The 56,955-nt window shown below is 62.9% G+C and carries 50 protein-coding genes and 1 tRNA gene; 24 read left to right on the top strand and 27 right to left on the bottom strand.

Annotated elements, in window-relative coordinates; genetic code table 11:
- Positions 1-166: 166 nt before the first annotated feature.
- A complete protein-coding gene (locus VF769_RS10290; protein WP_331008313.1) occupies positions 167-1,093 on the top strand; it encodes a DMT family transporter in 927 nt (308 codons plus the stop codon).
- On the opposite strand, the gene VF769_RS10285 is transcribed toward VF769_RS10290, so the two are convergent.
- The 7 genes from VF769_RS10285 to VF769_RS10255 all read right to left on the bottom strand — a co-directional run bounded on the left by VF769_RS10285 (position 1,090) and on the right by VF769_RS10255 (position 7,236).
- Positions 1,090-1,974, bottom strand: a complete 885-nt coding sequence (locus VF769_RS10285; protein ID WP_331008312.1) for a DUF2785 domain-containing protein — start codon at positions 1,972-1,974, stop codon at positions 1,090-1,092. The genes VF769_RS10290 and VF769_RS10285 overlap by 4 nt on opposite strands.
- A 71-nt stretch (positions 1,975-2,045) precedes the next feature.
- Positions 2,046-3,518 carry an RNA polymerase factor sigma-54 gene (rpoN, locus tag VF769_RS10280; protein WP_331008311.1) on the bottom strand — a complete coding sequence of 491 codons (1,473 nt, stop codon included), beginning with the start codon at positions 3,516-3,518 and terminating at the stop codon, positions 2,046-2,048.
- Between the two features lie 14 nt (positions 3,519-3,532).
- Positions 3,533-4,300: an LPS export ABC transporter ATP-binding protein gene (lptB, locus tag VF769_RS10275; RefSeq protein WP_331008310.1), complete on the bottom strand. Its 768-nt coding sequence runs from the start codon at positions 4,298-4,300 to the stop codon at positions 3,533-3,535.
- A gap of 58 nt (positions 4,301-4,358) precedes the next feature.
- Positions 4,359-4,901, bottom strand: a complete 543-nt coding sequence (locus tag VF769_RS10270) for an LptA/OstA family protein (RefSeq protein WP_331008309.1) — start codon at positions 4,899-4,901, stop codon at positions 4,359-4,361.
- Positions 4,898-5,548 carry an LPS export ABC transporter periplasmic protein LptC gene (gene lptC / locus VF769_RS10265; protein WP_331008308.1) on the bottom strand — a complete coding sequence of 217 codons (651 nt, stop codon included), beginning with the start codon at positions 5,546-5,548 and terminating at the stop codon, positions 4,898-4,900. The genes VF769_RS10270 and lptC overlap by 4 nt, the downstream gene beginning before the upstream one ends.
- 125 nt (positions 5,549-5,673) lie before the next feature.
- Positions 5,674-5,994, bottom strand: coding sequence for a 2Fe-2S iron-sulfur cluster-binding protein (locus VF769_RS10260; protein ID WP_331008307.1), 321 nt, complete (start codon positions 5,992-5,994; stop codon positions 5,674-5,676).
- A 6-nt stretch (positions 5,995-6,000) separates the two neighbouring features.
- On the bottom strand, positions 6,001-7,236 hold the full coding sequence (locus VF769_RS10255) for an NAD(P)/FAD-dependent oxidoreductase (protein ID WP_331008306.1): 1,236 nt from the start codon (positions 7,234-7,236) through the stop codon (positions 6,001-6,003).
- 89 nt (positions 7,237-7,325) lie between these two features.
- On the opposite strand from VF769_RS10255, the gene tsaE reads away from it, so the two are divergent.
- From tsaE to trxA, 6 genes are all read left to right on the top strand, one after another.
- Complete coding sequence (gene tsaE, locus VF769_RS10250; protein WP_331008305.1) at positions 7,326-7,796, top strand: tRNA (adenosine(37)-N6)-threonylcarbamoyltransferase complex ATPase subunit type 1 TsaE; 471 nt, start codon at positions 7,326-7,328, stop codon at positions 7,794-7,796.
- Positions 7,783-8,868 carry an aminoglycoside phosphotransferase family protein gene (locus VF769_RS10245; RefSeq protein WP_331008304.1) on the top strand — a complete coding sequence of 362 codons (1,086 nt, stop codon included), beginning with the start codon at positions 7,783-7,785 and terminating at the stop codon, positions 8,866-8,868. Before tsaE ends, VF769_RS10245 begins: the two co-directional genes overlap by 14 nt.
- Positions 8,865-9,596 carry a nucleotidyltransferase family protein gene (locus tag VF769_RS10240; protein WP_331008303.1) on the top strand — a complete coding sequence of 244 codons (732 nt, stop codon included), beginning with the start codon at positions 8,865-8,867 and terminating at the stop codon, positions 9,594-9,596. Before VF769_RS10245 ends, VF769_RS10240 begins: the two co-directional genes overlap by 4 nt.
- Positions 9,593-12,556 carry a double-strand break repair protein AddB gene (addB, locus tag VF769_RS10235; RefSeq protein ID WP_331008302.1) on the top strand — a complete coding sequence of 988 codons (2,964 nt, stop codon included), beginning with the start codon at positions 9,593-9,595 and terminating at the stop codon, positions 12,554-12,556. Before VF769_RS10240 ends, addB begins: the two co-directional genes overlap by 4 nt.
- The gene (gene addA, locus VF769_RS10230; RefSeq protein ID WP_331008301.1) at positions 12,556-15,963 is read left to right on the top strand and encodes a double-strand break repair helicase AddA; all 3,408 of its coding nucleotides are present in this window, start codon (positions 12,556-12,558) and stop codon (positions 15,961-15,963) included. Before addB ends, addA begins: the two co-directional genes overlap by 1 nt.
- A gap of 63 nt (positions 15,964-16,026) precedes the next feature.
- Positions 16,027-16,347, top strand: a complete 321-nt coding sequence (trxA, locus tag VF769_RS10225; RefSeq protein WP_135213069.1) for a thioredoxin TrxA — start codon at positions 16,027-16,029, stop codon at positions 16,345-16,347.
- On the opposite strand, the gene VF769_RS10220 is transcribed toward trxA, so the two are convergent.
- The 5 genes from VF769_RS10220 to VF769_RS10200 all read right to left on the bottom strand — a co-directional run bounded on the left by VF769_RS10220 (position 16,344) and on the right by VF769_RS10200 (position 21,564).
- Positions 16,344-17,624 (bottom strand): folylpolyglutamate synthase/dihydrofolate synthase family protein, encoded by a 1,281-nt coding sequence (locus VF769_RS10220; protein ID WP_331008300.1) that lies wholly within the window; start codon positions 17,622-17,624, stop codon positions 16,344-16,346. The two genes, trxA and VF769_RS10220, sit on opposite strands and share 4 nt — an antisense overlap.
- A gap of 131 nt (positions 17,625-17,755) precedes the next feature.
- Positions 17,756-18,751, bottom strand: a complete 996-nt coding sequence (gene accD / locus VF769_RS10215; protein WP_331008299.1) for an acetyl-CoA carboxylase, carboxyltransferase subunit beta — start codon at positions 18,749-18,751, stop codon at positions 17,756-17,758.
- A 14-nt stretch (positions 18,752-18,765) separates the two neighbouring features.
- Positions 18,766-19,575, bottom strand: coding sequence for a tryptophan synthase subunit alpha (trpA, locus tag VF769_RS10210; protein ID WP_331008298.1), 810 nt, complete (start codon positions 19,573-19,575; stop codon positions 18,766-18,768).
- A 133-nt stretch (positions 19,576-19,708) separates the two neighbouring features.
- The gene (gene trpB, locus VF769_RS10205) at positions 19,709-20,923 is read right to left on the bottom strand and encodes a tryptophan synthase subunit beta (RefSeq protein WP_331008297.1); all 1,215 of its coding nucleotides are present in this window, start codon (positions 20,921-20,923) and stop codon (positions 19,709-19,711) included.
- A gap of 8 nt (positions 20,924-20,931) precedes the next feature.
- Positions 20,932-21,564 carry a phosphoribosylanthranilate isomerase gene (locus tag VF769_RS10200; RefSeq protein ID WP_331008296.1) on the bottom strand — a complete coding sequence of 211 codons (633 nt, stop codon included), beginning with the start codon at positions 21,562-21,564 and terminating at the stop codon, positions 20,932-20,934.
- A gap of 207 nt (positions 21,565-21,771) precedes the next feature.
- Here VF769_RS10200 and VF769_RS10195 point away from each other — a divergent pair, with 207 nt between their 5' ends.
- Complete coding sequence (locus tag VF769_RS10195; protein WP_331008295.1) at positions 21,772-23,772, top strand: elongation factor G; 2,001 nt, start codon at positions 21,772-21,774, stop codon at positions 23,770-23,772.
- Here the strand turns inward: VF769_RS10195 and VF769_RS10190 are convergent.
- The 4 genes from VF769_RS10190 to VF769_RS10175 all read right to left on the bottom strand — a co-directional run bounded on the left by VF769_RS10190 (position 23,769) and on the right by VF769_RS10175 (position 28,246).
- Positions 23,769-24,167 (bottom strand): PaaI family thioesterase, encoded by a 399-nt coding sequence (locus VF769_RS10190; RefSeq protein ID WP_331008294.1) that lies wholly within the window; start codon positions 24,165-24,167, stop codon positions 23,769-23,771. The two genes, VF769_RS10195 and VF769_RS10190, sit on opposite strands and share 4 nt — an antisense overlap.
- Before the next feature lie 21 nt (positions 24,168-24,188).
- Complete coding sequence (locus VF769_RS10185; protein WP_331008293.1) at positions 24,189-24,842, bottom strand: ribonuclease D; 654 nt, start codon at positions 24,840-24,842, stop codon at positions 24,189-24,191.
- Positions 24,843-24,876: 34 nt separating this feature from the next.
- Entirely contained in the window at positions 24,877-26,376 is a 1,500-nt protein-coding gene (locus VF769_RS10180) for a class I adenylate-forming enzyme family protein (RefSeq protein ID WP_349258126.1), read from the bottom strand.
- A gap of 103 nt (positions 26,377-26,479) precedes the next feature.
- Positions 26,480-28,246, bottom strand: coding sequence for a hypothetical protein (locus tag VF769_RS10175; protein WP_331008291.1), 1,767 nt, complete (start codon positions 28,244-28,246; stop codon positions 26,480-26,482).
- 103 nt (positions 28,247-28,349) lie between these two features.
- Here VF769_RS10175 and VF769_RS10170 point away from each other — a divergent pair.
- A tRNA-Leu gene (locus tag VF769_RS10170) sits at positions 28,350-28,434 on the top strand.
- Positions 28,435-28,630: 196 nt separating this feature from the next.
- Complete coding sequence (locus VF769_RS10165; protein ID WP_331008290.1) at positions 28,631-29,842, top strand: tyrosine-type recombinase/integrase; 1,212 nt, start codon at positions 28,631-28,633, stop codon at positions 29,840-29,842.
- Here VF769_RS10165 and VF769_RS10160 read toward each other — a convergent pair.
- The 3 genes from VF769_RS10160 to VF769_RS10150 form a co-directional block, all read right to left on the bottom strand.
- The gene (locus VF769_RS10160) at positions 29,839-32,499 is read right to left on the bottom strand and encodes a hypothetical protein (RefSeq protein WP_331008289.1); all 2,661 of its coding nucleotides are present in this window, start codon (positions 32,497-32,499) and stop codon (positions 29,839-29,841) included. The genes VF769_RS10165 and VF769_RS10160 overlap by 4 nt on opposite strands.
- Positions 32,500-33,549 carry a hypothetical protein gene (locus tag VF769_RS10155; protein WP_331008288.1) on the bottom strand — a complete coding sequence of 350 codons (1,050 nt, stop codon included), beginning with the start codon at positions 33,547-33,549 and terminating at the stop codon, positions 32,500-32,502.
- 108 nt (positions 33,550-33,657) lie between these two features.
- The gene (locus VF769_RS10150) at positions 33,658-34,728 is read right to left on the bottom strand and encodes a hypothetical protein (protein WP_331008287.1); all 1,071 of its coding nucleotides are present in this window, start codon (positions 34,726-34,728) and stop codon (positions 33,658-33,660) included.
- Here VF769_RS10150 and VF769_RS10145 point away from each other — a divergent pair.
- A complete protein-coding gene (locus VF769_RS10145) occupies positions 34,711-36,720 on the top strand; it encodes a DUF3363 domain-containing protein (protein ID WP_331008286.1) in 2,010 nt (669 codons plus the stop codon). The two genes, VF769_RS10150 and VF769_RS10145, sit on opposite strands and share 18 nt — an antisense overlap.
- 40 nt (positions 36,721-36,760) lie before the next feature.
- On the opposite strand, the gene VF769_RS10140 is transcribed toward VF769_RS10145, so the two are convergent.
- Both VF769_RS10140 and VF769_RS10135 read right to left on the bottom strand, forming a co-directional pair.
- Entirely contained in the window at positions 36,761-38,065 is a 1,305-nt protein-coding gene (locus tag VF769_RS10140) for a tetratricopeptide repeat protein (RefSeq protein WP_331008285.1), read from the bottom strand.
- A gap of 189 nt (positions 38,066-38,254) precedes the next feature.
- Positions 38,255-38,491 carry a helix-turn-helix transcriptional regulator gene (locus VF769_RS10135; RefSeq protein ID WP_331008284.1) on the bottom strand — a complete coding sequence of 79 codons (237 nt, stop codon included), beginning with the start codon at positions 38,489-38,491 and terminating at the stop codon, positions 38,255-38,257.
- 155 nt (positions 38,492-38,646) lie between these two features.
- On the opposite strand from VF769_RS10135, the gene VF769_RS10130 reads away from it, so the two are divergent.
- From VF769_RS10130 to VF769_RS10115, 4 genes are read left to right on the top strand one after another with little or no spacing between them, the layout of a single operon-like run.
- Entirely contained in the window at positions 38,647-39,057 is a 411-nt protein-coding gene (locus tag VF769_RS10130) for a hypothetical protein (RefSeq protein WP_331008283.1), read from the top strand.
- A 2-nt stretch (positions 39,058-39,059) separates the two neighbouring features.
- Positions 39,060-39,302, top strand: coding sequence for a hypothetical protein (locus VF769_RS10125; protein ID WP_331008282.1), 243 nt, complete (start codon positions 39,060-39,062; stop codon positions 39,300-39,302).
- Positions 39,302-39,763 (top strand): hypothetical protein, encoded by a 462-nt coding sequence (locus VF769_RS10120; RefSeq protein ID WP_331008281.1) that lies wholly within the window; start codon positions 39,302-39,304, stop codon positions 39,761-39,763. Before VF769_RS10125 ends, VF769_RS10120 begins: the two co-directional genes overlap by 1 nt.
- 4 nt (positions 39,764-39,767) lie before the next feature.
- The gene (locus VF769_RS10115; RefSeq protein WP_331008280.1) at positions 39,768-40,100 is read left to right on the top strand and encodes a hypothetical protein; all 333 of its coding nucleotides are present in this window, start codon (positions 39,768-39,770) and stop codon (positions 40,098-40,100) included.
- On the opposite strand, the gene VF769_RS10110 is transcribed toward VF769_RS10115, so the two are convergent.
- Complete coding sequence (locus VF769_RS10110) at positions 40,097-40,402, bottom strand: hypothetical protein (protein ID WP_331008279.1); 306 nt, start codon at positions 40,400-40,402, stop codon at positions 40,097-40,099. The genes VF769_RS10115 and VF769_RS10110 overlap by 4 nt on opposite strands.
- Positions 40,403-40,781: 379 nt before the next feature.
- Positions 40,782-41,951, bottom strand: coding sequence for a DNA cytosine methyltransferase (locus VF769_RS10105; protein ID WP_331008278.1), 1,170 nt, complete (start codon positions 41,949-41,951; stop codon positions 40,782-40,784).
- A gap of 87 nt (positions 41,952-42,038) precedes the next feature.
- Between VF769_RS10105 and VF769_RS10100 the strand changes: the two genes are divergently transcribed.
- Complete coding sequence (locus VF769_RS10100) at positions 42,039-42,629, top strand: hypothetical protein (RefSeq protein WP_331008277.1); 591 nt, start codon at positions 42,039-42,041, stop codon at positions 42,627-42,629.
- 17 nt (positions 42,630-42,646) lie between these two features.
- Here VF769_RS10100 and VF769_RS10095 read toward each other — a convergent pair whose 3' ends face one another.
- Positions 42,647-44,356, bottom strand: coding sequence for an AIPR family protein (locus tag VF769_RS10095; protein ID WP_331008276.1), 1,710 nt, complete (start codon positions 44,354-44,356; stop codon positions 42,647-42,649).
- A 593-nt stretch (positions 44,357-44,949) separates the two neighbouring features.
- Here VF769_RS10095 and VF769_RS10090 point away from each other — a divergent pair.
- The 3 genes from VF769_RS10090 to VF769_RS10080 all read left to right on the top strand — a co-directional run bounded on the left by VF769_RS10090 (position 44,950) and on the right by VF769_RS10080 (position 47,855).
- Positions 44,950-45,708 (top strand): SDR family NAD(P)-dependent oxidoreductase, encoded by a 759-nt coding sequence (locus tag VF769_RS10090; RefSeq protein WP_331008275.1) that lies wholly within the window; start codon positions 44,950-44,952, stop codon positions 45,706-45,708.
- 19 nt (positions 45,709-45,727) lie between these two features.
- Positions 45,728-46,891 carry an acyl-CoA dehydrogenase gene (locus tag VF769_RS10085; protein WP_331008274.1) on the top strand — a complete coding sequence of 388 codons (1,164 nt, stop codon included), beginning with the start codon at positions 45,728-45,730 and terminating at the stop codon, positions 46,889-46,891.
- Positions 46,892-47,060: 169 nt separating this feature from the next.
- On the top strand, positions 47,061-47,855 hold the full coding sequence (locus VF769_RS10080) for an enoyl-CoA hydratase/isomerase family protein (RefSeq protein ID WP_331008273.1): 795 nt from the start codon (positions 47,061-47,063) through the stop codon (positions 47,853-47,855).
- Positions 47,856-47,857: 2 nt separating this feature from the next.
- On the opposite strand, the gene VF769_RS10075 is transcribed toward VF769_RS10080, so the two are convergent.
- A complete protein-coding gene (locus tag VF769_RS10075) occupies positions 47,858-48,793 on the bottom strand; it encodes a 1-phosphofructokinase family hexose kinase (protein ID WP_331008272.1) in 936 nt (311 codons plus the stop codon).
- 166 nt (positions 48,794-48,959) lie between these two features.
- On the opposite strand from VF769_RS10075, the gene ppsA reads away from it, so the two are divergent.
- On the top strand, positions 48,960-51,344 hold the full coding sequence (gene ppsA / locus VF769_RS10070; RefSeq protein ID WP_331008271.1) for a phosphoenolpyruvate synthase: 2,385 nt from the start codon (positions 48,960-48,962) through the stop codon (positions 51,342-51,344).
- A gap of 85 nt (positions 51,345-51,429) precedes the next feature.
- Positions 51,430-52,656: a serpin family protein gene (locus tag VF769_RS10065; RefSeq protein ID WP_331008270.1), complete on the top strand. Its 1,227-nt coding sequence runs from the start codon at positions 51,430-51,432 to the stop codon at positions 52,654-52,656.
- Positions 52,657-52,690: 34 nt separating this feature from the next.
- On the opposite strand, the gene VF769_RS10060 is transcribed toward VF769_RS10065, so the two are convergent.
- Entirely contained in the window at positions 52,691-53,392 is a 702-nt protein-coding gene (locus VF769_RS10060; RefSeq protein WP_331008269.1) for a response regulator, read from the bottom strand.
- Positions 53,389-54,921 carry a sensor histidine kinase gene (locus VF769_RS10055; RefSeq protein WP_331008268.1) on the bottom strand — a complete coding sequence of 511 codons (1,533 nt, stop codon included), beginning with the start codon at positions 54,919-54,921 and terminating at the stop codon, positions 53,389-53,391. Before VF769_RS10055 ends, VF769_RS10060 begins: the two co-directional genes overlap by 4 nt.
- Positions 54,922-55,407: 486 nt before the next feature.
- On the opposite strand from VF769_RS10055, the gene VF769_RS10050 reads away from it, so the two are divergent.
- From VF769_RS10050 to VF769_RS10040, 3 genes are all read left to right on the top strand, one after another.
- Complete coding sequence (locus VF769_RS10050) at positions 55,408-56,235, top strand: hypothetical protein (RefSeq protein ID WP_331008267.1); 828 nt, start codon at positions 55,408-55,410, stop codon at positions 56,233-56,235.
- Between the two features lie 29 nt (positions 56,236-56,264).
- A complete protein-coding gene (locus tag VF769_RS10045; protein WP_331008266.1) occupies positions 56,265-56,537 on the top strand; it encodes an acyl carrier protein in 273 nt (90 codons plus the stop codon).
- The coding region (locus VF769_RS10040; protein ID WP_331008265.1) for an AMP-binding protein at positions 56,534-56,955 on the top strand (422 nt) is incomplete at its 3' end. The genes VF769_RS10045 and VF769_RS10040, both read left to right, overlap by 4 nt.

Below are 56,955 nucleotides of genomic sequence, written 5' to 3'. Positions count from 1 at the left end.
TAGGCCCGCGAACAGGTTGGGTCAACGATCACAGCCCGAAAAGAGCGCCAGAAATCGTGAGTCAGCAATAGCGACGGGCGTATCTGGACAGTGCCAAACTGGCGCCCCATTTGCGTCAACGTAAACGGCGCGGCGGGTTTGACGCAGCCCGCTTGGGGGAAAGCGCATGAGCGCCGAAATGGATGCGCCCGCCGGGGTGAAGCCTGCGGCACAATGGCTCGACTTCATCGCCATTATCGTCTGCACGCTGGCGTGGGGCACGACATGGTTTGCGATCACGCTGCAATTAGGCGTCGTCGATCCTGTTATCTCGATTACATATCGCTTCGCGCTCGCGGCGGCGCTGTTGTTTGCATGGTGCGCGCTGCGGCGTGAGAAGATCGCGCTCAATCGCGCGCAGCACATGGCGGCGTTCGGGGTCGGCGTCTTCACGTTCGTGCTGAATTATGTGTTCGTGTATTGGGCCGAGGAGCGCGTCGCGTCCGCGGTTGTCGCGGTGCTGTTTGCCGCGCTCGCCTTCTTCAACCTGATCGCGTTTCGCGTGGTGTTCGGCCAGCGCGCGCCGCTCTTGGCGTGGGGCGCGGCGGGCCTTGGCGTCTTGGGCGTGGCCTTGCTCTCGTGGGAAGAGCTGACCTCAGCGCGCATGGGCGAGGCGGCGCTGATTGGCTTGGGACTCACCTTCGCGGCTGTTCTCGCGTCCGCAGCCGGCAATGTGTATGCGCGCCGTGGCGAGATCGCCGGCGCTGGTGTCGCGAGCTTCACGGCGTGGTCGATGTCTTACGGCGTCATCGTGCTTGTGCTGTTTGCGTTGGCGACAGGCCGCGCCTGGCGCTTCGATCCAAGCTGGGGCTACGTGCTTTCGCTGCTGCACCTGTCGCTGGTCGGCTCGGTGGTGGCGTTTCTGCTCTATTTCGGCCTCGCGCGTCGGCGCGGCTATGCGACGGCGGCCTATATCTCGGCGCTGACGCCGCCGGTGGCGATGACGGTGTCGACCCTGTTTGAAGGCAAGAGCTGGGGCGTGTTGGCGCTCGCGGGCATCGTGCTCGTGCTGTTGGGTCAAGTGCTGTTGCTGCGGGCTAAGAAGACGGGCTAGGGCAGCGCGCGCAGCGCGGCTTCGACGCCCGGAAGCATCGCGTTATCTTCAGTGTTCGCACTCAGCTGTGCGTTGAGGTAGATCGTCTGCAGGAAGGCTTTGGCATTGTGGATGCGCGCAAGGCCCGCTTGGGACGCGTAGGGGCTTTCCCCGACATTGGCGAATTGCGCGAAATACGCGGTCCATTGTTCTTCGCTGATCAGACCACGTTGCGCCATGAAGATGATCGGCCGCGCCAGGCGCTCGCTTTCGCCATAGATGTAGAAATGGCCTTCGGGCGTGACCTGCGCGGCGATGGCGTCGGCGATGCGTTGGAGGTGGTCCGCGCTAAGCGCGGGGTTTAGTCCAAGCTGCAGCAGCAGGTCCGCACCGTGGGCGACGCCGTGGCGCCAGCCTTCGCGTTCATCGAAGCCGCGATAATCGCGTACCTGCGTGAAATATCTCAGCGCGCCGTCGAGCAGGCGCTGACGTGCGGACACATCGAGATACGCCTCGATCCGATCCGCACGCGCGACTTCACTCAGCACCAGCGCCGCGAACGGCGGCTCAAAGCCATTCGGATCATGTGCGACGAGCCGTGCTTCGAGATCAGTCGCCAACGCGCGCATTGTCTGCGGCGTCAGCTGACGCGCCCGCAGCCAGTGCGCATACGCCTCGAACGCGATGCCGTCGCGCATGCTTGGATCGGGGGACGCCAAGCATGGCGTAAGCGCCAGCGCCAAGCGATTGCGCGCGCGATCGTTGGGCATAGCCCATTGGTTGGCCTTCAGCGCATCGAGCTCTGCGCGCTCGTAACCCGCGGGCGGGCAGGAGAGCGGTTGCGCTTGTGCGCTGGCACAGGAGGTGATGGCGAGCAGTGTGGCGATGGCGAGGGGTTTCATGGGCGGCAAGCTGCGCCCACCATCTTTGCGTGTAAGTGTGCTTGCGACGAGCGACCTTGTTACGCGACGAACTAGATCCCGTGCGCCAGCTTCCGCTTGCGTTCGACGCTGCTCGGAATACGCAGGCTTTCGCGATATTTCGCGACCGTGCGGCGGGCGATGTCGATGCCTTTTTCGCGCAAGATTTCGACGATGCGGTCGTCGCTGAGAATCTCTTCCGCGCTTTCGCCGTCGATCAGGCCCTTGATCTGGTAGCGCACGGCTTCGGCCGAGTGCGCTTCGCCGCCGTCGGCGGAATTGATCGAGGCGGTGAAGAAATATTTCAGCTCGAACACGCCGCGTTCGCAGGAGAGATATTTGTTCGAGGTGACGCGGCTGACCGTGCTCTCATGCATCTCGATCGCGGCGGCGACGGTCTTCAGGTTGAGTGGGCGCAGATGCGCGACGCCCTGCACGAAGAACGCATCCTGTTGGCGCACGATTTCGCGTGCGACTTTGAGGATCGTCTTGGCGCGCTGGTCGAGGCTCTTCACCAGCCACGACGCGTTGGCGGCGCACTCGGTGAGGAATTGCTTGTCTTCTTCGCGCTTGGCCGTTTTCGACACGGTCGCGTAATAGCGCTGGTTCATCAGCACGCGCGGCATGGTGTCGGAATTCAGTTCAACGTGCCACGTGCCGTCCGGCGCCTGCTTCACATAGACATCCGGCGCCACCGATTGCACCGCGCCGCCGCCGAAGCCCGCGCCGGGCTTGGGCGTGAGCGCGCGCACTTCGGCGATCATGTCGGTCAGATCTTCACGATCGACGCCGCAGGCCGTCATCAAGCGATCGAAATGGCCCTTGGCGAGCATATCGAGATTGCGGACCAGAGCCTCCATCGCCGGATCGAAGCGGCCGCGCTCTTTCAGCTGCAGCGCCAGGCATTCGGGAATATCGCGCGCCATCACGCCGGTGGGCTCAAAGCCCTGCATGGTGGTCAGCACGCGCAGCACGTCGGCTTCGGGTACGCCCAGGCGATCGGCGAGTTCGCGCGTGTCGGCGCGCATATAGCCCCAATCGTCGACGGCATCGATCAGCACGCCGCCGATCATGCGGTCGACCGCGCTCAGACCCGCCTCGGTGAGTTGCGCGTCGAGATGCTCGGCGAGCGAGATGTCTTGGGTGAGCGTGTCTTCGAGGCCGGGCAGATCGTCGAAGCTTTTGCCCGACGACGCCTTCGACCAATCAGTGAGCGGCGCGGCGCCGGCTTCCAACAATTCGCCGGCGCTCAAATCCGGCGCCATATCTGCGACGGATACGTCGAGTGCGGCTTCGTTGGGAATCATGCCGCTTTCAAATTCGAGCGCTTCGGCGTCGCCGCTTTCCTTCTTTGCTTCAGCCGTCGATTCCTCGCGCTCAAGCAGCGGATTGCGCTCGAGTTCGCCTTCGACGAATTCCTGAAGTTCGAAATTGGAGAGCTGCAGCAGCTTGATCGCCTGCTGCAATTGCGGCGTCATCACCAGGGACTGACCCTGGCGCAGCTCTAAGCGGGGAGTCATCGCCATCGGCGGCCCCCGTCCTAGTGGAAGTCTTTGCCGAGATACCTTTCGCGCACGGCCTGGTTCGAGAGCACCTCTTGGGGTGATCCCTCGAACAACACTTCGCCGTCGAACATGATCGAGGCCCGATCCACGATCGTGAGCGTTTCGCGCACGTTGTGGTCGGTGATCAGCACACCCAAGCCGCGTTCTTTCAAGAACAGGATCAGCTTGCGGATGTCGTCGATAGCAAGTGGGTCGATGCCGGCGAAAGGCTCGTCGAGCAGCATGAACGACGGCCGCGTCGCCAAGGCGCGCGCGATCTCCACTCGCCGGCGCTCACCGCCCGAAAGGGCGGAGGCGGGCGAATCTTTCAGGTGATCGACGTGCAATTCGGCGAGCAGCCCGTCGACGATCTCGCGACGCTTCGCGCTGTTGCGCTCGGTCAGCTCGACGATCGACATGACGTTCTGTTCAACAGTCAGACCACGGAAGATGGACGGTTCTTGCGGCAGATAGCCAACGCCCAATCTGGCGCGCTGGTACATGGGCAGCGTTGTGACGTCCTGGCCGTCCAACAAGATTTGCCCTTGGTCCACGCGCACGAGCCCCGTGATCATATAGAAGCAGGTGGTTTTGCCTGCTCCGTTGGGGCCCAACAGACCGACGACCTCGCCGCGATTGACGTGCACAGACACGTCTTTGACCACGCGGCGGCCGCGATAGGATTTCCCGATCGAGACCGCGCCGAGCCCGCCTTGAGCGGTTTCAGACTTGGACGAACGGCTTGCAGCGCCCTCGGGGCTCATATCGACCACCTGCCGCTAAGATTTCGTGAAGTCGTGGTTATATAATACCGCAAAGGGCTTAATTGCCTGACCCGCCCTGGGGATTGTCGCGCGGTACGAACACGCCGCGCACCCGTTGCCCAGGCGTCGGGCGGATAGTCGTGCGGCGGTTGCCGATCTGCAAAACCAGCGTTTCGCCGCGAATGACGTTCTCGTCCGAGGCCACGACCACGTTGCCGGTGAAGGTCACGGCGTCCTGGGCGACCTCGTAAACGGCCCGGTTGCCGCGGGCGGATTGGGCTGGCCGGACATAATAGACTTCGCCCTCGGCGATCATGCGTTCGATGTCGCCCGATCCGAGGCCGCCTTGGCCGGCGCTTTGGCCGCCGCCGGACTGGCTGAAGAACATGGTGATGCGATCGGCGCGCAGGCGCGCGTCGTTTTGCACGATGTCGACGTCGCCAGTCAGGACTAGGCGCCGCTCGCCGTCGAAATACTCAAGATTATCAGCCGAGTAGGAGACCGGGCCGCCATTCTCGGAGAGTTGCGCGTGGGCGGGCGCGGCCGTAAGGGCGGCCACGAAGAAGGCGCCGGCGGCAATCAAAAACGCTACTGGCCTCATGGCGTCGCTTCCCCATCTTGAGCATCCCGATCCGGGATTTGTCCCCTGACACCGCCGCGAAGCACTAAAGCGCGGTCGCTGTCGCGTAATTCATAAGACCCCGCCTGGAGCACGCCAATAGGGCCGGCGCCGGTGACGCCGCCTCGGCCAGTCAATGTGCCCTGTTCCAGATCCACAATCATGTTGGGTGTCGTGAAGCGATTGCCGCCGCTATCGGAGAACAGCACTTCGCCATCGAACACCACCGTCGCCGCCTGCTCATCATAGATGCCGCGCGGCGCCAGCATGATGGTGCCGGCTTCGGTGCGATAGACCGGCGAAATCAGCTCGATCGGCTGGTTTTCGCCCGGCGCGCGCTCGGCGATTTCGGCGGAGAGCTGATAGGGGCCGCCTTGTTCGGTGCGGCCGATGAAGCGTGGATTGATCATGCGCAGCGGCTCCGCGGCGGAATAGGCGCCGGCATTGAAGCCGCCCTCGATCGCGTGCAACGCCATGAACACAAAGACGGCAGCCAGCGACGCGCCGGCGCCCGCGACGAAGAAGCGGCGCAAGCCGGCGACCAAGCGCGAGCGGCGGCGCGCGGCGCGCAAGGTCTGCGCGCGCTTCGGCTCCCATTCGAACGTGGCGTAGTGAGCGGCTGCGGTCATGGTCTAGCGAGCTTTTCGCCCGGCTCAGGGGCGGAAGCAAGGCAAGGGTGTCGACCTTGGGGGCTCCCGCACTGCCGCGTTCGGAACGCGGCGAACGCAGGTGTTCAGTCCGTCAAAAGCTCTGGTCAGTGCTGGCTCTTGGGCAACCGCACCACGAGACCGTCGAGCGCCTCGCTGATCTTGATCTGGCAGGAGAGGCGCGAGGTCGGCTCAACATCGTTGGCGAAATCGAGCATAGATTGCTCCATCGAGCCGGCTTCGCCCGTCTTGTCGGCCCAGGCCTCGTCCACATAGACGTGGCAGGTGGCGCAGGCGCAGGCGCCGCCGCAATCGGCGTCGATGCCGGGCACGGCGTGCTTCACGGCGGCTTCCATCACGGTCTGGCCGACGGGCGCGTCGACAACGTGCTCCTTACCGGAGTGCTCGATGTAAGTGATCTTCGGCATGGGTCCCTATTTCGCGCTTGCGACCAATTCTTTCATTGGCCTTGTCTCGTCGGCGATGACGTCCCGCGGCAGCGTGCGCCCCGTCTGGATCAGCATCTTCGCCCCCAAATACTCGGCCGGCTTGTTGACTGCATCGACTGCGATCAATTTTTCGCCGTGATAATAGAACGCCGCGAACGCGCGGTCAGCGATGACGCCACGGAAGACGATGTGGTCATAGCCGTTAAACAGACCGGCGATCTGCAGTTTGAGGTCATATTGATCCGACCAGAACCAGGGCGCTTCAAGCACGGGTGGTTTTCCGCCGGTAATCGCAGCCGCCACGATCTTCGCTCCTTCGATGGCGTTATGCACGCTTTCGAGGCGAACTAGACGATTGTCAAAGAAACTGATCGGGCGGGCTGCGCAATCGCCGATGGCGAAGATGCTGGGATCAGAGGTGCGGCAGGAAGCGTCCGTGACGACGCCGTTTTCCACATTGAGCCCGCAATGCTGCGCGAGCGTGACTTCGGGGTTCACGCCGATGCCGGCCAAGACGATGTCGGCGGGGATTTCCGTGCCGTCGGTGAGGCCCACGGCGGTGACGTGCTCGCTGCCCTTGATCAAGGCAGGCTGTCCGCCGAGCACGAAGCGCACGCCTTGGCGTGTGTGTTCGTCGAGGAAGAAGCCAGCGACTTCGGGGCTGGTCACGCGGGCGAGCGGGCGCACGGCGGTTTCAACCACGGTGACTTCGAGGCCGAGCTGACGCGCGACGGCGGCGGCTTCCAAGCCGATATAACCCGCGCCGATCACGACAAGCTTCGCACCCTTCACGAAGCGGGGCTTCATCGCGTCGATGTCGGCGGCCGTGCGCAGCGTGAATACGCCCGCCAAATCCGCGCCCGCCAATGGCAGTTTGCGCGGCTTGGAGCCGGTGGCGAGCACGAGCGCGTCATACGGCAATTCGCGCCCGCCTTCGACACGCACCTTCTTGCTGGCGCGGTCGATCCAGACCGCCTTCAGGGAAGTCAGGAGGGCGATGTTTTCTTCGGCATAGACATTGGCTGGCCGCAGCAGCAATCGGTCCATGCCAAGCTCGCCGGCGAGGTATTTCTTCGACAGCGGCGGGCGCTGATAGGGCGCGTACGGCTCTTCGCCGATGAGCGTGATATCGCCCTGAAAGCCGCCTTGGCGCAGACGTTGCGCCGTCTCGCCGCCGGCTTGGCCGGCGCCGATGATGATGACACGTTTGATTTCGTTCATAGTCACAGCGGCTTAGCTTTTGCGGCGTCTGAGGCTCGGGCGCAAGGCGCCCTTGATGCCGCGCTGCCGCTAGGCCAGCATTCGCCCCTGTGACCGCCCAGAGCCTTGTTGATTCGCGAGAAATCGCGCTGCCCGACGCGGCGGCGACGATCGCACTAGGCAGGCGCCTAGGCGAAAAGATGGAGCCTGGCGATGTGGTTTGCCTGTTCGGCAATCTCGGCGCCGGCAAGACGACGCTGTCCCGAGGCGCCATAGAGGCCTGGGTCGGCGCTGCTGAAGAGGCCCCCAGCCCCACCTATACTTTGGTGCAAACCTATGATGGCCCGCGCGGCGAACTCTGGCATGTGGACCTCTACCGGCTGAAGCAACCAGACGACGCCTGGGAGCTAGGGTTGGAGGACGCATTCGCGTACGCCGCGTGTCTGATCGAATGGCCGGAACGCCTCGGCGGTCAGCTGCCGCGCGATCGGCTCGACATCGCGCTCGCGCCGGACGGCGAGGGGCGCATGGCGATGCTCAATGCGCATGGCGCTTGGAGAGAAAAGCTTGGAACGATCTGAAGCGCTGGCGAAATTGCTTGGCGAGACGGGATTCGCCGACGCCGAGCGCGTGCCGCTCGCGGGCGATGCGTCCACGCGCCGGTATGAGCGCCTGGCGCTTTCGGATCGCCGCGCCATTTTGATGGACGCGCCGAAGAGTGCGGAGAGCGCGCCGTGTCCGCCGGGCGCCACACCCGCGGAACGCCGCACCATGGGTTGGAACGCGACTTCGCGTTTGGCCGCCTCGCGCGTGGAAGCGTTCGTCGCGGTGGCCGCCTATCTCGAAAGCCTCGGCCTTGCGCCGCCGCGCATCTATGGCGCTGATTGCGACGCCGGTTACGCCGTGATCGAGGATTTGGGCGACGGGCTCTATGCCAACGTCATTCCCGAGGGCGTGGACGAGATCGCGCTTTATCAAGAAGCCGCGCGCGTGCTGGCGCACGTGCACGCCGTGACGCCGCCATCAAAGCTCGAGGGTGCGGGCGGCGCGACATGGCCGTTGCTCGACTACGATGCGCTGGCGCTTGAAGTGAACGCGGATTTGTTCGTGGAATGGCTGCCGCGCGCGGCCGACGTGCGCATCGATGATGCGGCGCGGGCGCGCTGGGAGCAGGTGCGCGACAATCTGATCGTGAAGGCGCTGGGTTTCCCGCGCGCGTTCACGATCCGCGATTATCACGCGGAGAATTTGCTCTGGTTGCCCGAGCGCCATGGCTTGCAGCGTGTGGGCTTGCTCGATTTCCAAGACGCCGTGCGTGGCTGGCGCGCGTGGGATTTCGCCATGCTGCTGCATGATGCGCGGCGCGATGTGAGCCCGGAAGCGCACGAAGCGGCGATCCGCGCGTATCTTGATGTAACGGGCGCCAACGATGCGGATTTCCGCCGCGAGCTTGCCGTGTTGGGCGCGATCAACGCGATGCGCATCCTCGGCATCTTCTCGCGCCTCGCGGGCCGAGACGGCAAACAGCGTTATCTCTCCTTCATGCCGCGGGAGTGGGGCCATCTGGCGCGCACGCTGCAGCATCCCGCGCTCGAAGATGCGCGCGCGTTCGTGGAGAGCGTGGCGCGTCCTTATCTGGAGAAGGCCGCGTGAGCGCCACACCGCACACCGCCATGGTGCTCGCCGCTGGCCTCGGCACGCGCATGCGCCCGCTCACCAATGATCGGCCAAAGGCGCTTGTGAGCGTGCGCGGTCGCGCGCTGATCGATCACGTGCTCGACCGGCTGATTGGCGCGGGCGTAAAGCGCGCGGTGGTGAATGTGCATGCGTTCGCCGATTTGCTCGAAGCGCACGTGACGCGCCGCACCGACATCGAGATCGTGATTTCGGACGAGCGCGGGCAATTGATGGAAACGGGTGGCGGCGTGCGTCAGGCGCGGCCTCTGCTGGGCGATGATCCGATTGTGGTCTGCAATATCGATAGCGTCTGGGAAGAGCCGAACGGGTCGGCGATTGCGCGGCTCTGCGCTGGCTTCGACGCGTCGCGCATGGGCGCGCGGTTGATGCTGGCGGCCATGGAGCAGCAGCTCGGCTATGAAGGCGCAGGCGATTTCGTGATGGACCACGCGGGCGCGCTTCTATTCCGCGATGAGCGTCCGAGTGCGCCCTGGGCTTACATGGGCGCGCAGATCATTGATCCGCGCATTGTTGATAGCGAACCTTTGGAGCCGTTCTCGTTCACGCGCGTGTGGCGCAGGCTGGCGAGCGAGGGCCGACTTCATGGTGCGCCGCTCGGCGGTTATTGGATGCATGTCGGCGATCCGGAAGCGCGCGAACAAGCTGAAGCGCGATTGACGGCGGCGGCGGCGCCAAGTCCATGAGCATGCTTTCGCTCGGGCTGCCCGAACCTCTGTTCGGCGGCCCAGCGCCGCGCCTGCGCTGTGCGCCCGCGTCGGCGCCGTTTCTCGATGTGTTGGCGGACGCGATGGTGGCGGAGCTGCAGCCTGCGCGCGATCCGTTCGCGCTGGCTGATGCGCTCGTGCTGCTGCCGAACCGGCGCGCGGCGCGCGGCTTGATTGACGCCTTCGCCAAGCGCTTGGGCGGCGCAGCGTTGCTGCCGACGATGCGGCCGCTGAACGATCCCTACGCGGACGACGATCCTGACGTCTGGGGCGCCGATCCGATCGCCGACGACATTTTGCCGCCGATCGACAAGCTGCAGCGGCGCATGCAGCTCGCGGCTCTGATCCGCGCGCGCGACAAAGCCGAGAACGGTGTCGAAGATCCCGCGCGTGCGCTGGCGCTGGCGGATGAGCTGGGCAAGCTGCTCGATAGCGCATCCACCGTCGATCACGTCGATTGGAAAAAGCTACCAAAATTGGTCGAAGAGATCGAACTCGCGCGGCACTGGCAAAGCTCCGCCGCGTTTCTCGATATCATCGCCACCTTTTGGCCGGAGCATCTCAAGGAACGTGGTCAAAGCGATCCGGCCGAACATGGCGCCGCGTTGCGACGTGCGTTGGCCGCACGCTGGAAGGCGAAGCCGCCGACGCGGCCTGTGATCATCGCGGGTTCGACTGGTTCGATCGCGACGACGCGCGAGCTGATGCGCGTTGTGTCGCGCTTGCCGCGCGGCGTTGTCGTGTTGCCGGGCATCGACGTCGACCTCGACGAGAGCTCATGGCGCATGGTCGGCGATCAGCATCCGCAACACGCGCTGAAGGCGACGCTGGCTGCGCTTGGCGTGGAACGCGATACCGCGCCGTTGTTGCGTGTTGAGGATGAACGCGGCCGCGCGCGGCGTGTGCTGATGCGCGAAGCGCTGGCGCCGGCGGAGAAGACGGCAGACTGGCTGGCGCGTTTGGATGCGGCGGGCGGCAAGGATTTCGTGCGCCAGGGTGCGAGCGGTCTGCGTTTGCTTGAAGCCGCGACGGAAGACGAAGAGGCGATGGCGATCGCGCTCTTGGTGCGCGAGGCGCTGGAGAAGCCGGACGGCAGCGCGGCGATCGTGACGCCGGATGCGGCGCTGGCGCGGCGGATTGAATCGAAGCTCGCGCGTTGGGGTATCGAGCCGAACGTCTCGCACGGTTTGCCACTGCGTGAGACGGATGCGGGGCGCTTGGTGGCGCTGCTGTGCGAACTGGCGCGCGATCCGGGCGAGCCGGTGGCGCTCGCCGCTTTGCTGAAGCATCCGCGCGTTGGCTTGGCGCGTGACGCGGCGGCGTTGACGGTGTTGGAGCATAAGGGCCTACGCGGGCCGCGCCGCTATGATTCATTGGCGGAATTGGCGACGCTTGATCAGCGCGTTGAGATTAAGGCTTGGGACGGCGCGCGCGGTATTGTGGACATGGTCGCGGCGGCGCTGAAGCCGCTGACGGAATTGATGTCGCATCGCCAGGTGTTGCTCGCGGAGTTCGCGGACGCGCTGACGCAATCGGCCGAGAAACTGACCGCATTCGACGTCTGGCAGGGCCGCGACGGCGAGGCGGCGGCGAGCTTGTTGCGCGAGGCGAACCAACACGGCGCCGAGCTTGGCGAGATGGAGGCGCACGCCGCGCCGCGCGTCATGCTGCGGCTGATGGATGGCCGCGAAGTGCCGCCGTTGCAAACCAGCGGCGATGCGCGGGTGGCGATATGGGGGCTTCTCGAAGCGCGCTTGCAGCGGCGTGATTTGATGATACTCGCCGGCCTGAACGAAGGCGTGTGGCCGGCGCCGCCGGGCGAAGATCCGTTTTTGTCGCGGGCGATGCGGGCGAAACTGGGTTTGCCGTCGGTGGATGCGCGCATTGGTTTGGCCGCGCACGACTTCGCCCAGCTTGCGAACGCGCCGAACGTGGTGCTCTCGCGCGCCTTGCGACGCGAGGGTTCGCCGACTTTGGCGTCGCGTTGGCTGTGGCGTCTGAAGACCTTGGTGCAAGGCGCGCAGGCGGAGCTGCAATCGGCCAACGACTATATCGACTACGCGCGCGCCCTCGACAAGCCCGCCGCGATTGTTCCGGCGCAAGCGCCGAAGCCGCGTCCGCCCGCGGGCAAACGTTTGACGCAAGTGAGCGTGACGACGGTGGAGACGTTGATCCGTGATCCGTACGCTGTCTATGCGCGGCGGATTTTGAAGCTGGATCATCTCTTGCCGATCGGCGCGCCGGCCGGGCCCGCGGAGCGCGGTACGGCTGTGCACGCGGCGATCGAGAAGTTCGAGGATGGCGCCGATCCGGCGAAGCTGACGCGATTGTTGGATGAGGCGCTTCGCCTTTATGGCATCCCAGCCGAACGTCGCGCGGCGGAGCGCGAGCGCTTGGGTGTTTCAGTTGCCGCGTTGATTGCCTGGTTTGAGGAACGGCGTGCGCGAAATGCTGCGGTGTTTCGCGAGGTGCGCGGCGAACTCGACGTCGATGGCGTGAAGCTCACGGGTGTCGCCGACCGCATCGAGATCGGCGCGGGCCATGCCGCGATCCTCGATTTCAAAACCGGCGCGCCGCCGAGCGATAAGCAAGTTAGCACCGGTCTTTCGCCGCAGCTCTTGTTGGAAGCCGCCATGTTGGCGCGGGGCGTGTTTAAGGATGAGGCACGCGGGATTATCGTGCCACGCGCGGACGTCACAGAGCTGATCTATTGGCGGTTCGGCAATGCCGATCCGACACCGCGCGCGGTGAGCCTGGAGGATGGACCGTACGAGGCGGCTGAGAAGGCGCTGTCGTCGTTACGCGGCCTGTTCGCGCGCTATGCGGATGAGAACCAGGCCTTTCTCTCCAAGCCGCGCGTGCAATTCATCAAGCCTTATGCGGAATACGATCACCTCGCGCGGCGCAAGGAATGGGCTGACGAAAAGGGCGATGAGTGATGACCGCGCCGCTTGACGCCCTCCAGGAAGCGAACGCCAGCCAAGGCTTGGCGGCGAACCCGTCGTACTCCGTGTTCGTCACCGCGAATGCGGGCTCGGGCAAAACGAAGGTGCTTGTCGATCGCATCGCGCGGCTGTTGCTGGAAGGATCGAAGCCGTCGGCGTTTCTGTGCATCACCTACACCAAGGCCGCCGCGGCGGAGATGCAGCGCCGCTTGTTCGAGCGCTTGGGCGGCTGGTGTGTCGCCGACGACGAGACACTTGCCGCGGAACTCGCGAAGCTTGGTGCGCCGAACGCAAATCTCGGCCAAGCGCGGGCGCTGTTCGCGCAAGCCTTGGAAACGCCGGGCGGCTTGAAGATTCAAACCATTCACGCTTTCTGCGAGCGTGTGCTGGCGCGGTTTCCGTTGGAAGCAGGTGTGCCGCCGGGGTTCGACATTGCCGATGAAGCACGCGCGGCGGCGTTGCTCGGCCAAGCACGCGCCGACGCGGCGTTGGCGCCGGATGCGCCGCGCGAGGCGTTCCGACGCTTTGCCGCGCGACTGCATGGCGAGGCGCTGGAAGGTCTGCTCGATCGCCTAGCCTTGCGGCGGCGCGAGTTTCACACTTATGCGCAGCGGCATCAGGGCGAGTTGTTCGCACAGCAATCCCTGCGCGATCGCCACGGTGTCACGCAGAGCGCGGAAGATTTCATCCGCGAGTTCTTACGGCCGTGGCGCTGGAATGATCTGCGCGAAGCGGCGGCGAAGCTGGCCGAGGGCAGCACGCAAGATGTCGCAACCGGCGAGCGCCTACGCGCAGTGCTGGCGTGTGTGGAGCGCAATGATCATGCGGGCGCGATGGCGGGGTGTTTCGCGCTGGCGCTCACCGGTGATGGTGCGCTGCGCGCGAATTTCGTGACGAAGCCGACGCAAAAAGCGCATCCTTGGCTGGAGCCTTTGGTGCGCGGCTTGGCGGAAGCGACGGCGGACGCGCGGGATCGGCTGAATGCGATCGAACGCGCGGAGGATTCCATTGCCGCGCTCGCGCTCGCTCTCAAGCTGGACCAGGCCTATTCCGACGCGAAGAAGCGCGCGGGCGCGCTCGATTTTGATGATCTGATCGAGCATGCGCTGAATTTGCTGCAGCGTTCGGATGCCGCGCCCTGGGTGCTCTATAAGCTCGACGGCGGCTTGGATCATATTTTGATCGATGAGGGCCAGGATACGAGTCCGACGCAATGGAATTTGATTGCGCCGCTGCAGGATGAATTCTTCGCCGGCGCGGGCGCGCGTGAAAAGCCGCGCACGATCTTCGCGGTGGGCGATCCGAAGCAAAGCATCTACGCGTTTCAGGGCGCGGATCCGCGTCGCTTCTTGCACGAAGCGCAAGAGCTGTCGCGGCGCGCGCACGCGGCCGAAATGCTCTTCACCGCACCGGAATTGCGCACGTCATTCCGCACTGTGCCGGAAGTGTTGGCGGCGGTGGACGCCACGATGGCGGGTAAGCCGCTGGTTGCAGGCGATCCCGGCGCGCACGATGAGATCAAGCATTTGGCGGCGCGTGCGAGGGAGAGCGGCGTCGTTGAAGTGTGGCCTTGGACGCCGCGCCCGATCGTGGCCGATGCGAAGCCCTGGGACGCGCCGCAGGACGTCGAGACGGGCGCCAGCGTGCATGCGATCCTCGCCAAAGCCATCGCGCAGCGCATCAAAGCGATGATCGAAACGCGTGAGGCGGTGTGGGACAAGGGCGTGTTGCGGCCGGTGCGTGCGGGCGATGTGTTGGCGCTGGTGCGCACGCGCGGCGCCATGTTCCGCGAGCTGATCAAGGCGTTCAAGCGCGCGGGCCTGCCGGTGGCGGGCGCCGACCGTATGGTGTTGCGCGGTGAATTGGCGGTCGAGGATTGTTTGGCGCTGATGCAGGTCGCGCTCGATCCGGCGGATGATTTGGCGCTGGCGTGTGTGCTGAAGGGGCCGTGGTGCAATCTCGTTGATGACGACGCGGATTTGTTTCCGTTGGCGTATGGGCGCGGCAAAGGCGAGCGGCTGATTGATCGCTTGATGGCGAGCGCGGATGAGAAGTATGCGGCCGCGCGCGCGTTCGTGACTGAGCTGATTGCGCGCAAGGGCGCGGATGCGTTTGCGTTTCTGAGCTGGGCGCTGGAGACGCAGCATGGCGGCGGGCCGTCCGGTTGGGTGCGTGTGTTTGCGCGGCTGGGGCCAGAGACGCGCGATCCGTTGGAAGAATTGCTGCAGCGGGCGCTCAAGCCTGCGGGCCACGTCGCGCCGACTTTGCAGCGCTTCTTGTATGATATTGAGCTCGATTCCGGGCAGGTGAAGCGCGAGCTGGAGGCCGAGACGGGCGCGGTGCGCGTGATGACGGTGCACGGCGCCAAGGGGCTTGAGGCGCCGGTGGTGATTTTGCCGGACGCGACGGGCGATGTCGCCGATGCGCCGGACAATGGCTTGATCTTCGATGATGAGGACGGCCCGTTCGTCTCGTTCCGCGGCAAGGACGATGATCGCGCTGTTGCCGGCGCGCGCGCGGCGCATGAAGCGCGCATGTTGGGCGAGCATTGGCGTTTGCTCTATGTGGCGATGACGCGCGCGCGCGACCGGCTGATCGTGTGCGGCACGCAGTTTGGCAACGCCAAGCTCGGCGAAGCGCCGGAGAGTTGGCGCGCGGCGGTGCAGGACGGTTTGGCGAAGCTTGGCGCTGAGCCGTGTGAGACGCCGTTTGGCGAGGGTTTGCGCTATGGCACGCCGCTGTTTGCTGATGCGCAGACTCTAGCTCCGCGTGTTGAGACCGTGTTGCCCGCATGGGTGCATGCGCCAGCGCCGGGCGGCAAGCGTGTGGAGATCGCCGCGCCGTCGCGGGTCGCGCGCGTCGATCCGGCTTTGTTTTCGCCCCGCGGCGATGGGCAGAAGCGCTTCCGCCGCGGGCAGATGATCCACGGTCTGTTGCAGCGCTTGCCTGAGATCGAGGATGCGCGACGTGAAGCGGCGGCATTGGCTTGGCTCGCGCGACAGGGCGTTGACGACGCGGAAGCGGCGGAGTTTGCGCGCGAGGCGATGCGCGTGGCGGCGGATAGGCGCTTCGCCCCAGTGTTCGGGCCGAACAGCCGCGCCGAAGCGCCGATCGTTGGCGAAGCCGCGGGCAAGCCTGTGCGCGGTATCGTGGACCGCATCGTCGTCGAGGATGCGCGCGTGCTCGTGCTGGACTTCAAGACCGATCGCCCGGCGCCCACCGATCCCGCTGCGGCGCCCGATGCGTACGTCCTACAACTAGCGCTCTATCGCGCCGTTTTGCGCAAGATTTTCCCCACAAAGACCGTGTCTTGCGCCTTGCTTTGGACGGAAGCGCCGCATTTGATGGACCTGCCGGAAGATCGTCTCGACGCTGTTTTCGCTACGTTCGCAGCTGGTTGAAACCTTAAGACTTCCCACCTACATCCGGTGCACGATTCCGCTGTCCAAGCAGGAGATTCTTACGTGGCGACCACCAAGATTACCGACGATAGTTTCGACGCCGATGTGCTGAAATCCGGCACGCCTGTGCTTGTCGATTTCTGGGCGGAATGGTGCGGCCCGTGCAAGCAAATCGGCCCGGCGCTGGAAGAGATCGCCGCCGAGATGGGCGATCGCGTTCAGGTCGTGAAGCTGAACATCGACGATAATCCGATGACGCCCGGCAAGTACGGCGTGCGCGGCATCCCAACGCTCATGGTGTTTAAGGACGGCAAGGTCGCGGCGACGAAGGTCGGCGCGATGCCAAAGTCCAAAATCGTCGAATGGCTGAACGAGAGCGTTTAAGCGCTCTCCGCCGCTAGAGCTTCAGCGGCCAGCACAAACGATCCGCAGATCAACACGCGCGGCGCAGGCAACTGCGCCGCGTTTTGCATGGCGGCCGCGAGTGATGGAGCGGTGGCGCTATCCACGCCAAGCTGATCGCCGAGGGCCGCGAGTTCGTTGATTGAAACGTAATCGTCGGAAAGTGGCACGGCGATGATGTGGTCGGCGAAACGCGCGAGGGCGGCGATGAAGAGCGTCGCGTCCTTGCGTTTCCGTAGGCCGACGATGGCGATGTTCGTACCGCCGCGCCGGGCTTTCATCTCTTGCATTGCGTGGGATAGCGCGACGCCAGCGTGCGCATTGTGGCCGCCATCGACCCAGACTTCGCCGCCACTGGCGCGGATGGGCGCGCTGAAGGGGCCGCGCGTGAGTGGTTGAAGGCGCGCCGGCCAGGTGGCGTTGGCGATGCCGTTGGCGAAGGCGCCGTCCGGCAGATCGGGGCGCCAGTGCATGAGCGCGGCGCAGGCGAGGCCGGCGTTTTCGATTTGATGCACGCCGGCGAGCGCGGGCAGCGGCAGATCGAGCGCGCGGGTTTCGGTCTGCACGACGAGGCGGCCGGCGTTGGTGTACGCGTCCCAATCTTGGCCGTGTTGGAGCAGCGGCGCATGCACGCGCGCGGCGTGTGCTTCGATGATCTCGCGCGCTTCGTCCACCTGGCGCGCGATGATCGCTGGCGTGTGGGGTTTGATGATGCCGGCTTTGTGTGCCGCGATTTCGGCGAGCGTGGCGCCGAGGACGTCTTGGTGGTCGAGTCCGAGGGGGGTGATCACGCTGAGTGCGGGCGCAAAGACGTTGGTGGAATCATCGCGGCCGCCCATGCCGGTTTCCAGCAGAACGAGATCGGCGGGCGCTTCGCTGAAGAGCAGAAACGCCGCGGCGACCTGGGCGTCGAATTGGGTGAGGTCGGTTGAGATCGCGGCGATGCGTTCGGCGGCGTTGATGAGGGTTTCATCGGTTGCCGGCGTGCCGGCCACCACGAAGCGTTCATTCAGCTTGAAGAGATGCGGCTTGGTGTAGGCGTGCACGCGCAAGCCCGCCGCTTCGGCGATCGCGCGCATGAAGGCGATGGTGGAGCCTTTGCCGTTGGTGCCGGCGACGTGGATGATCGGCGGCAGCCTGTCTTGCGGGTTGCCGAGGGCGGCGAGCGTTGCTCGGAGTGGCGCGAGATCAAACGCTTTGCCGTGGCCGAATTCGGGGCCGAAGAGGTCGGTGAATTTGTCTAAGACGACGTCGCGCATGTTCCCACTTCGTCATCCCGGGGCAATGCGCAGCATTGAACCCGGGATCCAGGGGCCAACGCATCGCCATTTGCCCCTGGGTCCCGGATCACGCTTCGCGTGTCCGGGATGACGGAGCCTTTACGTTCGCGCTATTCTGCCGCTTTGGCGCGTAAGGTCTTCGCGCTTGGCTTACGCTTTCCGCCGCGTAGCGTTGGCGCATCGGCTTCTTCGTCAGCCGCCGCGATGTCAGTCAGCTCAAACGTCTCGCCGCTATCGCCTTGCTTGGCGGCTTGTCTGTGCATCAGCACCGAGAGCAGCGTGGCGATCGTCGCCTTCAGCTGGCGGCGATCGACGACGAGATCGACCATGCCTTTGTCGAGCAGATATTCCGAGCGCTGGAAGCCTTCCGGCAATTTCTGACGGATGGTTTGTTCGATCACGCGCGGGCCGGCGAAGCCGATCAGCGCGCCCGGTTCAGCCAGATGCACATCGCCGAGCATCGCGTACGACGCAGTGACCCCGCCCGTGGTCGGGTCGGCGAGCACGACGATGTAAGGCAGGCCCGCTTCGCGCAGCATTTGGATCGCCAGCGTCGTGCGCGGCATCTGCATCAGCGAGAGTATGCCTTCCTGCATGCGCGCGCCGCCGGAGGACGTGACCATGATCATCGCGGCTTTGCGGCGCACGGCCGCTTCAGCGGCCGTGACGAAGCCTTCGCCGGCGGCCATGCCGAGTGAGCCGCCCATGAATTCGAAATCTTGAACCAGCACGACAGCATGCGCGCCGCCGATGCGGCCGTAGCCCGCGGCCATGCAATCTTCGCGGCCGACTTTGGCGCGCGCGCTCTTCAGGCGGTCGACGTACTTTTTGTCGTCTTTGAATTTCAACGGATCGGCGGCGACCTTCGGCAACGGGATCGTCTGCCAGGTTTGGTCGTCGAACATTTGCTTGAAGCGCGCGTCGGGGCCGATGCGCATGTGGAAGCCCGAAGGCGTCACCCAATCGGAGGCTTCAAGCTCCGAGCGATAGATCAATTCGCCGCTCAGCGGATCCTTGATCCAGAGATTGTCCGGCGTATCGCGCTTTTCCTCGTCGCCTTTTTTCTTGGCGAGGCCGGGTCGCGCGAAATTTGACAGCCAGTTCATAGCGGGTGTCCCTTTTATTGCCCGCGCGCAGTGCGGACAGCTTCGCTCAGCTGTTTCACTTTGCGCAAGACGCGTTCGACGGCTTGCTCAGAGCCGCCAGCGGCGATTTCATCGACGAACGCCGAACCGACGACGACGGCGTCAGCATTTTGGGCGATGGCGCGCGCCGCTTCTGGTGTGCGCACGCCGAAGCCCACGGCGATCGGTAGTTCCGTGGCGCGCTTGATGCGCTCCACTGCGGCGCGCACGTCTTCGGATGTCGCGGCGTTCGCGCCTGTGACGCCTGCGACGGAGACATAATACAGGAACCCGGAGGCGCCTTCGAGCACCTTGGTTAAACGGTTATCGTCGGTGGTGGGCGTGGCCAGGCGGATGATCGAGAGATCGTTGGGCGCGAAGGCGGCGCGGAGTGGTGAATCTTCTTCCGGCGGCAGGTCGACGATGATGGCGCCGTCCGCGCCGGCGCTCGCCATTTCGCGCGAGAACACGTCGTAGCTCATTTGCTCGACGGGGTTGGCATAGCCCATGAGGATAAGCGGCGTGGTTTGGTCCTCGGCGCGGAAGCGGCGCGCGAGATCGAGCGTCTTGCGCAAGCTGCCGCCGGCTTTCAGCGCGCGTTGCGCGGCGAGCTGGATCGAAACGCCGTCCGCCATCGGATCGGAGAAGGGAAAGCCAAGCTCGATCACGTCCGCGCCGGCGGCAGGCAGCCCGCGCAGGATTTCAAAGCACGTCTCATGATCCGGATCGCTCGCCATGATGTACGCGACAAGACCAGCGCGGCCTTCGCGCTTGAGCGATGCGAAACGGGCGGAGAGGCGAGTCATTAAATCCTCCCCCGCTTGCGGGGGAGGTCCGAGCGAAGCGAGGGGAGGGGGGCGTGGGTAACGCCCCCCTTCGTCTCGCGGCTTCGCCGCGATCCACTTCCCCCGCAAGCGGGGGAAGATGAGTGGGCGCCGGTCATATCTTCACCCCAAGCGCATCCGCCACGGTGAACACGTCCTTATCGCCACGACCGCAGAGGTTCAGGATGATGAGTCCGCCTTTGCCGATCTCTTGCGCGACTTCGCCGACGCGCGCCAAAGCGTGCGAAGGTTCGAGCGCGGGCAGGATGCCTTCGAGGCGGGCGCAAAGCTTGAACGCTTCGAGCGCTTCGTCGTCGGTGCAGCTCAGATATTTCGCGCGCCCGATATCGGCGAGATAGGAATGTTCGGGGCCGACGCCGGGATAATCGAGGCCAGCACTGATCGAATGGCCTTCAAGAATTTGGCCGTCTTCATCTTGCAAAAGATAGGTGCGGTTGCCGTGCAGCACGCCGGGCTTGCCGCCATTAATCGCGGCGGCGTGCTTGTTGTAAACGTCGAGACCAAAGCCCGCTGCTTCGACGCCGTAGAGCTTCACGTCTTCGTCGTTGAGGAACGGATGGAAGAGGCCAATCGCGTTGGAGCCGCCGCCGATGCAGGCCATGACGGCGTCCGGCAAGCGGCCTTCGCGTTCGAGGATTTGCGCGCGCGCTTCGCGGCCGATCACGCTTTGAAAGTCGCGCACCATTTCTGGATACGGATGCGGGCCGGCGGCGGTGCCGATGCAATAGAAAGTGTCGTGCACGTTGGTGACCCAATCGCGCAGCGCTTCGTTCATTGCGTCTTTCAGCGTGGCGTTGCCGCTGGTGACGGGGCGCACTTCAGCGCCGAGCAGTTTCATGCGGAAGACGTTGGGTTTTTGCCGCTCGATGTCGGTGGCGCCCATGAACACGACGCAAGGCAGGCCCAGGCGCGCGCAAATCGTGGCGGTCGCGACGCCGTGTTGGCCGGCGCCGGTCTCGGCGATGATGCGCGTCTTGCCCATGCGCAGCGCCAGCAGCACTTGGCCGAGGCAATTGTTGATCTTGTGCGCGCCGGTGTGATTGAGCTCGTCGCGTTTGAAGTAAATCTTCGCAGCCCCGAAATGCGCGGTCATGCGCTCGGCAAAATAGAGCGGCGAGGGGCGGCCGACATAATGGGTCCAGAAATCCGCCATCGTCGCGGCGAAGGCCGGATCGGCCTGGGCTTCGCGATAGGCGCGCTCCAGGTCGAGGATGAGCGGCATCAGGGTCTCGGCCACGAAGCGCCCGCCATATTGGCCGAAGCGGCCATTGGAATCGGGCAAATCCTGCCAGTTGCGTCTCGCGTCCATCGGTTAGCTTAGGCTCGGGCTGCCGCCAAGAATTGGGCGATTTTGTTCGGGTCCTTTAGGCCGGGGGCGCTTTCCACGCCAGAGGACACGTCCACAAGGCTGGCGCCCGAAGCTGCAATCGCCTCGGCCACGTTCTCCGGGTTCAGCCCCCCGGACAAGAAATAGGGCCGGCCAAAGCGGCGGCCAGCCAGGATTGCCCAATCGAACGCCAGCGCATTGCCGCCAGGCAGCCCGCCCGGGGGCGGTTTGGCGTCAAACAGGAGCATTTCCGCAGCTGGCTCGAAGGCCGCGACCTGGGCGAAATCCTCCGGCCTGGCGATGCCAAGCGCCTTGATCACCCCCTTCTGGGCGAATTGGCGGAGTTGGGCCGTCCGGGCCGGGCTTTCGTCGCCATGGGCCTGGACCCAGTCGGGAGCGACCTTGGCGGCGATCTCGGCCAGCAATTCGTCGTCGGCGTTGACGGTAACAGCGACCACTTCCGCCCGGCCTTTCACGCGGCGCGCGAGCGCCCCGGCGTGGGCCATCGCCACGTGGCGCGGACTGCGTGGGAAAAAGACCAAACCGACATAACGCGCGCCGCCCGCAAGGGCTGCGTCCAACGCGTCGGCGCTGGTGATGCCGCAGATTTTCGCTTCCGCCATGAGCGGTACAGGTAGCGATGAAAAAGCACGGCGTCACCGAGGTGAAATGACCGCAACACATTGGCGCCGGATGCGCCGCGCGTTGCAGGTCGTTTCGCTTCGTGAAAGAGTGACGCACGGCCTCGACAGGCCGCCATAAGCGAGAAGCGGCGCCCGCCGCACAATCCGCGCATGGGGCGCCGCCCGAACCGAAAGGGAGGCAGCGCCATGGCTGCGCATAAATCGAGCAATCACAACGTGAGGGCAATCGCCGTCGTCGGTCCGACCGGGGCGGGCAAGACGGCGTTGATCCAAGCTCTGGCATCGGCCGCCTCGGGCGGTTCGGGCGCGATCCCGAACGCCGCCGGCCAATCCACCGAAACCGGCTTCACCGCCATCGATTACATGGGCGACCATTATGCGTTGATCGACGCACCCGGCGCCGTCGATTTTCTCGCCGACGCGGATTTCGCATTGCCCGCGGCTGATATGGCCATCGTCGTCGCCGATCCTGATCCCGACAAAGCCGTGCTGTTGCAGCCTTTTTTGAAGGCGATCGAAGAGCTGAAAATTCCGCACGCGCTGTTCATCAACAAGATCGACACCGCGCGCGGCCGCATCCGCGATCTCTTAGAAGTGCTGCAAGGCGTGAGCGCATTGCCGTTGGTGGCGCGGCAGATTCCGATCTGGAAGGACGACCACGTTTCCGGCTTCGTCGATCTCGCGATGGAGCGCGCATTTCTCTATCAGCAAGGCAAGCCGTCGCAGCTCATCGATATTCCGGCTGAATTGGCTGAGCGCGAAACCGAAGCGCGGTTTCATATGCTCGAACAGCTCGCCGACTTTGACGACGAGCTGATGGAGAAGCTGCTGTCCGACGTCACGCCGGATCAGGACACTGTGTTCGCCGATCTCGTGCGTGAAACGCGCGAGGGTTTGATCGTGCCGGTGTTCTTTGGCGCGACGGCGCAGGGCGCCGGTATTCGCCGACTGCTCAAGGCGTTCAGGCACGACACGCCGGAGCCGAAATTCGCGGCGGCGCGTTTGGGCTTCAAAGGCGCGGGCGTCTACGTGATGAAAATCTCGCACGCGGGGCAGGCCGGTAAGCTCGCGTATGCGCGTGTGTTTGGCGGCGCGCTGGCGGACAGCACGCAGCTCACGCTGAGCGACGGTTCGCAGCAACGGCCGGGCGCACTTTTCTCCGTGAACAACGGCCAGACCAAGAAGATCAGCGAGGCGCGCGAAGGCGACGTGGTCGCCATCGGCAAGCTTGATCCCGTAGCCGCGGGCGACATGCTGGGCGCGGGCGCGCCGGCGGCGAAGATCAAGATGCCCTTCGAGAAGCGCTTCCCCGTCTACCAACTGGCGATCGCCACCAGGGATCGGAAGGACGATGTGCGTCTCTCCGGCGCGCTGCAGAAACTGGTCGAAGAAGATTCTGGTCTTGCCGTGCTGCACGATCAGACGACGCACGAGATTCTGCTGCAGGGCCAGGGCGAGCCGCATCTGCGTACGGTGCTTGATCGCTTGAAGGCGCGTTTCGGCGTGGAAGTCTCCGCGCAACGGCCGTCGACGCCATATCAGGAGAGTATTCGCCGCAGCGCTGAGAAGCGTGGGCGGCACAAGAAGCAGACGGGCGGTCACGGCCAGTTTGGCGATTGCGTGATCCAAGTGAAGCCGTTGCCGCGTGGCTCGGGCTTTGAGTTTGTCGATAAGATCACCGGCGGCGCTATTCCGCGCCAATGGATTCCGGCGGTGGAAGCAGGCGTAAAGGATGCGATGGCGAAGGGGCCGAAAGGCTTTCCGGTGGTCGATGTGCAAGTCACGCTAATCGACGGCTCATTCCATTCGGTGGATTCAAGCGAACTCGCGTTTCAGATGGCGGGCCGGCTTGGCATGAGCGAAGCGCTGGCGGAATGCGATTCGGTGATCCTGGAGCCCGTCGAGAAGCTGACGATTTACACGCCGAGCGCGGGCACGCCGAAAATCAATTCGGCGGTCTCCTCGCACAACGGTCAAATCCTCGGCTTCGAGCCGCGCGAAGGATGGCCCGGATGGGATAAGGTCGAAGCCTATCTGCCGCATTCGGAGCGCCAGAATTTCATCATCGAGCTGCGCTCGATGACGCAAGGTTTGGCGACGTACGAAGCCGCGTTCGATCACATGGTCGAGTTAACGGGGCGTCGTGCGGACGATGTGGCGAAGCGGGCGCAACACGCGGCGGCTTAGCCGCTGGCGAATAGCGCCATTTGCGTTTGGATCACCAGCGCGACGGCTTTGCCGTCTTCGCTGGTGATCTTCGTTTGCCAGACGCTGGTGCGCTTGCCGCGATGCACAGGCGTCGTCTCGCCGCGCACAATCTTGCCGGCTCCGGCGCCGCCGAGAAAGTTTGTCTTGCTCTCCAGCGTGGTGGTGCCGACAGCGCCTTCGGGCAATGAGAGGAAGCCGCCAATGGCGCCGAGCGAATCCGCGAACGCCATGATCGCGCCGCCGTGCAGGATACCGCCGGCGGTGCAGAGATCGTCGCGCACCAGAAGTGTGCCGACGACCCGCTCAGGCGTCGCTTCCTCGACCTCAACGCCCATCAAAGTGGCGAAAGGCATCGAGGCGGCGAGGTTGCTCATGGCGTCTCTCTGAAGCGGGCGTCAGCTGTGTGCGAAAATGTCAGTCTCTTCCCAGCCGGCGAGATCGAGGGCTGCGCGCGTGGGCAGGAAATCGAAGCACGATTGCGCGATCTCGGTGCGGCCTTCGCGCGCGAGCATGGCGTCGAGCTTTTCCTTCAACGCATGCAGGTGCAGCACGTCCGAGGCCGCGTAAGCAAGTTGAGCGTCGCTGAGTTCAGCCGCGCCCCAATCGCTCGATTGCTGATCCTTGGAAATGTCGCGGCCAAGGATTTCCTTGGTCAGATCCTTGAGGCCGTGGCGATCCGTATAGGTGCGCACCAGCTTCGAGGCGATCTTGGTGCAGTAAAGCGGCGCGGTAACGATGCCGAGATCGCGCATGAACATGGCGATGTCGAAGCGTGCGAAATGGAAAAGCTTCAGGTGCGCCGGGTCGGTCAGCACACGCTTCAGGTTCGGCGCGTCATAGCTTGCGCGGTCGAGCTGCACGAGGTGCGCTTCGGGGCCCCCATCGGAGATTTGCACGAGGCAGAGCGGGTCGCGAATCAGCGACAAGCCCAACGTCTCGCTATCGACGGCGACCGCGCCATTGAAGGAAACAGTGTCGGGCAGATCGCCCTTGTGCAGATAGACCGAGACGTTCTTGCCATCGACGGTCAGGGAAAGCTTACGTGTCATTGGGCAGGGGCTTAAGCCAATTTTTCCCCAGGCGCTAGCCGGGGCGCCCCGCGACGTACTGATCCCGCAATTCGCGCTTTAGAATCTTGCCGATATGACTGCGCGGCAGCTCATCGATCAGCAGCGCGTCGGCGATGCGTTGGGTCTTGCCGAGACGTGCATTCGCAAAGGTGCGGATATCCTCGGCTGAGGCGCCGCGCGAAACGATGAAAGCCACCGGCGTCTCGCCCCATTCCGCCGACGGCGCGCCGACCACAGCGACGTCAGCCACATCTGGGTGCTGACGCACGACGGCCTCGATGTCGCTCGGATAGATGTTGAAGCCGCCGGAAATGATCATGTCCTTCTTGCGGTCCATGAGTTCGAGGAAGCCGTCCGCGTCGAAGCGGCCGACGTCGCCCGTGCGTACAAAGCGTTTGCCATCCGGCGATATCCAGATCGCCGCCGACGTCTGCTCCGGCCGATTGTGATAGCCGCTCATGGTCAGCTCCGAATGCCCGACAATCTCGCCCACTTCGCCGCGCGGCAGTTCCTTGCCGTCTTCGTCGATGATGCGGATGTCGTGGCCGGGCGCTGGCTGGCCGACAGTGTGCAGCTTGTCCGGATGGGCGTGCGCCACCAGCATGCAGGTGCCGCCGCCTTCGGTCATGCCGAAATATTCAACGAGCCCCCCGGGCCAACGCTTCAACACGTCCGCTTTCAGCGCCGCTGAAAAGGGCGCCGAGGTGCAGAACTTCATCTGGAAGCTGGACAGGTCGTACGAGTCAAAATCCGGCCGCGCCATCAGCCGCGAATATTGCACCGGCACCAGCATCGTGTGCGTCACGCGATGGCGTTGCGCGAGTTCGAGATATTTCGCGGAATCGAACTTCTTCATCAGCACGATCGCGCCGCCGAGGCCCAGCGTCGGGAAGAAGGCGACGAGTGTCGTGTTGGAATAGAGCGGCGTCGAGAGCAGCGACACCGCTTGCGGCCCGTAGCCCATCGCCTGCGCGCGGGCGATATGGCCGAAGCGCATGCCGTGGCTCTGCACGATGCCCTTTGGCGCGCCGGTCGTACCCGACGAGTAGATGATGTTGAACGGCATCTTCGGATCGATCGCGACTGGCGTGGGCTTCGCGCCCACCGGCGCCAACCAATCCGCGAATGGCCGTCCATGGGCCGCGCCATCGAGCGCGATCTGTTGCGCCTTGATCTGATCCCTTACGCCAGCCAGCGCGCCGGCCACCTCGGAATCAACGAAGAACAGCGGCGCTCCGGAATCCGCCACCATGCCGACGATGCTGTCCGGTGTGGAGGACGGCGCGATTGGCGCCACCGCGACACCGGCGCGCAACGCGCCGACGAAGAGCGCTGCATACTCAATCGAGGTCATCGCGCAAATGGCGATGCTCTCGCCGGGTTTGACGCCATCGCGCTGCAACGCCGCCGCCACGCGATCCATCAGGGCGTCGAGCTCGCGGTACGTGACTTGCCGCTCATCCTGGATCAGCGCCGTCGCGTCAGGCCGCTCCGCCGCTTGTGCGGCAATCATGTCGGAGAGGGTACGGAAGTCTTCGGTGGTCACGTGCGGGCGGCTCCGGCTGCGGGAGGACTAATCCTTCCTCTATAGCCGATGCCGCGCCGCGCGCATCCGCCTAATGGCTGGCGCCGTCGATCGCCTCATAGGTCACCAGCGTAAATCGCGTGCGCTCGCTTTCGCGCATGCGCGTGGCGATCACTTCGTGCAGATCTGGCCGCCATGCCGTCCAGCGATCGACGAAGGCGTTTGCGGCATCGCGGTCGCCGGCGCGCTGCATCGCCAGCACTTCGCGCAGCAGGCTCGTGACCGCCTCGGGATAGCGGCGGTAATCGATGCGGAGGCGGCCGTCCTCGAAGTGCAGCGCGCCGCGATCCATGAACCAATTCCATTGGATCAGCTGCATGGTGTTGTACGGCTGCTCTCGGCGGGGCTGGTTCTTTTGCAGCACGCGGCGAACGCCGGAGGCGTAGATGCCGCGCAACTGATGGTCAGTGAGCCGTCCGCGTTCATTCAGGATGCGCGCCGATGTCAGCGAGACCAGGTCAGCCTTCATCTCCTCGAGCAAATCGGCGGTGTCTTCGAGCGCAGCATCCAGATCGCGCCCGTCCGCCGTCTGATCGACGCCGAGATAATGGCCGATCTCATGCCAAAGCGTGCGATAGAAGCCGCTTTCGGGCGTGAGGTCATTGGCTTGGCTCTCGACCACCGCAGCGGCGAAAGCGCGATGGGTTTCCTGAAAGATGTCTTCGTTCAGCAGAATGTTGCCGCGCATCAGAATGGTGCGACCGTACTGGCGCGCGAGATAGGCTTCGTTCGGCAGGATCGTCGCCGTATTGGCGCCGCGCGCTTGGCCGAAATCGGCAATGATGTTGTATACGCCAACTGGAATGTCGCTGCGCACTTCGCGGTGGTTTGCGTAAGGCAGAGCGTTCTCAACAGTTTGAATGTCAGCTAAAGCGGCCTGCAATTCCTCGCTGCGCGGGCGATCGCGCACCAAGAGCGAGAGTGAGAAGAACGTCTTCACGCCATAAAGCGCATCGTCATAGGTCTCATATGACCCAATCTGCGCGTTGAGATTGCCCGTGAAATCGCCCGTCACCCAAGCCGCGTCGCCGCCTTCATAATCATCGGCCAGCAGATCGCGCGCACGCAGCCTTAAATAGCGCGCAAACGCCGGGTCGCCGTGCTCAACGTGATCCGCCGCCGCGTTCAGGCGGTCGAAGATGAAGAAGATGTCCTCCGCATAGGCCACCGAATACGGCACGGCGAGATAGGTCTCACTGGTCTGCAAGCGCGCGCGCAGGCCTGGATGCAAGGTGTCGAGCGCGGGATGGCGATCGAGGGCTACGAGCGCACGACGGCGATTTTCCGCTGTGGCGGCCCACACCACGGCGCGGTCGTCGAGCAATTCGTCACGCCGCTCCGGATGGGCGACGAAGAAGGCGTCGAGCGTCGGGCGCGTCGTTCCCGCAGGGTAGATGTTCCGCGCCGGGGCTTCCGCAGGCACGGAAAGGAACGGCGCGCGGGTGTTGTCCAAGGTGGAGGCCACCGGGCCGCTATTCATGCGAAACAGGTCGCGTTCACCGGTGAGTTCTGGGTGCGCCTCCAGATAAGCCGCCGCGGCCAGCGCCTGTGGGTGGCGCTGGTCCATGTAGAGCCGGTGCATGCGCTCGCCCGCCGCCAAGAGTTCGGCGACCGCCGCCCGCTCGCCGGGCGTCAGCGCCGACAGGTCGGGCGCCAGATGCAGCCGTTGGGTGCGCGCCAGGATCTGTTCGGTGCGGGCGGCGTCGAAGCTGGGGGCAATCCCGGCGATGGAGGGAGCTGACGGCGCTGTGGCGCAAGCGGCGAGGCCGAAAGCGAGGGCAAAGGTCATATTTTTCATGGCCCAAGGCGCTAGCACGCCCGGGCGCTGCATCCCAGGCGGAAGCGACGAGTCAGCGCGCATTGACGGGCCAGCGCGCCTCCACTAAACCCCCCGCCTCAGTGCCCAGATGGCGGAATTGGTAGACGCACTAGTTTCAGGTACTAGCGAGTAACATCGTGGAGGTTCGAGTCCTCTTCTGGGCACCACTTACGCATTCCGAGACATTCCGTCGCCTTCCTCGGAACACCCCGCAGATCAGCACATTTCCTTGAAAACACAGCGAAAAGGCGAGTTTTTCTCGTTTCGCGCGATGGCGTCTGCCTGCAACCAAAAATTGGCCATCGAACGAGATTGGCGGTATATTGGCGGTATAGATGCTCATGCCGCCGGAGCGATACCGCCATGCCGCTTTCAGACGCCAAATGCCGGAATGCACGGCCGCAAGAACGCCCCTACAAGCTCACCGATGGCCAAGGTCTCTACATGCTAGTGGCGATCAATGGCTCGCGCTTCTGGCGCTACAATTATCGCTTCGGCGGAAAGCGGCTGACGCTCGCGCTCGGCGCCTATCCCGACGTTTCTCTTGCTGAGGCGCGAGAAGCGCTCGCGGTAGCGCGGAAGCAATTGCGTGACGGGCTCAATCCGATGGAGGAGCGCAAGGTCACGCGATTGGCAGCAAGCGTTGCGCGTGCATCGACGTTCGGCCTTGTGGCTGACGAGTTGCTGACGCGCATGGAGCGGGAAGGCAAGGCGGCAGTCACGATTTCCAAGCGCCGTTGGCTGCTCAAGGATCTTGCAGCGCCGCTGTGCAATCGTCCCGTCGCCGCCATCACGCCGGCGGAGGTTTTGGGCCTGCTTCGCGACATCGAAGCCAAAGGTCATTTGGAGACAGCGCGCCGGCTGCGGGCCTCGATTGGCCAGGTCATGCGTCTGGCGGTCGCCACGAACCGCGCTCAGTTCGACCCAACGCCTTCGCTGCGGGGAGCGATCGCAACGCCAAAAACAAAGCACCGAGCGGCCATCACCGATCCCAAGGGCGCCGGGCGATTAATGGTCGCAATCTCAGAATATGATCGCCCCGTTGTTCGTGCCGCCATGCAGATCATGGCGTACTGCTTTCCTCGACCCGGCGAATGCCGCTTGGCCCGATGGAACGAGATCGATCTCAAAGCGAAGGTTTGGACGATTCCAGCGGAGCGCACGAAAATGCGACGCGAGCACAAGGTGCCCCTGTCGCGCCAGGCCTTGGCTGTGTTTCGCGAATTGCACGATCTCACCGGGCTTACCGAGGATGGGCTTTGCTTTCCGGGCGAACGCGCACGCGATCGCCCGATCAGCGAAAACACCGTCTGCGCGGCGCTACGAACCTTGGGCTTTTCGCAGGAAGAAATGAGTGCTCACGGCTTTCGGGCCTTGGCGTCATCACTCTTGCACGAGCACTCAAAGTTCTCATCCGAGGTCATTGAACGAGCTCTTGCACATCAGGACGCCAACGCCATTCGGCGTGCGTACGCACGAAGCGAGTACTGGTCAGATCGCGTGAGGTTGGCTCAATGGTGGGCCGACTATTTGGATGCTCGGCGCGTAGAGGCACCAGCGAGGCTGACTGCCTAGAATAAGCGCGGCTGAGGCTCCTTCTCAATGTAGCATTCCTCACGATGCCAGTAGTATGGCTGGCTCGCTTTCGTGCCGCCAAGTGCACTCACAGCGTGGATTGGATAAAGGTCCAGCGGATCACCGCTGCCCCCGGGCGGATTCATCTCAAACACAAAATCCGAAGACGAAACCAACACGTTCATGAGCGGGGCCGCTCGCCTAGCGGCGTGTTCAAAATTGAACGCGAACGAGGCAGGATCTCTACGCTCTGCCAAAGGCTCACTAACTGGAACCTTCCGCAGCTCAAATTCGGTGTGCGTGGTCACGACCGTAAGCGGTCTACGTCGCAACAGGGCGTATAGCTGAGGCCAAAATGGGCTGTACTTCTCCACCTCGGGAAACTGGAGGAAGACGTTGTGGATGCCGTCAATCAGAATTCCCGTGTAGGGAATGCCCTCTAAGGATGCTCGCGCGATCGCGCGCTCGATCTTAAAGAATAGCTCGGCCGGCGTTAGAGCACCGGGGTAAAGGGCCAACACATCCTGCAACGTATCGTCGGGTAGGAATTGACCCTTTGACGCCGGGGCGCCCCGCATATTCGAAATGCGGCTGACAAGCTCAACGAAGTACGGCTCTTGATAGAGGAATGAGACAACCAACACGCGCGACCGGAATGGCATACCGATCGCACTGCCATCCTTTCGTGGCCTGCCCGTAACGTCGACCTGCTTTCGATGGAGCAGGTACAGTCCAAAGCCCGCTTTTCCAGTACTGCCGTGGCCTAAGACTAGAATGTGTGACCGCCTATAAGGACCATTTCGCGCATCGGTGCCTATCGGAATTCGTTGGGTTTCGTCGACCGATGTCCATTTCTGATCCTTGATGATTTCGCCCCAAGCAGAACCACTGGGCTTCAGTCGGAAGCCTTTCGCTCCGCTCAAATACATTGAGTGGTCCCCAATTCGCGCTGACTGCCTTCTAGCTTTGATCAAGCGCATGGCGCGACTTGCTCGGGCATCAGGATTCTCTGAGATTGCGCGGCTCATCTCAATGACCAAGTCGCACAGGTAGCTCAATCGAGTGACTTCGTCCTCGCCAGCGCCAAGTGTCAGCAACACCACAACTTTACGCCGTCTGCATGCGTCAATCAGCTGTCGGAGCGAGGCGTCGACCTGACGTCGTGCCGCGTCGGCTTCACGAAACAACTGGTGCACGCCGTCGATTACAACAATTGGCCGGGCGTACATGGAACCTGGTGGGGCCGATGCAGAAGGTCGAAACGGCGCGAAGAGCTCAGCACGATCGAGCGCACCTTCTACCACCTCAAGAAGCTCTCGACCTATGTCGGCGTCACCACCCCCCTCAACTCGAACCGCGTTGACCTGGAACCAAGTGGGCGTTGCGTCAATATCGCAACCCAAGTCGAACAAAGGAGACATTCGACGCAGATGACTAGGTATCGCCTCTTGCAGGCGCGCTTCGACATCTGCCTCGCTCTCCTCACACGTCAAGAAGAGGGTTCGACATCCAAGCGGCGCCAGCGCGGCACCCAGACCGAGGCAGAACGAAGTTTTCCCGGTGCCAAACGTTCCCGAAATCGCGGCGACAATGTCCCCGCCCTCTGAGAATCTTATTCCGCCGGCGAATACCTCTTCACCGCCTTCAAATGGTAGTGGAAGGCCAGAGAGTTCATTCAGAAGATCACTAGGTTCCGGTAGTTGAGCGACGGAAGGCGTTATTCTGAATGCTACCGCGCGTCCCGGCGCCCTTCCTGATTGCGCTCGATCTTGAAAATCAAAGAGGCGTTCGGGGTCGAGAAAGTAGGTTTGAATTTCTTGGTCTGGGATCGGCCCCTCGTCGTCCTCGGTCAGCCGCAGGACAAGCAGACCTTTCATTGCGAGGTAGTGAGCAACAAACAAGCGCACGGGCTCGGACGGGTCAGCCTTTAGCTCGCGGCCAACATCGTTGCGTCTTTCAATTGTCGTGATTGCATCCGAGACCGTCTCGATATTCAGCTCAAGCTGTTTGCCGCCGTTACAGTTTTTCTCGACGCGTTCTTGGATTAGCGTTCGCATAGCCGCGAAGGCGTACGCGCGCGTAGAAGGGATGTCCGGCCGCGTAAGTATTAGTTGCGCAATATAGAAGGGTGATGGGGCCGTGTAGTACGGCTTTGCGGTCGCTGGTTGCCAATGCGCACGAACGCCTCGCCGTTCTTGGACCGCGCCTCGACTTTTCCGGAGAGCTTCTCTCACCAAGTTGGAGACCCTGGTGCGCCTCAGACTGGGTTCGATATCGCGCTCGGTCGCGCTTTCGGGGTCCGGCGGTGCAATCTTCAGCGCAAACACATCGGCGCTGGATATCTGCCCCCAGATGTGGCGATCCATTCCTGGTCGTGGTGGCCACGTTTCTAAGACTTGCAGCTCACGCTGGAAAGTTTCCTCAATCAAGTCGTGATCAAAGTACGGAACCTTCCGTGACTTTCCTGTAGCCGAACGATCTTCAAGATCGTCTGTCCCACCAAGAGCGAGCTCACGACCGAATGTCAGGGCGCGCTCTGTCCGATAATCTGCCTCCCCAAGACCTAGGCATCTAAATGCGTGTGCATGATGATTGCTGATTGCCTGTGAGCTCGCTCGCCAGATGGCTATTGGGAGCGCGGCAACGAAGGACGCCACTTAATTGCCCCTGGGCAGCGCGCGTGGGCCGGCCCACCCGCTGTGGGTACCGATGATTTTTAGCATTGAGCGAGAGACATCAAACGTCAGTTGCTCCGGCGGATAGTCTGTCCCACGCAGGTCACACCACTCGGTCAGCCACGTCTTCGCTTGTCCCGCAGCTTGATCAAGTAAGGCGGTATTGTAGCGACCGGCCTCTTCAACTTCTCTCTCTTCCCGACGAAGAAAAAGCTGCTCGCGCGAGAAGCGCAACGCCGCGGTGCACTTAGCAACGTCGTGTGCGTATTCATTGGCGATTGGGAGCGCCGCAAAATCGGCTGCCAATGACAGAGAACGCATGGCCGTCCCGTGGCCGGTTCGGTCATCCTGGCCGTTTGAAAGGAATGCGTGCCATCTTTCGTATCGGGCGACGATGTCCGTCGGCGCAATCCAGCCCAAGCGCAGATAAACCCACAGCCCAGCCACGAACAGGACATGGCGCTCTGCTGTCTCCAAAGCGTCGAGCAAGAATGTCGGCCAAGATCCGAGCGTCCCCAAATTCCAGTGCAGCCATTCGGGACGCACAACACGATCTATCGACGCATATGCCGCAACGAGCGGTGCGATGGGAGCGCTGACGTCGTGCCAGCAGGATGTGACAACCGTTGCGTCATGAGCAGCAAGGGCCCGTACCCGATTGAAGTGCGTGTTTAGGCCGGAGCTGAGGGTATGAGCCAAGACGCCTTTGGCGTTGGAGACGGCGGCCCCGTTCCAGAGTTGACGACGTGCCAGGTGGCTCAGCACGGATGATGGTAATGTCCAGGCCTCGATTGGCGTCGCCGAATTAGCTTCAACTCTCGCGATTTGCTCGCGAACAAATTCATTCAGAGTCACCAGAAGGCGATTGCAGTCGGCAGCAGTAACAACAGCGCCAACACGTCCAAGCAGCTCTGATAAAGGGGAAGTCTCAACGCGGCCGCCAAGCGGCACAAAATTTTGGCCCGCTTGGCGAATAAGCGGACCCCACTCGACCACTCCTTCCGGAGGGCGGTGATCAATAACTTCTGGCACCAGGCACCGATTTCTTCGTTGCACAATCGAGGGTAGGTTAACCGTTTGTCAACCTTCTCCGACGTCCAGCCTAGCCTATTCCGGTTGATGGGGCCTTAGGATGGCACCTCAGGGGATAGGATCCATCTCCTGCGCCGCAAACGCGATTTTTACGTGCTTGAACAGGATTCCGACGCCGACGCATTCCGCTAAACCAGGACCGCAGGCGGTATCGGTGGGGTTTGTCCTACCCCCCGGCACCCATAGTCGCAGGTCCCGCCAAGTGCAGTCCGCGAAGGTCGGCGTGCTCCAAGGGGAGGCAGCCTCTTCCACCAAAAGACCGGTGTAGCGAAACGCGAGCGGTGGCGCGTCATCGGGGACTGCATCCTTCGCCCGAGCTACGTTTAGACGTCTTGCATACAAGCGCTCGTCTGAGGAGGAAAACGCGACACCGGCGTCCTCGCGAAAGCACCACACATTGTAGTGAGGCCGCGCCGCCAAGTGTTGGTCGGGCACGGTCGCAAACTGAAATCTCAATGCTCGCTCGTATTCGTCGGGCAATAGGGCGTTTAGGCCAGCCGCAGGCGGCGCGCTGCCGCCGGAGGGTGGCCCGGCGCTTCCGAGAAGACGCTCAGCCAATGTGAGGCAGTATTCAATGCGTGCAAGCTCGCCCGCTGCGATCGGGGCGGGCCCACTGCGGGAATTCGCACTCACGAAAGCGCTGTGCGCATCGGCGACGCACGGCGCCTCGACCGTCGCGCAGTGCGTCTCCATGTGTGTAGTGTGGCATTCCGCAAGCGACTTCGAGGAGTCTGAGCGCGCAGGGCAGATGGCGTGCGGATCGCTAGTCACCTTGCTCATCTCCAGCGGATGTTCCCGCTGGAGAGTCGAATAGACGATCATCTCCCCCCCTTGGTTCGACTCTACGTCTGGTAGCATCCCGATCCATGCCTGAAAAGCCGGGAAGGTCTGATTTGAGAATAATGCGGAATTGGACAGCACTAGGCGGAAAAGGACGAAGGGTTGATGGCAAGATAAAATGCGCTGCACCTTGGATAGGCGCAGCGGCTTGTCTGCACATCTATTTTTCCAGGTCGTCGCACAGTACGCGCCAAAACGCGCAGGCTGCACGCGAGCTGGATGGGATTTGCCGCTCGCGCCTCCGACTTCGGAGCGCTGGCGATGACCGATCCGCGGCAAGACGATCTCTTCGAAGGCGACTTCGGGCGGCGCAAACCGCGCGCGCCCGAACCAGCGCCGAAGGCACCCAAGGTCCGCAGCGCAGGCGAGAAGCGCGTCCGCGCTGCCTGGTACAACCGAGCGCGCGGCGCCCGCGGCGTGAAGCTCGCTGAGGCGCGCGACCCGACTTCGCAGAAGGTCATCATCAAGACGCGCGTCGTCGTTCACGACAAGACTGGCGGCGGTGGGGGCGGTGGGGGAGCGCGTTCGATGATGCGCCACACGCTCTATGTCGAGCGCGACGGCGCCGGCCGGGACGGCTCTGAGGTCAAGGTGTTCGACGAGGAGCTGGACCGGGCAGATGGCGCCGCCTTCGTCGACCGCTGCGCCGACGACCGCCACCACTTCCGGATCATCATCTCCCCCGAGAACGGGATCGAGATGGAGAACCTCCGCGACTACACTCGCGAGCTGATGGACCGGGCCGAGAAGGATCTGGGTACCAGCCTCGACTGGATCGCCGCCGAGCACCACGACACCGGCCACGCGCACGTTCACTTGCTGATCCGGGGCAAGCGCGACGACGGGCGCGACCTGGTCATCCCGCGCCAATACATCTCCTACGGCATGCGCCACCGGGCCGAGGAAATCGCCACCCGCGAGCTCGGCCCGCGCCTGGAGACGGAACTGTCTCGCGACCTCGACCGCCGCGCCGAGCGCGCCGCCAAGCTGGAGCGGCAGACCCATCTCGACGAGCTCCTTCGAGAGCGAGCGCGAGACAACGAGGTGCGGCTAGCCGACCTCCCCCAAGAGGGGCGCATACGCGGTCCGCTGGTGCAGCGCCTCAACCGGCTTGAGGATTGGGGGCTGGCGCAGCGCACCGACGCGGGCGTCTGGCGGCTTGATCCAGAGCTAGAGGACAAGCTCACGCGCCTTGCGGATGTGCGCGACCGCGAACGAGCGACGGCGCGGCTTCTGGCGCGGGAAGATCGCGGCATCGAGCGCGAGCGGCTGCGTGAACTGGAGGCGGCACATTCGAGCCAGCGCGCCACTGGACGGCTGATAGGCTTCGAGCAGATCGGCGACGATCCGCGCGGGCCGCATTTGATTGCAATCGAAGGCATCGACGGCAAGGTTTGGACAGCGCGTGTGGCTGCGCGCGAGCAGCTCCGCGAACTCGATGGCGTCGAGCGCGGCGCCATTCTGCGGCTAGAGCGCAGCCAACCGGAATTAAAGCCGGCCGATCGCACCATCTTCGCTATCGCGCGCGAGAATGGTCTCGCCTATTCGGCAGAACTGCACGCCCAGACGATACCAACAGATCGCGTCAATTACATCGAAATGCATGAGCGCCGACTAGAAGCTTTGCGGCGCGTCGGGATCGTTGAGTGCACGGCGGATGGCGTGTTCTTGATCCCGGAGAATTACGAGGAGCGCGTGCGCCAGCACGAGGCTCGCGGCGCCCGCCAAAGCGCGCGGGTAATGCTGATCGACCCGCATTCGCTGGAGAAGCAGGCGAACTATCGCGGGCCAACCTGGCTTGATCGCGTGAGCATGGGCCTGGAGGACACCAGCCAACTCGCGCGCGAGCACTTTGGCCGGGAGGTTCAGGATGCTTGGTCCAAGCGTGTTAGGTCGCTCGATTTGATGGGCGTCGCGCGTGACAACGGCGATGGGCTTCGTCTCAATCAGGATTGGCAGCGTCAGCTGCGCCAGCTTGAGAAGGAGAACCTGCTGCAGCGCATAGAGCACGACATGGGCCGCGTGCCGCACTTTGCGCGGGACGGTGATCGGGTTGCCGGCGTCTTTGTGCAGCGGGTGCGCGTAGCGGAGCGCAGCTTCGCCGTGCTCTTCCACGAACGCAGCGCCACGCTTGTGCCTTGGCGCGCCGAGATGGACCGCGCCTTCAATCAACTCATGGTGGGTCGTGTCAACGGACGGGACTTTGACTTCAAGCTTGGGCGCGAGGCGGAGAAGGCACTAAAGCCATTGGTGCCATGGCTGGGACGTTGACCGCAAACCCTCCTATGCTCCTGCGACAACGCGAGACTAGTTAAGGCTTCTCGTCGTTCTCGCTGCTGGCGGCGTCAATGATCATTGCCTTGAGATCAACGCCTACCCCAAACACAGTAGGCTGCACGATAGCGTAGCGGCTAAATGCTCGCATCGGCGCTTTGAGTAGCTGCTGAATAGCGTCGAGCCAGTTGCCCGATTTCGAGGTGTCCGCTAACGCCTCTTGGAGATGCAGTAACAACGCGAGTTTCCGTGTCTCAAAGTAGGGGGCCTGCGCCTTCACCCCCTTGAGTCGACCTATGGCTACGCGAATCCGAGCGCTGTCCTTCGTTTCGGCTGCTAAGGCAGCCGAAACGCAAGCGTAATCGTACCGCTCACGCTCGTCGAGATGAGTACAATCGACGCCGTCAAGAACTCTGGCTGCTTCGCCGACTAGACCCTGACGTAGCAGACACTCAGATAGGAACACCGATGCGATCTCGTGGGAGTGAACGGCCAGCGCCGCACGATAGGCGTCCTCGCCTTCCTTCCAGCGGCCGGCAAACCGATGGCACTCGCCCAGGTCTTCATGAAGGCGCCCAAGCCCGGACGCTGTCCATGTGCTGGCCTCCCCAATGAGTTCGGTCAACAGCTGAGCGGCTTCGTCGAACTTTTTTGGGTCGTCGTTGGAAACGCCGAGATGGACGAGCGCACTGGAGAAGAGGTGCTTGGCACGAACGCCTAAGGCACGTTCCCTCATGGCACCGCGGCCCGAGGCTACGGCTTGCGCAAACGCGCTACGGGCGGCCATATCGTCACCGACAGTCATGTACATGAAGCCCTTTAAGCCCGCATACTGAAGCTTGTCTTCAACGCTGGTAGTCAGTTGGAGTACGCGATCACACAATGCGACGACCTGCGAGAATGTGAGAGTGCCTCCGTAGAGAGAAATGTAGAGTTGGATAATTTCGCTGTCGGGTTCGTTAGGCTCAATCGGCAACAGCTTGTCGAACTCGATCCGAGCCTTAACATCATCGTCCAATTGGTGGGCGACTAGGGCTTGATGATGAGTGATCTTGCGGTCCCACAGTGGGGACCGAACATTGCTCCGCAGCCGTTCGAGTACCGCCGGCAGTTCGCTCGAGCGACCGGCCCGATGGTAGAGAATGCACAGGTCCGCCACCTGCGAGCTCAACGCCATGAGATCAGTTGCAAGCAAGCGCGCAGCGCCCGCAATATCACGCTCGATACCGGGGGCGGTGTGGCTCTTGTGCCAGATTGTATACTGAGTGATATCCGCGCGCGCCGCGCGGATCGCTTCGTCCCAGTTGCCCGCATTCCAGGCATCACGTTTCGTTTCGCCCATAGATTCGACTGGAACTCGGCTCTTGCAGCAGAGCTCGAATGCAAGGGCAGAGCCACAAAGACACAGGTCGTTGCTCTTCGGCCTGAACGTCCATCTAGTCGAAGACTGCGCCATAGTGATCACTTCAAAATCAGCGACTCAGTCGCTCTATTCATCCTCTACTAAGTATCGTTCTTCGGCGATCGGAAGTTAGCGTTTCAGCCGGACGCCTGCGCCGCCGTCTGAATTTTTGGGCATGAATATAATGCCGCCTTTTTCCAACGCGCGCTGAATGGCGTCGCGGTTGGGTACCGTGCTGCGCTCCGGGCCTCGCTCGCTTTCGATTCTTCTGACTGTCGCGAGCGACACACCGCTTTCGTCGGCGAGTTGTTGCTGGCTCCAATCCAGCAACGCCCTAGCGGCTCGAATCTGACCAGAGGTAAGCACTATTTTCGCTCACATGCGTTTTAATGTTGCGCGATAACGGCGCAGGTGATACTTTCTCGCTCACTAAATACTCGAAGGTCTAAACAATGTCTCGACGTCCCCCTGGAACGGCGAACGAGAGTTCACGCACCATCGCCCCAACTCGCCGACTTGTAATGAGCGGCGCGGCGGCGCCGCTCCTTTCGGGGAACGCGACAGATCGGGCCGCTTCTGCTTGTGAGATCTGGCTGACACGCCACGCCGAGCACGAGCGCTTAGGCAATCGGTGGCAACAGATCGAGACGCGGCTCTTCCGGGATTACAACTGGTCCAAGCTCACGCGCGCGCAACGCAAGCGCTTCCCCGAAAAGCATGAGATGGACGATCTCTATGATCGCATGGACGCGCTGCACGAAGAGAACCGCTTCCTGCTCGCGTCGCTCCCGGCGCTCGTCGCGACTTCATCGCTCGGCATCTGCGGCAAGCTCGCTATCGCCGCGATCGAAGTGTGCCCGGAAGAAAATGAAAAAGCGCATCGTCTGATCGCCAGCATCCTGCGCGACTATCGCGCGCTGCACGGCGGCTGACGATGGATTGGGGTTCGCTCACCGGCTTTGCGCTCTTGCTTACCGTGGCGATCATCGTGCTGCGACTGCTCTGGTATTGGCTGATCATTCTGCTCGTGCTGGGTCCGCCGACCTATGTCGGCATTCTGGCCGGGCAAGTCGTTGGCGTTCAGTTCGATAGCGTCGGCGCGGGACTGTTTGCGGCTGTGATCATCTCAGGCTGTCTCATTGAGACGGTTCGCTACAGTTTGCGACGGGTGTGCTGATGGCTCGCCTCTCACGCCGCAAGGTCGTCGCTGCTCTAGGTTCAGTACCTCTGCCTTCAGGCAAAGAGGTCTGCGCTGCGGCCGCCGCCGATCCTGTGCTCCTGCTGTGTGCTCACTATGGCGAGCTTGCACGCCGCCAGGAGCTTCTCTTGCGCCAGTGGGGCGACCGGGAGGCGTGGCTGGGCGACAACCGCGATTGGTTCAACCTCAGCAAAGCGGAGCGGCGTGCGCTGCCGGAGGCGCAACTGCTTTACGCCATCGACGAGGAATACGACCGCTGTGTCCGGGCGGGCGTTCGCATCGTTCGGCGGTTGCGCGCCCTCCCGGCGCTGACGGTGGATGGCGCCGCCGCCAAGTTGAGTGTCGTCGCGGAGGTTATTGACCCGGAGGATTACCCGGGTGCGCATCGCATATTGCTGAGCACCATCGAGGATTTGCGCGTCATGGGCCGGAAGGGTTGAGGCCATGCGCAAGTGGCGCGCGACCGGCCGAGTGTTCGACCGCTTCGAGTATCTGATACTCCTGAACACCCCACACCTCGACTTCGGAAAGTGGCGCCTGCACCAAGTTGAGGTGCTGGGCTGTTATTGCGATCACGAGGGCCTCTGCGCGCAGATCGACCGGGCGCAGCGCTGCGGTGACGTGATCACGCTCCGAGGCTTTGCAACGCGGATCAGACGGCCCGATCCGACAGGAAAGACGCATGGCGTGTCGTTGATCGTCACAAGCGTGCACACGCATTTCGCAAACGCGCTACGGCGGCTTCGCCCCAAGAGAAAGCCGACGAACGCGAATTAGGTGTCACGCGCGGGGCTTTCGCGATCGTTCGCTGGAAACGGCAGATGGTCGTTCGATGCGGGCCGCAACGGCTCATCAGACGATTGGCGCGGCGCGCTGCATTGCTGGCGGAAGTAATCGAGGAGATCGCACTCCCGGTACATGGCGCGGCTGCCCACACGCATGCACATCGGTCCCTTCTTCTCGCAGAGAAGCCGCGCAAGCGTTTGCGCCGAGATCGTAAGGCCGAGGTCGGTGAGGAAGATCGCGGCGTCCTTCCGCGATAGCAGGCGATTGATGCGTTGCGGACCGTTGCTGGTCATGTCCAACTCCTTCTGAGTTATCCACAGGCATGCCCGAGACTCAGCGCCCCATGCGTTCTGTCAACGGGCACGATGGGACCTCTTGACGGACATTCCAAAGTATGCCGCGAGTGGCGGAAACGACGGGAAACGGTCCGGCAACAACGGGAAACAACGAAGTGCCACCGTGCTCGCGCGCGCCAAGGGCAAGCGCGTCCCGCGCCGCGCTTCGCGCGTCCCTTGGCCCGCGCTGCGCGCGATGGCTGATGTGAAGGCGTCGGGCCGCGGGGCGCGTCCCGAACAAGAAGTCGACGGCGCCTGCCGGCGGCGTCGACCACGGGGCTAAGCGGGAAGCCTGCGGACACCGTCGAGCAGTTCGATGGCCATCCCTGACGGCAGGTCAGACGCCGGTGTTCAATAAAGGAAGGAACAGGCGCTCCGAGAGATGCTTCACCACCGGCGATGCTACGCCATCACCGGTGAGGTGATATGCGTCGGTGTAGCGCTTCGGTAGCACGTACGACTCCGGCAAGCCCATTAAGCGAGCTGTTTCGCGCGACGACAACAAACGCGAACGCACGACATCGCCCTCAACGAACAGCAGGAGCTGGCGGCTTGAACCACCCCCGGGCGTCCGGAGACAGCCGGCGAGACCATCAAATCGGATTTCTGCACGTTGATACCGGCCTCCGTGCGCATCCCTACGCATACGTCGATAAACCGTGCCAACCATTCGACGGCCAGATGCGCGGGCCTCCGCAACCTTTGCGAGGTGTATTGGCGCCATCAAATCCAGAATGTTCTGCGTTTCCGCCGCCGATTGCCACTTAACGTCTGAGGGCTCGTCCTCAATTATATCGATGAGGTTGATTGTGCGGGGCGGTGCGGCCGGAAGGTCCCACCATATCCAGTGCTTCTTTAGACCCGGTGAAAGCATATCGTAGGCGCGCACCAACGCCTGCGAGTGGTGCGCGCCGTGCGCACCGTCGAGCGCATATTGTCCGAGACTGATGTGCGACTGCACTGCCACAACGAAGAGGCGCGGTCTGGACTGTGGCACGAAATCCTTCGCGTCTATGACGATCGCGCCGACGCGATAGTTGAGCTTTACGAGCGCTTTGACGATCTCGCGAAAGTCGCGACCTTCGTGCGAAGTGAGCGTACCGCAGACGTTTTCCAGCGTGACAATGGGGGGGACGCGCCCCTCATTTTGCAGAGATTGGAGCAGGCTCCAGAAAAGCCAGAAGGCACTGGACCGTTGTCCTTGCAAGCCTGCGCCCAACCCGGCGACGGATAGATCCTGACAAGGGAAAGAGGCCCAGGCTAGGTCGATTGCGCTAGCCGGCAGCTGATCCGTGGAGAGTTGTCCGATATCTCCCTCGTGCAATTCAGCGGCGCCCCAGTTTTCCCGATACGCTGCGCACTTTTTGGGATCGAAGTCGTTGGCGAAAGCGCAGCGCCATTGCTCGCCCAACCCAGCGCGGACCATACCGCCGCCGGCGAAGAACTCGACAAATGTCGGAGTACGGCGCGCTCGACTCCTTCTGGATTCTGAGCTGGCTTTGTGCACGTCCGCCCCCGAGATAATGCGCGCTGCTTTACTTGCAGGACGGGTCTTTTACGGACAGTTAACTTCACCGAAGATTGAGTCGCAAGGATGGCCGCCATGGTCGCTCAGGCGCGGTTTACGTTGGCAGCGAGGCGTGATCTTCACGGCGCGGGGTTCGAATGGCCCGCTGCGCCGGAGCAGGACGAGCTTGAGGGGAACCATTTCTACCAGGACCTTCGCTTGATTTCTTGGGACCAGGTCGATGCAGCGATCGCGTTGGAGAGAGGCCTGCTCAAAATATTCGAGGACGCGCCCACCGAGGACGCGGCAAGGCAAGCGATAGATTCCTGTCTGGCAAATGCCCACAATTCGGACCCCTTGTTGGCCCCGCTGTGTGATCTCGACATTGGCGTTGCCTCTTGCGTGATGGCGCTTTCGGCCGCCGACTGCATTCCATTCACGAGCTGCAATGGCGGTGCCCTAGGTGGGCTACATAGCAGTTCTTATCCAGTCGTTGCGTTTTTCATGCGGCCCGCGCACGCGCCAATTCTGCTAGCCTGCGCCGAACGCGCCCGCATTGGCTTGAAGCCATATGAAACGGGTCGCTTCCAGGCCTACGCGGACGACCTATACAAACTGATCCACTTTGCTTGCGAGCTTCGAGCAAAAGCCGACAGCTTGCGCGCGATCATCGACTAAGCGCGGGGGGCCGTCGATCAAGCGTCATTCGAGGTCTCAGAGGACGCCAAGCTCGACGCCTTGACCAACGATTGCGCCCGCAAGGTTTCTGTGAACGTGTCGCTCTTCGCGACGCGATCTTCCGCGCCTTCTTGATCGAACAACTTGATTGTGTGGTCTAGCACGGCCTTTATGTCCGGGTCTGTAAGCGTCGAGACCTTGAGCGTCTTGAGTGCGGCGGCGTGAACCGGGCGAGAATCGTTGAGCTTCCATGCCAGCTGCATCATCGTGTGGTAGCGCAGATTATTGCGATAGATAGAGTCGATCGACGCCCGTTCCTTGCGGAAGTAGCGATCGACGGCAAAGTATAGGTTGGCGCACACCTCGTAGATTTTGAGGTCGTTGCTATCGGCAAAGAGCTTCTGGTACGTGGTGTCGTCTTTCATGATCGTTGTTGGTCGAGCGCGCGCGTCGTGGGGCCGCTCAAGAAGGATGGCGATGACCGATTGGGCAAGCTTATCAATGCCAATGATTTTCTGTGCCGACTTGCCCTTGTTACGCCAATAATCCTTCCGTCGATCGTAGAAGATGCCGAGCTGATGGAGAAACTCCTCGATCTTGCGCTGAAATGGCTCGGTTGCGTGCAGCGATGCGGGCTTGATCGGCGTTTGAGAGTTGGTGGCCTTGATCACGCGGTCGCGTCGCGCTTCGTCAGCAATTTCTAACACCCGAACCTGAACGCTGCGGTTGCTCTTATCGTCGCCGCCTCCCGCGAAGAAGCGGTGAATCTCATGCGACGTCTGGAGGCCGTTGACCACTATGGGGTTCTTGATCGTGAGTTTGCTGTCTTGCGCGGCAGCTTCCTCCGCGAGGATTGTGACGCCGTTGTTGAGCCACCAGAAATCTGCATCGTCCGCCTCGTCCGCCAACGTCGCGGCGATTTCCTTGTTCAGCGCAGCCCCGCTCTGATAGTCTCGGACATTGAATTCGAACAAGGCATCGACGATCTGGCCGCCTTCATTCACGAACTCGAAGTAATCCTTTAGCTTCGCGAGGATGACGTAGCCCTTTCCATGCGAGATAGGCTGCTTCACAAATGGCAGCTGCTTCACCATTACATTCTGTTTCTGCGCTTCGGTGTAGAGACGCCCGGCATCCCAAAGCTCGACCTTGCATGTCGATTTTGGAAAGCGAGCTGCAACTGCCTTTTCAAGCGCCGGAATCATGGCCTCCACCTTGGAGTTTCCCGTTGTCGCAAGCGTGGCGTAAATGACGTGCACCTGAACCACAGGGAATTGCGCTGCCAACTCCGTAAGCGCATTTCGATAGCTTTCAAATACCTCGCAGACCTCGCTGTTGAAGCGGGTGGCAAGCGCAGCTTTGTCTGCATCTAGCCGGATCAGTTCCGGGACCGACGACATTAAGTTCGACATGGCGGTCTCTGTGAATCCGCCATCGAGTTTCGACTGGATGATGAACAGGTCTACGGTAACGGGCGACTTGAACGTGTCCAGTTCGGTGTCGATCGCGATCAACGACCGGTTCACGAAGAAGAAGACCCCATCGATCCCGCCGTCGTTCTTGCCATCAACGATCCCCTTGTCGATTTCGTCAAACGAGAGCGCAAATGGTTTGAGGACCGTTTCGGCACAGAAGTACTCGAAGGCATCGCCGTCGGTCAGCGCCCCGCCGCCGTAGCGATCCTTGCTCTTGCTCAGAATCGATTTGATGAGGACATCGTCGCTCATGCAGAATCACCTTTGTCTTGAGCTAATTGATCCAACTATGGATCGCGGACTGCCTTGCCGCAAACCGGGTGGTCACAATCCGAAGATTGCCACAGAATTCCGCGCGATCAGGACCCTGACCTGGGCATTTTAGGCTCCCGGCGGTATCAACGGCGGTAGAGATCACTCCCCAATCGCGCGAGACATTTGCTGGCTCAGTGGGATACAAAGGGGCTGAGAGTTATCTTCTGGCACCATTTCCGAATTCCGAGACATTCCGCCGCGTTCCTCGGATTTCCGCAAAACTTCGTTACCGCCTCAATTGATCTTCGCTTCGACGCGTTCTGCGGAAGCGCACCTCATTGTGACCTTCCGATAAAGCATCGAATGCGCGCGAGCGCGGCCTGACTCCGGCGCGCGTATCTGGCGCAGCGCGATGACGTATCGCGCCGTCGACAGATGCGCGGTGCTCGCGGCCTCGGGCGTGTTGGCGCCAGTGGAGGCCAGCATTCTGAGCGCGGCAACGCCGGGCGTGGCCTAACCTTATCGATTGTAAGAGCTTGCGGCGCGCGCTTTATGAGGGCGCTGATCGCGCAGGTGAAGAGGTTGAATGTATGAGTGGAAGTTTGAGCGGCCGCGTTGTGTTGGTCACGGGCGCGTCGTCCGGCATAGGTGCGCGCTTTGCCCGCATCGTCGCGGCCGAGGGCGCGGCTGTCGTGATCGGCGCACGTCGGCTCGATCGGCTGCAGGCGCTGCGTGCCGAGATTGAAGCAGCCGGCGGCAAGGCGTTGGCGGTGGCGTTGGACGTGGCTGACGAGGCTTCCGTGATCGCCGCGTATGACGCAGCGGAGGAGGCGTTCGGCTTGGTCAACGGCGTGGTCGCCAATGCCGGGGTGAATTACGATGGCCGCGCGACGGAAATTGCCGTCGCCGATTTCGATCAAGTATTTGCCGTCAATGTGCGCGGCGTGTTCTTAACCGCCCGAGAGGGCGCGAAGCGGCTGCAGCGCGCTGGTCTGGCCGATACGGGGCGCATTGTGCTCATCTCATCCATCACCGCGCTGATGCAGACCGTGGCGCTCGCGCCTTACAGCGCGTCGAAGGCGGCGGTGACGCATCTCGGCAAAGTGCTGGCGCGCGAATGGGCGCGCACGGGGCCGAACATCAATCTGATCTCACCGGGCTACATCCGCTCGGAACTGGCCGGCGATTGGTTCGAGACCGAGGGTGGTAAAAAGCAGATCAATTCGTGGCCGCGTCGGCGCATGCTCGATGAGGATTCACTCGATGCCACGCTGCTCTATCTGCTGTCCGACGCGAGCCGCAATGTCACAGGCTCGGATTTCGTCATTGATGACGGCCAATCGCTCTAAGGGCCGCAAAGAGGTATCGATGAGCATTTCTCAAGAGAGCGGGGAGGCGATCGCCGCCGATGTCGAACGCTTTGTCCGCGGCACGGTGGCGGCCTACGAAAAAGATGCGCGTCTCGGCGCGCACGGGCCGTCGGATGAATTGGTGCAAGAGCTGCGTGGGTTGGCGCGCGCGGCGGGCGTGCTGACGCCGCATATACGCCACGGCGGCGCACATCTTTCCCATCGCGCGAGCGCGAAAGTGTTGCGCGCGGCGGGCCTGTCGCCGCTGGGCCCGGTGGCGGTGAACGTCATGGCGCCGGACGAAGGCAATATGTATCTGCTCGGCAAGGTCGCCAGCGAGGAGCAGAAAGCGCGCTTTCTAGCGCCGCTCGTCAGCGGCGAGGCGCGCTCCGCGTTTTTCATGACGGAGCCGGCCGAAGACGGCGGCGCCGGCTCTGATCCGTCCTTGCTCAGTACGATCGCGACCGAAGACGGCAATGGCTGGGTGATCAATGGCCGCAAGGCCTTCATCACCGGCGCGATCGGCGCGCGCGTGGGCATTGTGATGGCGAAGGCGGCGGCGGGCGCGACGTTGTTTCTGGTCGATCTGCCCGACCCGGCGGTGCGTGTGGAACGCGTGCTCGACACGATCGATAGCTCGATGCCGGGCGGCCATGCGGTGGTGGCGATCGAAAATTTGCGCGTAGAAGGCGACCAGGTGCTCGGCGTGCCGGGCGATGGCTTCAAGCTGGCGCAGGTGCGCTTGGCCCCGGCGCGGTTGACGCATTGCATGCGCTGGTTGGGCGCCTGCACGCGCGCGAATGAGATCGCGACGGCTTATGCGGTGAAGCGCCAGGCGTTCGGAAAGCCGCTGATCGACCATGAAGGCGTCGGCTTCATGCTGGCGGAGAATTTGATCGATCTGAAGCAAGCCGAGCTGATGATCGATTGGTGCGCCGATGTTCTGGACACTGGCGTGCTGGGCACGGTCGAAAGCTCGATGGCGAAGGTGGCGGTGAGCGAGGCGCTGATGCGTATCGCCGACCGTTGTGTCCAAGTGATGGGCGGTACCGGCGTGTCGGGCGACACAATCGTGGAGCAAGTGTTCCGCGAAGTGCGCGCCTTCCGCATCTATGACGGCCCGACCGAGGTCCATAAATGGAGCCTCGCCAAGAAGATTAAGCGCGATGCGCACGGCGCATGAGCTTTTCCTTCGCCCAGCAAGGCAGTGGCGCGCTGCTGGCCGATAACGCGAACCTGACCGCATTGGAGTTAGATCGCCGATCGAGGTCGGCATTTACCCGAAGAGCCTGACATCGCATGTTGGGGGAGGGCGGCGATTGCCGGCGCCCCCGATGGGGAGATGCACCGCCATGCCGAACGACGTTGTCAGCATCGAAATTGACGACCGCGTCGCCATTGTGCGGTTCGACCGTGGCGACAAAGCGAACGCCCTGTCAGCAGACGCCATGCGACAGCTGACAGACGCCGCGCGCAGCTTTCATGCATGCCCCGATGTTTCGGCGGTCATACTTACCGGCCAAGCGCGGAAATTCACGCTGGGCGCCGATCTCAAGGACCCCGCTCGTACTGAGCAGCGCGCGCAAAAGCTCAGCGGCCGCCGCCTCTCTCTGCGGGCGGGCCCGGATATGTGCGAAGCTTTCGAGAAGATTGATGCGCTTACCATTGCAGCCATAGAAGGCTGGTGTGTTGGCGGCGGCGCCGCACTCGCCGTTGCGTGCGATCTGCGCGTGATGGCGAAATCCGCGACGGTGTACGTGCCTGAAGTTGCTCGCGGTATGAACATGAGTTGGGGCGCCATCCCGCGCATGACCGCCCTTGTCGGCCCGGCTCGAGCGAAGCGCCTCGCAGCCTTGTGCGAAAAGGTGGACGCGGCCACCGCGCTTGCCTGGGGCTTAGCTGACGCCGTTTGCGAAGATGGCCGAGCGCTGGAGCGCGCGATGGAGTTTGCCAGAGCCGCCGCGGCGCTTCCGCCGACCGCCCTCAAAATGGTCAAACGCGATGTGAATGTCGCAGCCTTGGCGCTGAGTCAGGCGACGGGGCACCGCGATCTGGAAGCATTCGCGTTGATGGAACGCTCCGACGACTTTGCGGAAGGGGTTTCAGCCTTCCTCGAGGGGCGGAAGCCGAGGTTCAGCGGAGACTAGCGCTACAGAGGGCGCACGTTGGTCGTCTGCGCCAGACGGATCACTTCGTCGGCCTGGCAAAGCGCGGTGCCGGGGCGGAGTAGCGACGCGGCGCCGGCGGCGAGGGCGTAGCCAAAAGCAGTGGCAAGCGCATCGCCGCGTTCCAGCGACCAGACAAGACCACCGAGGAAGCTATCGCCGGCGCCGACGGAGCTCGCTACCGGCACCTGCACGGCGGGCGCGATCCAGGCCTGCTTTGCAGTCACGATCATGGCGCCGTCACGCCCGCGCGACAGCGCGACGATCTCGGCCTGACCCGAGTCGATCAGGCTGCGTGCAGCATCAAGGGCGGCCCTCTCGTCGCCGAGCGGCATGCCGACGAGTTCGCCCAGTTCGCGCATGTTTGGCTTCACCAGATGGACGCCTCCCGCGAGCCCGAGACGCAGCGGCTCGCCAGAGGAATCAAGTACGAACTGGGCGCCCATGTTTCTCGCTATCGCACCGATACGCGCATGCGTGTCCGGCGGCGCGCCGTTTGGGAGACCGCCGCTGGCCACCACGTAGCGAGTGGGGCGCGCTTCCATGATCGCACTCAAACACGCCTCAAACTCAGCAGCGCTCACGCTCGGACCGGGTAGAACGAAGCGAAATTCGTCTTGCGTGTCGGTTTCGCGCACCGTGAAGCTCTCGCGCGTGACGCCGGCGATTGGCGCCACGCAACTTTTGACGCCCTCCGCTTGTACAAGTCGCTGAAGATAATCCCCGATCGGCCCGCCTGCGGTGAACATTGCGGTGACGTCGCCGCCGAGACGCGAGATAACACGCGCGACATTGATCCCGCCGCCCCCGGGGTCGCGTCGTTCCGTGTCGCAGCGCAGCTTATGGACCGGGGCGATCCTGGCGATGGATGTATAGACGTCCACCGCTGGATTGAGCGTGATCGTGAGAATCGCCGACATAATGCTAGCGCGAGATAACGGCGTCTGCGCGCACACGGTGCGTGAACATGAAGAATTCTCCGCGTTTCTCAGTTTACGAGCTTACAATCACCCGAACTTGATACGGCGCAATAGCGAACGCTTGGCGTTGGGTGATTGATAGCCACGTGCATATGGAGCAGGGCCGATGGCGGCGGGGCAGATAGCTTGGTTTGAGAACGTCGGGCGCGGCGACATCGCCAAGGTCGGCGGCAAGAACGCTTCGATCGGCGAGATGGTGCAGGCGCTTGGCGGGCAGGGTGTGCGTACCCCGCCTGGCTTCGCCACGACCACGGATGTTTATCGCACCTTCGTCGAGGTCAACGGATTGCAGCCGACTATTGTCGCGGCATTGGCGGACCACGCATCGGGCCGAATACCCCTGGACGAGGCTGGTAGGAGCATTCGTGCGGCCTTCATGCGCGCGGCGTGGCCGGTCGAAATCGCGCAGGCCATCACGCGCGCCTATCAAGAGCTTTGTATGCGGGCCGGACGCGCGAACGTCGATGTCGCCGTGCGCTCGAGTGCGACGGCGGAAGACCTCCCAAGCGCCAGCTTCGCCGGTCAGTTGGAGACGTTTCTCAATATCCGAGGCGAGCAGGCGCTGCTGGACGCCGCTCAGAGATGTCTGGCCTCCTTGTTCACGGATCGCGCCATCAGCTATCGCTTGGCGCAGGGTTTCGATGACCTCAAGGTGGCGCTCTCGGTTGGCGTGCAAGTCATGGTCCGATCTGACTTGGCCAGCGCCGGGGTCATGTTCTCCGTCGACACCGAGACGGGGTTTGACAAGATCGTCGTGATCGATGCGGCGTGGGGGCTGGGGGAAACCGTCGTCCAGGGCGCGGTGGATCCTGACGCCTACCAAGTGTTCAAGCCACTGCTGGGAAACCCTGCGCTCAGGCCGATCGTCGAGAAGAAGTGCGGCGGCAAAGAGATCAAGATGATCTACGCCGACGCCAACGATTGTCCGACCGCGACCGTGCCGACGTCGGAGAAAGAACGCACCGCATTTGTGCTCACGGACGAGGAAATCCTGCTGTTGGCGCGCTGGGCTTGCGCCATCGAGCAACATTATGGGCGCGCCATGGACATGGAGTGGGCCAAGGACGGAAGCACCGGCGAACTCTATATCGTGCAGGCGCGTCCGGAGACGGTGCAGTCGCGCCGCAAGGCGGACGCGTACAAGAGCTATCGTGTAAGTTCCAAGGGCAAGGTCCTGGCTAAGGGGCTAAGCATTGGCGACGCCGCCGCGACAGGCCCCGTCTGCCGCATCGAGAACGCAGCGGACATCGGCGGTTTTGTTGACGGCGCAATTCTTGTGGCCTCAACAACCGATCCTGATTGGGTGCCAATCATGAAGCGCGCGGCCGCCATCGTCACCGACCATGGTGGGCGCACCTCTCACGCGGCGATCGTAAGTCGCGAGCTGGGGTTGCCCGCGATCATCGGCGCTGGCAACGCCACCGACGTACTGAGCGATGGTCAGGTCGTGACAGTCTCCTGCGCGGAAGGCGGAGAGGGCTTCGTCTATGAAGGCGTTTCGGAGATTGAAGTCGTCGATGTCGACCTCAGCGCACTCCCATCCACGCGCACGCATGTGATGCTGAACCTCGCCAATCCCGCTGCTGCGTTCAGGTGGTGGCGGCTCCCCGCCGATGGCGTCGGGCTGGCACGCATGGAATTTGTTGTCAGCAACCACATCAAAGCGCACCCGATGGCGTTGCTCGGCTTCGATGCGCTGAAGGACAAGTCGGCGAAGCAGGCAATTGAGGCGCTGACACGCGGCTATAGCGACAAGGCCGAGTATTTCGTCGATAGGTTGTCGCGGGGGCTCGCGCGCATCGCCGCTGTGATGTGGCCCAAACCCGTCATCGTGCGAACAAGCGATTTCAAGACCAATGAGTATGCGCACCTGATCGGCGGCGGCGAATTCGAGCCACAAGAGGAGAATCCGATGCTCGGATTCCGCGGCGCGTCGCGTTATTGTTCGCCAAGCTATCGCGACGGTTTCGCACTGGAATGCAGGGCCTTGCGCCGGCTTCGGGACGAATTGGGCTTCTCCAATGTCGTCATCATGATCCCATTTTGCCGATCCCCGGCCGAGGCCGATCGGGTGCTCGCCGTGATGCAAGAAAACGGACTGCGCCGGGGTGAGAACGGGCTCGAAATCTACGTGATGTGCGAGATCCCCTCCAACGTCATTTTGGCGACAGCGTTCGCCGAGCGGTTCGATGGATTCTCCATTGGAAGCAACGACCTGACGCAATTGGTGTTGGGCGTCGATCGTGATTCCGCGGCGCTTGCCGACCTGTTCGACGAACAAGACGACGCGGTAAAATGGATGATCCAGACGGTCATCGCGAAAGCGCATGATGCGGGCGCAAAGGTCGGGTTGTGCGGCCAGGCGCCGAGCGACCATCCCGAGTTTGCCGAGTTTCTGGTCGATTGCGGCATAGACTCGATGTCTGTAACGCCGGATAGCTTTGTCGCGGTAAAGCGCCATGTTGCTGCGGCGGAGGCGCGACGCGGTTAGGCGGGCGGATGTCGGCGATGTGCTGGCGTGGGCGCGACGCGGGAGGGACTCGTCCAGCGTGGAACAGAGATATGGAGAATGACGCATGCATCGTCGCACTCTGCTCGTTTCTGCGGCCTCCGCGGCGTTGGCCGGCTGCAGTTCGCCATTGCCGGCGGAGAGCATATCGCCAGCCGTTGCGCCGCTGCCCGTGACTTCGGGGACGGATGTGTTTGACGTCGCCCTTTATCGTGAAGTCGCCAGCCAACCTGGTAACCAGTTCGTGTCGCCTTTCAGTGTCGCCAGCGCCTTTGCGCTTCTCTATCCCGGCGCGCGCGGCCAGACTGCGAGCGAGATCGCCGCGACATTCGGCTTCGATGCATCGGCGGCCGCGCAGGCGCGGCTAACGCGTGACTTGGCGCAAACGCTCACGGCGCAAACCGGCGGCAGCGAACTGTCGATCGCCAATGCCGCCTGGGTCGAACGCACTATGGAATTGCGCGCCGATTATGCGCGTATGATCCACAATCAACTCGGCGCGACAATCGAAGCCGTCGATTTCATCACCAACCAGTCTGCAGCTTTACAGCGCATCAACGCCTGGGCTGCGCGAGAGACACGCGACCGTGTGCCGGAGATCCTCACAGAGAGCGATCCGAGTCGACGGCTTGTGCTCACAAACGCCGTCTATTTCAAAGGCAAATGGAGCGACCCGTTCTCCGCGAGCGCGACCCGGGATGGCGATTTCTACGCAGCGAACGGCGTGACTGAGAACGCGCGACTCATGCGCCAGATTACCAACGCGCGCTATTTCGAAGTCGATGAGTTTCAGGCCGCCGAATTTGATTATGACGACGGCGAGTTCGGTCTCGCGGTGTTTCTACCGAGGGCGCGCAACGGCATCGGCGCCTTCGAAAGCGGCCTATCAGGGACGCGTCTTGATGAATGGCTTCAGCGCTTGGCCGCGGCTCCGCCCGCCCGGCTAGACCTGACGCTGCCGAAATTGCAATTGAACGCCGAGTACGACCTTGTCGGCCAACTCCAGTCGCTCGGCGTGCGGGTGGCGTTTACCGATGGCGCGGATTTCTCCGGGGTCACGGAGCAAGCCACGCTTGCGGTCAGCGCCGTGGTTCACAAAACTTTCCTCGCCATCGATGAAGAGGGCACGGAGGCGGCCGCGGTCACCGCTATCGATATGAGGGCGACCTCGGCGCCGATGCAGCCGGAGGCGCCGCCGATCGCGTTCAGAGCCGATCATCCCTTCTTCATCGTGCTGCGACATCGGCGAACCGCCACGCGGCTGTTCCTGGGGCGCATCGCAAGCGCAAGGTAAGGGCGGCGACCCTCGCGCGTATCACGCGCGCGGATCAATAATCATCTTCACCCGTGCGCATGCGATAGCCCACGCCTTGTTCGGTGAGGATGAGCGGCGTGGCGCCAAGATGCGCCTCAAGTTTGCGCCGCACTTGTCCGATAACCACCCGGACATTTTGAAAGTCGCGCACCTCGCTGTCACCCCAGGCGCCGTCGAGCAATTGGCGATGCGTGACGACCTGGCCTGCATGCTGGGCCAGCAGGCGCAGCACGTCATATTCACGCGGCGCCAGATGCACGATGGCGTTGCGCACGCGGACTCGGCGCGCCGCCAAGTCAATCAAAAGCTCGCCATTGCGGATCGTTGTCTGACTTTCCGAGCGCACCAGACGATGGCGGAGCGCTGCGCGCATGCGCGCGAGCAATTCGCCAATGCCGAATGGCTTGTTGACAAAATCATTGGCCCCCAAATCGAGCGCGGCAATCTTCTCGTCCTCCTCATCACGCGCGGAGATGACAATGATGGGCACGTCGGACCATTGACGCAGGGCCGCGATCAAATCCTTGCCGTCGCGATCGCCGAGGCCCAGGTCGAGCAATACGATGTCGGGTTTCAGGCGTGCGGCGGCGGCGAGGCCGGTCTCTAAAGTCTCCGCGGTCTCCAATGTGAAGCCTGCCGCGGAGAGCGGATGGCGCAGCACCCGCGGGATTGCGACCTCGTCCTCGACGAGCAGGGCAAGGCGGCTCTGATTCATGAAGGGCTCTCCTCGGCCGCGAGGGCGATGGTGAAGGCGGCGCCGCGCTCGTGCGCCACAGGGCTGCGCAAGGTCAGCGCGCCGCCCATGCTCTCCACCAGCGATTTGGCGATGGGTAGTCCCAAGCCCACGCCGCGGCTGCGCCCGACATGCTCGGGCGCGCGGTAGAATTTGCTGAAGATCAGGTCCTGTGAGTCCGCGGGAACGCCTGGGCCGTCGTCGACGATTTCGATCGTGGATGTGCTGCCCGATGTCGCCACGCGCACCTCGATTGTCCCGCCCTGGTCGCTAAGCGCAATCGCGTTCTCGAGCAGATTGAGCACCGCGCGTTCGAGCAGGACAGGGTCGACCTGTGCGGGCGCGAAGGTCTGACCGGCGCTTTCGATCTTGATGTTGCGTTCCATTGCCCGCCGCCGCGCGTGCGCCACGGCGTCGGCGGCAATGTCGAAAAGGTTCGCGCTGACGCAGCGCGGGCGCAACTGACCTGCTTCTAGGCGGGTCATATCAAGCAGATTTGAGACAAAGCGCGCCAGCCGTTCGGTTTCGTCGCGCACTGCCGCGATGAGATCGCGCTTGGCCGCCGCGTCGAGTTCGCGTTCGTAATCAATGAGACTCGTGGCCGACGCGAGAATGGTGGCAAGTGGGGTACGGAAATCGTGTGACAGGGAATTGAGCAGCGCCTGACGCAATTGTTCCGTTTCAGCAAGCGCGCGCGCCTTGGACATCTCGGCCATCAGCGCACCGCGGTCGAGCGCCACGGCGCCGAGACGGGAAAGCGAGTCCAATACGTTGCGTTCATCGACGCCAATGTTGGGAGCGCGCGTCGCGAGCACGCCGACCACAACGCCGTCACGATCGCGCAGCGCGCTCGCCGCGAAACCATCGCGCACGATCAACGGGGCGGCGGCCGCCTCGATGATGTCGTCGATCTCGGATGGGCCGAGTGCTTGCGTTGGGTCCGACGAAGCCGCCACGCGCCACGCGGGCGACGGAGTCAAGATGTAAACTGGGCTCGCCAGCGCGCGGGCTGCGCTCTGTGCAAGCACTTCGTAGATGTCAGCTGGCTCAAGCGGCCGCGAGAGCGCGCGCGCAGCGTCAAATAGCGCTTCTGTTGTCGCCAATTGGCGGCGCGAGAACGTCACCTGCGCGCGCAAGCGGCCGGCGAGCAGGCCGGTCAGGAGCGCGGCGACGAAAAACAATACAAGGGAGATGAACGCGTCGGCGGTCGCGAACTGCCAGGAGAAGAGTGGCTCGACGAGAAAGAAATTATAGATGCAGAAGGCGACGAGTGCGGCTGCGAGCCCCGGCACCACGCCAAAGAAAGCGCCCGCGCACATGACGCTCGTCATGAATACGAACGAGACATGCGTGACGCCAAACGTACGCGTCAGCCATGCTGCAATGAGCCCGGCGAATAATGGCGCGACCGCAGCCGCCGCCAATTGAAGGCTTGTGAAGCGATCGCCCCGCGTCTGGTCGAACGCGGATCGCGCATATTCTCGCAATTGGCGCAGCGCGGGGGCGATCATGAACGACAACCCCCTGGTGACCAACCGAGGTTTTCCGACCTGTCTCGGAGCCCGCGGCGCATGCCGACCCGGCGCGCCGACACAAGGCCCGCCCACGGTGCGGCGAAGATGATGGAATCGTTGATGAGAGGCATATTTATAAAGAACTTATAAGCACGATATTGCATCCGTGCGCTGGCCTTTTATTGACCCACCTTAGCCTGCTCCGCAAATGAACGCGCGGAGGCAGTGATGCGAAACATCCTCAAGGTTTCGGCTTTCGGCATTCTGCTCGCCGCCCCGTCGAACGTCTCTGCGCCCTACCGCGTCGGGTGAGGGAGGCGGTGATGATCAGCGGGAACGTACACGAGCGGCTCGTCGGCGCGCTGAGCCGCTGACCGGCGCAAGGGAGCTTCACGCGCATGCAGTGTTGCAGGACCCCGTTCCGCAACGGGAGCGCGCTTCCGCCGAGCGTGGGGGCCGCAAAACCGCGCGCATGGGCGGCTTATGATTGAGCCGATTGAAGAGAGCAATTTTGGCGAGGCCGTGGGTCTATTGGCGGAAGGCTTCCCGCGTGGGAGCCGGGCCTATTGGGCAGGCGCGCTCGAACGTATCGATGCGCTCGGCGAAAACCGCGCGCTTGGAATTCCGCTCGGGCACATCATGCGCACGGACGGGCGCGCCCAAGGGGTGGCGCTCACGATCGCAAGCCGTCGCCCCGATCACGGTGAGCGTGAACGTGTGCACGTGAATTACGCGGCCTGGTATGTGGCGCCGGATCAGCGTTGGCGCGCGCCCTTGATGATGCGGGCGCTCATTCGCACGCCATGCGATGTGTTCACCGACCTGACTCCTTCGACAGCGGTTCGAGCGATTTTGCCGTCATTCGGGTTCAAACAGATCACACAAGGCATCGTGCTGGACATCACGGCTTTACATCAAGGCGGGGGTGAGGTCCTCGATCTCGGAGCCGTCCCGACGCAAACGCGGGCGCTTCTGAGCACCCATGCGCGTTTTGGGGGGCAGGCGGTCGCCTTGCAGTCGCGTGACGGCGCGTTGACGCCGATCCTTTACAAGATCGTGAAGTGGCGGGGGCTGCGCGCCGCGCACATTCTATATTGCGCCTCCAATCGTTTGCTGCATGGCCATCTCGGCGCCCTGGCGAAACACCTTCGCCGCGAGGGAATTGGACTCATCAAGCTCGACGCGTCGGTGGATGGTCCGCCCCCGCGCGGATGGCTTCGCAAGGGCCGTGAGCTGCGCTTTGTGCGAGGCCCGACGAGACCGGATGTGACCGATTATCTGGGGTCGGAATTATCGCTGTTTGATTGGTGAGTGTGGTCTGAGAAATGCGGCGGGAGGAAATGACCGTGAAGGGAAGAGAGTTGGAAGTGTTTTCGGTGATCTGCGATTTTCTGAGCGCGGCGGCTTCGGCGCCGCCTGGGCTCAAGCTTGATCACGACACGCCGCTCCTCGAGGACGGCGCACTCGATTCCTTGGGCATCCTGCAATTGACGGCGAGGCTCGAAGAGGCGTTTGGATTTCAGGTGGCGGACGAGGATTTCACGCCGGAGAATTTCGAAACCATTGGCGCGCTGACCCGCTATGTCGCGGCGCGCCTGAACGTGGCGGCGTGACAGCGCGTCCAATGTATCTGTTGCACCATCTGCTCGATGCGCGCGTGCATGACGCCGCGCGCCCCGCATTGATCGACGGACCGCGCTCGTTGACATACGGCGAGTTTGCCGCCGCTGTGGAGCGGACGGCGTTGCGACTCATCGCGGCGGGTGTGGCGCGCGGCGATCGCGTGGCCATCCTACTGCCGAAGAGCCTTGAGGAATGCGTTGCGATCTTTGCCATCAGTCGCGTGGGCGGCGTGTTTGTCCCCATCAACGCGGCGCTGAAGCCAGCGCAGGTTCGCCACATCATCAATGATTGCGGCGCGCGCGTGATCGTCAGCACGCCAAGCTTCATGTCTGGGCTGGAGGACAGTGGCGCGGCGATGATCGAGGCGGCGCTGACCGATGAAGCCGTGTCCGGACCAGCGCCACCATC

Origin of the sequence: Vitreimonas sp. (assembly GCF_036392335.1) — a bacterium.
Lineage (GTDB): Bacteria > Pseudomonadota > Alphaproteobacteria > Caulobacterales > Aquidulcibacteraceae > Vitreimonas.
The sequence above is the reverse complement of the archived record's forward strand: the minus strand, read 5'-3'. Positions and strand labels throughout refer to the sequence as shown.

Bases quoted from the DNA above. Each gene is read 5' to 3' on its own strand.
- VF769_RS10165 (WP_331008290.1), top strand. From the start codon at position 28,631: ATGCCGCTTTCAGACGCCAAATGCCGGAATGCACGGCCGCAAGAACGC.
- VF769_RS10065 (WP_331008270.1), top strand. From the start codon at position 51,430: ATGCATCGTCGCACTCTGCTCGTTTCTGCGGCCTCCGCGGCGTTGGCC.
- VF769_RS10075 (WP_331008272.1), bottom strand. From the start codon at position 48,793: ATGTCGGCGATTCTCACGATCACGCTCAATCCAGCGGTGGACGTCTAT.
- VF769_RS10255 (WP_331008306.1), bottom strand. From the start codon at position 7,236: ATGAACGAAATCAAACGTGTCATCATCATCGGCGCCGGCCAAGCCGGC.
- VF769_RS10110 (WP_331008279.1), bottom strand. From the start codon at position 40,402: ATGACCAGCAACGGTCCGCAACGCATCAATCGCCTGCTATCGCGGAAG.
- VF769_RS10290 (WP_331008313.1), top strand. From the start codon at position 167: ATGAGCGCCGAAATGGATGCGCCCGCCGGGGTGAAGCCTGCGGCACAA.
- accD (WP_331008299.1), bottom strand. From the start codon at position 18,751: ATGAACTGGCTGTCAAATTTCGCGCGACCCGGCCTCGCCAAGAAAAAA.
- VF769_RS10260 (WP_331008307.1), bottom strand. From the start codon at position 5,994: ATGCCGAAGATCACTTACATCGAGCACTCCGGTAAGGAGCACGTTGTC.
- VF769_RS10095 (WP_331008276.1), bottom strand. From the start codon at position 44,356: ATGAGCGACGATGTCCTCATCAAATCGATTCTGAGCAAGAGCAAGGAT.
- VF769_RS10145 (WP_331008286.1), top strand. From the start codon at position 34,711: ATGACCGATCCGCGGCAAGACGATCTCTTCGAAGGCGACTTCGGGCGG.
- VF769_RS10195 (WP_331008295.1), top strand. From the start codon at position 21,772: ATGGCTGCGCATAAATCGAGCAATCACAACGTGAGGGCAATCGCCGTC.
- VF769_RS10045 (WP_331008266.1), top strand. From the start codon at position 56,265: ATGACCGTGAAGGGAAGAGAGTTGGAAGTGTTTTCGGTGATCTGCGAT.
- VF769_RS10185 (WP_331008293.1), bottom strand. From the start codon at position 24,842: ATGACACGTAAGCTTTCCCTGACCGTCGATGGCAAGAACGTCTCGGTC.
- lptC (WP_331008308.1), bottom strand. From the start codon at position 5,548: ATGACCGCAGCCGCTCACTACGCCACGTTCGAATGGGAGCCGAAGCGC.
- VF769_RS10090 (WP_331008275.1), top strand. From the start codon at position 44,950: ATGAGTGGAAGTTTGAGCGGCCGCGTTGTGTTGGTCACGGGCGCGTCG.
- VF769_RS10190 (WP_331008294.1), bottom strand. From the start codon at position 24,167: ATGAGCAACCTCGCCGCCTCGATGCCTTTCGCCACTTTGATGGGCGTT.
- VF769_RS10175 (WP_331008291.1), bottom strand. From the start codon at position 28,246: ATGAAAAATATGACCTTTGCCCTCGCTTTCGGCCTCGCCGCTTGCGCC.
- VF769_RS10050 (WP_331008267.1), top strand. From the start codon at position 55,408: ATGATTGAGCCGATTGAAGAGAGCAATTTTGGCGAGGCCGTGGGTCTA.
- VF769_RS10270 (WP_331008309.1), bottom strand. From the start codon at position 4,901: ATGAGGCCAGTAGCGTTTTTGATTGCCGCCGGCGCCTTCTTCGTGGCC.
- VF769_RS10180 (WP_349258126.1), bottom strand. From the start codon at position 26,376: ATGATTGCCGCACAAGCGGCGGAGCGGCCTGACGCGACGGCGCTGATC.
- VF769_RS10115 (WP_331008280.1), top strand. From the start codon at position 39,768: ATGCGCAAGTGGCGCGCGACCGGCCGAGTGTTCGACCGCTTCGAGTAT.
- VF769_RS10080 (WP_331008273.1), top strand. From the start codon at position 47,061: ATGCCGAACGACGTTGTCAGCATCGAAATTGACGACCGCGTCGCCATT.
- VF769_RS10140 (WP_331008285.1), bottom strand. From the start codon at position 38,065: ATGGGCGAAACGAAACGTGATGCCTGGAATGCGGGCAACTGGGACGAA.
- addB (WP_331008302.1), top strand. From the start codon at position 9,593: ATGAGCATGCTTTCGCTCGGGCTGCCCGAACCTCTGTTCGGCGGCCCA.
- trpB (WP_331008297.1), bottom strand. From the start codon at position 20,923: ATGGACGCGAGACGCAACTGGCAGGATTTGCCCGATTCCAATGGCCGC.
- VF769_RS10120 (WP_331008281.1), top strand. From the start codon at position 39,302: ATGGCTCGCCTCTCACGCCGCAAGGTCGTCGCTGCTCTAGGTTCAGTA.
- addA (WP_331008301.1), top strand. From the start codon at position 12,556: ATGACCGCGCCGCTTGACGCCCTCCAGGAAGCGAACGCCAGCCAAGGC.
- VF769_RS10055 (WP_331008268.1), bottom strand. From the start codon at position 54,921: ATGATCGCCCCCGCGCTGCGCCAATTGCGAGAATATGCGCGATCCGCG.
- VF769_RS10285 (WP_331008312.1), bottom strand. From the start codon at position 1,974: ATGAAACCCCTCGCCATCGCCACACTGCTCGCCATCACCTCCTGTGCC.
- VF769_RS10200 (WP_331008296.1), bottom strand. From the start codon at position 21,564: ATGGCGGAAGCGAAAATCTGCGGCATCACCAGCGCCGACGCGTTGGAC.
- VF769_RS10125 (WP_331008282.1), top strand. From the start codon at position 39,060: ATGGATTGGGGTTCGCTCACCGGCTTTGCGCTCTTGCTTACCGTGGCG.
- lptB (WP_331008310.1), bottom strand. From the start codon at position 4,300: ATGAGCCCCGAGGGCGCTGCAAGCCGTTCGTCCAAGTCTGAAACCGCT.
- VF769_RS10130 (WP_331008283.1), top strand. From the start codon at position 38,647: ATGAGCGGCGCGGCGGCGCCGCTCCTTTCGGGGAACGCGACAGATCGG.
- rpoN (WP_331008311.1), bottom strand. From the start codon at position 3,518: ATGGCGATGACTCCCCGCTTAGAGCTGCGCCAGGGTCAGTCCCTGGTG.
- ppsA (WP_331008271.1), top strand. From the start codon at position 48,960: ATGGCGGCGGGGCAGATAGCTTGGTTTGAGAACGTCGGGCGCGGCGAC.
- VF769_RS10100 (WP_331008277.1), top strand. From the start codon at position 42,039: ATGGCCGCCATGGTCGCTCAGGCGCGGTTTACGTTGGCAGCGAGGCGT.
- VF769_RS10220 (WP_331008300.1), bottom strand. From the start codon at position 17,624: ATGCGCGACGTCGTCTTAGACAAATTCACCGACCTCTTCGGCCCCGAA.
- trpA (WP_331008298.1), bottom strand. From the start codon at position 19,575: ATGACTCGCCTCTCCGCCCGTTTCGCATCGCTCAAGCGCGAAGGCCGC.
- VF769_RS10085 (WP_331008274.1), top strand. From the start codon at position 45,728: ATGAGCATTTCTCAAGAGAGCGGGGAGGCGATCGCCGCCGATGTCGAA.
- VF769_RS10060 (WP_331008269.1), bottom strand. From the start codon at position 53,392: ATGAATCAGAGCCGCCTTGCCCTGCTCGTCGAGGACGAGGTCGCAATC.